General features: G+C 66.5%; 51 protein-coding genes and 1 pseudogene (2 of these 52 only partly in view). 41 read left to right on the top strand and 11 right to left on the bottom strand.

Going from position 1 to position 56,436, the window contains the following annotated elements; translation table 11 throughout:
* Together A9973_RS03995 and A9973_RS03990 are read right to left on the bottom strand one after the other, a co-directional pair.
* Nucleotides 1–69: the start of a hypothetical protein gene (locus A9973_RS03995; protein ID WP_183012476.1), read on the bottom strand. 156 nt of this gene lie to the left of the window's left edge; 69 of the gene's 225 nt are visible here — the first part of the coding sequence; it begins with the start codon at nt 67–69; the stop codon falls past the left edge of the window.
* A 10-nt stretch (nt 70–79) separates the two neighbouring features.
* A complete protein-coding gene (locus A9973_RS03990) occupies nt 80–463 on the bottom strand; it encodes a hypothetical protein (RefSeq protein WP_183012475.1) in 384 nt (127 codons plus the stop codon).
* A 206-nt stretch (nt 464–669) separates the two neighbouring features.
* On the opposite strand from A9973_RS03990, the gene A9973_RS03985 reads away from it, so the two are divergent.
* Both A9973_RS03985 and A9973_RS03980 read left to right on the top strand, forming a co-directional pair.
* Nucleotides 670–1,125 carry a DUF2946 family protein gene (locus A9973_RS03985; protein ID WP_183012474.1) on the top strand — a complete coding sequence of 152 codons (456 nt, stop codon included), beginning with the start codon at nt 670–672 and terminating at the stop codon, nt 1,123–1,125.
* 75 nt (nt 1,126–1,200) lie between these two features.
* Nucleotides 1,201–2,628, top strand: a complete 1,428-nt coding sequence (locus tag A9973_RS03980; protein ID WP_183012473.1) for a PepSY domain-containing protein — start codon at nt 1,201–1,203, stop codon at nt 2,626–2,628.
* Here A9973_RS03980 and A9973_RS03975 read toward each other — a convergent pair.
* A complete protein-coding gene (locus A9973_RS03975; protein WP_183012472.1) occupies nt 2,595–3,263 on the bottom strand; it encodes a GntR family transcriptional regulator in 669 nt (222 codons plus the stop codon). The two genes, A9973_RS03980 and A9973_RS03975, sit on opposite strands and share 34 nt — an antisense overlap.
* Before the next feature lie 216 nt (nt 3,264–3,479).
* On the opposite strand from A9973_RS03975, the gene A9973_RS03970 reads away from it, so the two are divergent.
* Genes A9973_RS03970 through A9973_RS03960 form a run of 3 tightly spaced genes read left to right on the top strand, consistent with a single transcriptional unit; the run spans nt 3,480 to nt 7,628 of the window.
* Nucleotides 3,480–4,241 (top strand): LamB/YcsF family protein, encoded by a 762-nt coding sequence (locus tag A9973_RS03970; protein WP_183012471.1) that lies wholly within the window; start codon nt 3,480–3,482, stop codon nt 4,239–4,241.
* Nucleotides 4,242–4,249: 8 nt separating this feature from the next.
* Nucleotides 4,250–5,869: a 5-oxoprolinase/urea amidolyase family protein gene (locus A9973_RS03965; RefSeq protein ID WP_183012470.1), complete on the top strand. Its 1,620-nt coding sequence runs from the start codon at nt 4,250–4,252 to the stop codon at nt 5,867–5,869.
* Nucleotides 5,870–5,885: 16 nt separating this feature from the next.
* On the top strand, nt 5,886–7,628 hold the full coding sequence (locus A9973_RS03960; RefSeq protein WP_183012469.1) for a biotin carboxylase N-terminal domain-containing protein: 1,743 nt from the start codon (nt 5,886–5,888) through the stop codon (nt 7,626–7,628).
* Between the two features lie 118 nt (nt 7,629–7,746).
* On the opposite strand, the gene A9973_RS03955 is transcribed toward A9973_RS03960, so the two are convergent.
* The 3 genes and pseudogenes from A9973_RS03955 to A9973_RS31050 all read right to left on the bottom strand — a co-directional run bounded on the left by A9973_RS03955 (nt 7,747) and on the right by A9973_RS31050 (nt 9,225).
* Nucleotides 7,747–8,427, bottom strand: coding sequence for a hydrolase (locus A9973_RS03955; protein ID WP_183012468.1), 681 nt, complete (start codon nt 8,425–8,427; stop codon nt 7,747–7,749).
* Nucleotides 8,428–8,625: 198 nt separating this feature from the next.
* Nucleotides 8,626–8,991 (bottom strand): annotated as a pseudogene (locus tag A9973_RS03950) (SDR family NAD(P)-dependent oxidoreductase); the annotation flags it as partial.
* A gap of 102 nt (nt 8,992–9,093) precedes the next feature.
* Entirely contained in the window at nt 9,094–9,225 is a 132-nt protein-coding gene (locus A9973_RS31050; protein WP_255469013.1) for a hypothetical protein, read from the bottom strand.
* A gap of 132 nt (nt 9,226–9,357) precedes the next feature.
* Here A9973_RS31050 and A9973_RS03945 point away from each other — a divergent pair, with 132 nt between their 5' ends.
* The 6 genes from A9973_RS03945 (at nt 9,358) to A9973_RS03920 (ending at nt 18,631) form a co-directional block, all read left to right on the top strand.
* Nucleotides 9,358–12,102 (top strand): LuxR C-terminal-related transcriptional regulator, encoded by a 2,745-nt coding sequence (locus tag A9973_RS03945; RefSeq protein WP_183012467.1) that lies wholly within the window; start codon nt 9,358–9,360, stop codon nt 12,100–12,102.
* A gap of 95 nt (nt 12,103–12,197) precedes the next feature.
* On the top strand, nt 12,198–13,064 hold the full coding sequence (locus tag A9973_RS03940) for an enoyl-CoA hydratase/isomerase family protein (protein WP_183012466.1): 867 nt from the start codon (nt 12,198–12,200) through the stop codon (nt 13,062–13,064).
* A complete protein-coding gene (locus tag A9973_RS03935) occupies nt 13,061–15,421 on the top strand; it encodes an acyl-CoA dehydrogenase family protein (RefSeq protein ID WP_183012465.1) in 2,361 nt (786 codons plus the stop codon). Before A9973_RS03940 ends, A9973_RS03935 begins: the two co-directional genes overlap by 4 nt.
* The gene (locus tag A9973_RS03930) at nt 15,418–16,614 is read left to right on the top strand and encodes a CaiB/BaiF CoA-transferase family protein (protein ID WP_183012464.1); all 1,197 of its coding nucleotides are present in this window, start codon (nt 15,418–15,420) and stop codon (nt 16,612–16,614) included. Before A9973_RS03935 ends, A9973_RS03930 begins: the two co-directional genes overlap by 4 nt.
* Complete coding sequence (locus A9973_RS03925; protein ID WP_183012463.1) at nt 16,614–17,567, top strand: nitronate monooxygenase family protein; 954 nt, start codon at nt 16,614–16,616, stop codon at nt 17,565–17,567. The genes A9973_RS03930 and A9973_RS03925 overlap by 1 nt, the downstream gene beginning before the upstream one ends.
* An 80-nt stretch (nt 17,568–17,647) precedes the next feature.
* The gene (locus A9973_RS03920; RefSeq protein WP_183012462.1) at nt 17,648–18,631 is read left to right on the top strand and encodes a tripartite tricarboxylate transporter substrate binding protein; all 984 of its coding nucleotides are present in this window, start codon (nt 17,648–17,650) and stop codon (nt 18,629–18,631) included.
* Between the two features lie 68 nt (nt 18,632–18,699).
* Here A9973_RS03920 and A9973_RS03915 read toward each other — a convergent pair whose 3' ends face one another.
* On the bottom strand, nt 18,700–19,431 hold the full coding sequence (locus A9973_RS03915) for a GntR family transcriptional regulator (protein WP_183012461.1): 732 nt from the start codon (nt 19,429–19,431) through the stop codon (nt 18,700–18,702).
* 213 nt (nt 19,432–19,644) lie between these two features.
* Here A9973_RS03915 and A9973_RS03910 point away from each other — a divergent pair, with 213 nt between their 5' ends.
* From A9973_RS03910 to A9973_RS03860, 11 genes are all read left to right on the top strand, one after another.
* The gene (locus A9973_RS03910) at nt 19,645–20,511 is read left to right on the top strand and encodes a fumarylacetoacetate hydrolase family protein (protein WP_183012460.1); all 867 of its coding nucleotides are present in this window, start codon (nt 19,645–19,647) and stop codon (nt 20,509–20,511) included.
* A complete protein-coding gene (locus A9973_RS03905; protein WP_183012459.1) occupies nt 20,504–21,502 on the top strand; it encodes an ornithine cyclodeaminase family protein in 999 nt (332 codons plus the stop codon). The genes A9973_RS03910 and A9973_RS03905 overlap by 8 nt, the downstream gene beginning before the upstream one ends.
* Before the next feature lie 55 nt (nt 21,503–21,557).
* Nucleotides 21,558–22,658 carry a cupin domain-containing protein gene (locus A9973_RS03900; protein WP_183012458.1) on the top strand — a complete coding sequence of 367 codons (1,101 nt, stop codon included), beginning with the start codon at nt 21,558–21,560 and terminating at the stop codon, nt 22,656–22,658.
* Between the two features lie 37 nt (nt 22,659–22,695).
* Entirely contained in the window at nt 22,696–23,187 is a 492-nt protein-coding gene (locus tag A9973_RS03895; protein WP_183012457.1) for an aromatic-ring-hydroxylating dioxygenase subunit beta, read from the top strand.
* 21 nt (nt 23,188–23,208) lie between these two features.
* Nucleotides 23,209–24,477 carry an aromatic ring-hydroxylating dioxygenase subunit alpha gene (locus A9973_RS03890; protein ID WP_183012456.1) on the top strand — a complete coding sequence of 423 codons (1,269 nt, stop codon included), beginning with the start codon at nt 23,209–23,211 and terminating at the stop codon, nt 24,475–24,477.
* A 2-nt stretch (nt 24,478–24,479) separates the two neighbouring features.
* Nucleotides 24,480–24,800, top strand: coding sequence for a non-heme iron oxygenase ferredoxin subunit (locus tag A9973_RS03885; RefSeq protein ID WP_183012455.1), 321 nt, complete (start codon nt 24,480–24,482; stop codon nt 24,798–24,800).
* Complete coding sequence (locus A9973_RS03880; RefSeq protein WP_183012454.1) at nt 24,797–26,026, top strand: NAD(P)/FAD-dependent oxidoreductase; 1,230 nt, start codon at nt 24,797–24,799, stop codon at nt 26,024–26,026. Before A9973_RS03885 ends, A9973_RS03880 begins: the two co-directional genes overlap by 4 nt.
* 8 nt (nt 26,027–26,034) lie before the next feature.
* Complete coding sequence (locus A9973_RS03875) at nt 26,035–26,454, top strand: nuclear transport factor 2 family protein (protein ID WP_183012453.1); 420 nt, start codon at nt 26,035–26,037, stop codon at nt 26,452–26,454.
* A gap of 32 nt (nt 26,455–26,486) precedes the next feature.
* Entirely contained in the window at nt 26,487–27,287 is an 801-nt protein-coding gene (gene hpaH, locus A9973_RS03870) for a 2-oxo-hept-4-ene-1,7-dioate hydratase (protein WP_183012452.1), read from the top strand.
* A gap of 105 nt (nt 27,288–27,392) precedes the next feature.
* Nucleotides 27,393–28,373 (top strand): tripartite tricarboxylate transporter substrate binding protein, encoded by a 981-nt coding sequence (locus A9973_RS03865; protein WP_183012451.1) that lies wholly within the window; start codon nt 27,393–27,395, stop codon nt 28,371–28,373.
* A gap of 267 nt (nt 28,374–28,640) precedes the next feature.
* Entirely contained in the window at nt 28,641–29,210 is a 570-nt protein-coding gene (locus tag A9973_RS03860) for a class I SAM-dependent methyltransferase (protein WP_255469012.1), read from the top strand.
* Between the two features lie 108 nt (nt 29,211–29,318).
* Here A9973_RS03860 and A9973_RS03855 read toward each other — a convergent pair whose 3' ends face one another.
* Entirely contained in the window at nt 29,319–30,281 is a 963-nt protein-coding gene (locus A9973_RS03855) for a LysR family transcriptional regulator (protein ID WP_183012449.1), read from the bottom strand.
* A 162-nt stretch (nt 30,282–30,443) separates the two neighbouring features.
* On the opposite strand from A9973_RS03855, the gene A9973_RS03850 reads away from it, so the two are divergent.
* The 6 genes from A9973_RS03850 (at nt 30,444) to A9973_RS03825 (ending at nt 36,238) form a co-directional block, all read left to right on the top strand.
* Nucleotides 30,444–30,974 (top strand): cupin, encoded by a 531-nt coding sequence (locus A9973_RS03850; RefSeq protein ID WP_183012448.1) that lies wholly within the window; start codon nt 30,444–30,446, stop codon nt 30,972–30,974.
* A 72-nt stretch (nt 30,975–31,046) separates the two neighbouring features.
* A complete protein-coding gene (locus A9973_RS03845; RefSeq protein WP_183012447.1) occupies nt 31,047–32,078 on the top strand; it encodes a tripartite tricarboxylate transporter substrate-binding protein in 1,032 nt (343 codons plus the stop codon).
* 49 nt (nt 32,079–32,127) lie between these two features.
* Entirely contained in the window at nt 32,128–33,042 is a 915-nt protein-coding gene (locus A9973_RS03840) for a dioxygenase (protein ID WP_183012446.1), read from the top strand.
* A gap of 98 nt (nt 33,043–33,140) precedes the next feature.
* On the top strand, nt 33,141–34,130 hold the full coding sequence (locus A9973_RS03835) for a zinc-binding alcohol dehydrogenase family protein (RefSeq protein ID WP_183012445.1): 990 nt from the start codon (nt 33,141–33,143) through the stop codon (nt 34,128–34,130).
* Nucleotides 34,131–34,223: 93 nt separating this feature from the next.
* Nucleotides 34,224–35,201 (top strand): tripartite tricarboxylate transporter substrate-binding protein, encoded by a 978-nt coding sequence (locus A9973_RS03830; RefSeq protein ID WP_183012444.1) that lies wholly within the window; start codon nt 34,224–34,226, stop codon nt 35,199–35,201.
* Nucleotides 35,202–35,218: 17 nt separating this feature from the next.
* Entirely contained in the window at nt 35,219–36,238 is a 1,020-nt protein-coding gene (locus A9973_RS03825; RefSeq protein WP_183012443.1) for a porin, read from the top strand.
* Nucleotides 36,239–36,252: 14 nt separating this feature from the next.
* Here the strand turns inward: A9973_RS03825 and A9973_RS03820 are convergent, their stop codons facing one another.
* Both A9973_RS03820 and A9973_RS03815 read right to left on the bottom strand, forming a co-directional pair.
* Nucleotides 36,253–37,944: an amidohydrolase gene (locus A9973_RS03820; RefSeq protein WP_183012442.1), complete on the bottom strand. Its 1,692-nt coding sequence runs from the start codon at nt 37,942–37,944 to the stop codon at nt 36,253–36,255.
* Nucleotides 37,945–37,970: 26 nt separating this feature from the next.
* Nucleotides 37,971–39,323 carry an alginate export family protein gene (locus A9973_RS03815; protein WP_220805352.1) on the bottom strand — a complete coding sequence of 451 codons (1,353 nt, stop codon included), beginning with the start codon at nt 39,321–39,323 and terminating at the stop codon, nt 37,971–37,973.
* A 175-nt stretch (nt 39,324–39,498) separates the two neighbouring features.
* Here A9973_RS03815 and A9973_RS03810 point away from each other — a divergent pair, with 175 nt between their 5' ends.
* The 13 genes from A9973_RS03810 (at nt 39,499) to A9973_RS03750 (ending at nt 54,957) form a co-directional block, all read left to right on the top strand.
* The gene (locus A9973_RS03810) at nt 39,499–40,404 is read left to right on the top strand and encodes a LysR family transcriptional regulator (protein WP_183012441.1); all 906 of its coding nucleotides are present in this window, start codon (nt 39,499–39,501) and stop codon (nt 40,402–40,404) included.
* A 114-nt stretch (nt 40,405–40,518) separates the two neighbouring features.
* Nucleotides 40,519–41,493: a helix-turn-helix domain-containing protein gene (locus tag A9973_RS03805; RefSeq protein WP_183012440.1), complete on the top strand. Its 975-nt coding sequence runs from the start codon at nt 40,519–40,521 to the stop codon at nt 41,491–41,493.
* 101 nt (nt 41,494–41,594) lie between these two features.
* Complete coding sequence (locus tag A9973_RS03800) at nt 41,595–41,864, top strand: H-NS family nucleoid-associated regulatory protein (protein ID WP_183012439.1); 270 nt, start codon at nt 41,595–41,597, stop codon at nt 41,862–41,864.
* Nucleotides 41,865–42,015: 151 nt separating this feature from the next.
* Nucleotides 42,016–43,164, top strand: coding sequence for a formylglycine-generating enzyme family protein (locus A9973_RS03795; RefSeq protein ID WP_183012438.1), 1,149 nt, complete (start codon nt 42,016–42,018; stop codon nt 43,162–43,164).
* Nucleotides 43,165–43,223: 59 nt separating this feature from the next.
* On the top strand, nt 43,224–44,204 hold the full coding sequence (locus tag A9973_RS03790) for a MoxR family ATPase (protein ID WP_183012437.1): 981 nt from the start codon (nt 43,224–43,226) through the stop codon (nt 44,202–44,204).
* Nucleotides 44,205–44,216: 12 nt separating this feature from the next.
* On the top strand, nt 44,217–45,182 hold the full coding sequence (locus tag A9973_RS03785; protein ID WP_183012436.1) for a DUF58 domain-containing protein: 966 nt from the start codon (nt 44,217–44,219) through the stop codon (nt 45,180–45,182).
* Nucleotides 45,179–45,679 carry a DUF4381 domain-containing protein gene (locus A9973_RS03780; protein ID WP_183012435.1) on the top strand — a complete coding sequence of 167 codons (501 nt, stop codon included), beginning with the start codon at nt 45,179–45,181 and terminating at the stop codon, nt 45,677–45,679. Before A9973_RS03785 ends, A9973_RS03780 begins: the two co-directional genes overlap by 4 nt.
* Nucleotides 45,666–46,694 carry a VWA domain-containing protein gene (locus A9973_RS03775; RefSeq protein ID WP_183012434.1) on the top strand — a complete coding sequence of 343 codons (1,029 nt, stop codon included), beginning with the start codon at nt 45,666–45,668 and terminating at the stop codon, nt 46,692–46,694. The genes A9973_RS03780 and A9973_RS03775 overlap by 14 nt, the downstream gene beginning before the upstream one ends.
* On the top strand, nt 46,679–48,193 hold the full coding sequence (locus A9973_RS03770; RefSeq protein WP_183012433.1) for a VWA domain-containing protein: 1,515 nt from the start codon (nt 46,679–46,681) through the stop codon (nt 48,191–48,193). The genes A9973_RS03775 and A9973_RS03770 overlap by 16 nt, the downstream gene beginning before the upstream one ends.
* Nucleotides 48,190–49,623, top strand: a complete 1,434-nt coding sequence (locus tag A9973_RS03765; RefSeq protein WP_183012432.1) for a BatD family protein — start codon at nt 48,190–48,192, stop codon at nt 49,621–49,623. The genes A9973_RS03770 and A9973_RS03765 overlap by 4 nt, the downstream gene beginning before the upstream one ends.
* Complete coding sequence (locus A9973_RS03760; protein ID WP_183012431.1) at nt 49,620–50,651, top strand: HAD family phosphatase; 1,032 nt, start codon at nt 49,620–49,622, stop codon at nt 50,649–50,651. Before A9973_RS03765 ends, A9973_RS03760 begins: the two co-directional genes overlap by 4 nt.
* 49 nt (nt 50,652–50,700) lie before the next feature.
* The gene (locus A9973_RS03755) at nt 50,701–52,335 is read left to right on the top strand and encodes an arylsulfatase (protein ID WP_183012430.1); all 1,635 of its coding nucleotides are present in this window, start codon (nt 50,701–50,703) and stop codon (nt 52,333–52,335) included.
* An 81-nt stretch (nt 52,336–52,416) separates the two neighbouring features.
* Nucleotides 52,417–54,957, top strand: coding sequence for a fused MFS/spermidine synthase (locus A9973_RS03750; RefSeq protein ID WP_255469011.1), 2,541 nt, complete (start codon nt 52,417–52,419; stop codon nt 54,955–54,957).
* Nucleotides 54,958–55,434: 477 nt separating this feature from the next.
* On the opposite strand, the gene A9973_RS03745 is transcribed toward A9973_RS03750, so the two are convergent.
* Nucleotides 55,435–56,436, bottom strand: partial view of a DUF1254 domain-containing protein gene (locus A9973_RS03745; RefSeq protein WP_183012429.1) — the 3' portion only. 39 nt of this gene lie beyond the right edge of the window; only the last 1,002 of its 1,041 coding nucleotides appear in the window; the start codon falls outside the window, past its right edge — the gene reads right to left on this strand; the stop codon is at nt 55,435–55,437.

Genomic DNA, 56,436 nt, shown 5'->3' with positions numbered 1-56,436 from the left:
CGACATGTTCGTGCAGGCCGCAAGCGTCCCGATCGCGACGCCGATGACAATCGTTCGAATAAGCTTCATGACGGCTCCTTCAAGGCTTGCGCTTCGCGCCGGGGACGACGATCTCGAACCACAGGGTCTCGATCACGGGGCGGTCCAGCTTGGTGGGGTTCGCGGCATACCAGCTGTCCAGGCTATCGCGTACCGAATCCAGCGTTTGGGCTTGCAGGCCCGTCGTGAATCGGGGAACGAGCGTCTGGGTGTCGTTGAGCTTGCGCCGTTCCTGGTAGGCGCGCTCGACTTGCAGCAGGTTGGCGATCCCCAGCAGGTAGGCTTTCTTATGGCTGGCGTCTGATTCCGACCATTGCTTGCCCGTGACGATGGGGGCGGGATCGGTGGTCTGGGCCACGCCAGGCGTGGTGAACAGCAGGGACAGCGCAAGGGCTGTCGGGCCTAACAGGTGTTTCACTTTCATCGCAACGCTCCTCGCGGGCTTAAAAGATAAAAAACGACCTTTCGACGCCGTGTCGGGCGGGCCGGCAGCCCGGACCCGAAACGGGTTTGCTCAATTTATGCTCGAAAGAAGTCATTCGCAAGCAGAATGCGACGCCCGCCGCGCCGAAAGCGGCGAGTAGAATTCCTGCGTGGCGCCGGAATCCGCCGGCGCGCTGGATGGGGCGCATGCGCACCGGGCTTTCCTGTCGACCCTCACGTACCGCTTTGGCCGCCGATATCGGGCGGCTGTTGCTGCTGCTGTTGCTGGTGGCGCGGGCCTGGGTGCCCGTCGGTTATATGCCGGATGCCGACGCATTGCGGCAGGGCCGGCTGGCGCTGGGGTTCTGCGCGGCAGGCGGCGGCGCGCTGCCAGTGCTGCGCGCGCCGGCTGCGGCGCAGCACGAAGCCCATCACGTCCATCACGACCATGGCGCGCCCGCCGACCACGGCGGGGCCGGGCAGGAATGCCCCTTTGGCCTGAACGCGCATCAGGTGCTGGATGTGCCGCCGATGCTGGCGGTGGCACCGGTGCTGCTGCGCTGGCTGGCGCAAGCGCCCGTGCAAGCGGGCAGTCCGCGCCCGGCGATGCCGGCCGCCGGCCCGCCGCTGGGATCGCGCGCGCCGCCCTCGATACCCGAATGACCGCTATCGGCGTGCGCGCATCGCGCGCATGAATGCCGCCCGAGCCGGGCGGCGTCATTCGTCTTCGAGGACCCCATGTCCACGCAAACCCTGGATTCCCCCGCCGCGTCCGCGCGCGAGCGGGCGGCGGGCCGCAGCGCCTTGATGGCGCTGGTCACCCGCCTGCACTTCTATATCGGGCTGTTCGTCGGCCCCTTCATCCTGGTGGCGGCCGTAACCGGCACGCTGTTCGTGCTGACGCCCCAGATCGAAAACCTGCTGTATGCCGACCAGTTGCGCACCGGCTCGGCCGGCCCGGCCCAATCCCTGGCCAGCCAGGTCCAGGCGGCGCAGGTCCGTATCGGCGCCGGGCCGCGCCTGTTCGCCGTCCGGCCGGCGCCGGGTCCGGGCGACACCACGCGCGTCATGTTCACGCAGCCCGGCCTGGGCGATTCCGAGAGCCGCGCCTTGTTCGTCGACCCCGCCACGCTGGAGATCAAGGGCGACATGATCGTCTACGGCACCAGCGGCACGCTGCCGTTCCGCACGGCGCTGGACTATCTGCACCGCAATCTGATGCTGGGCGCACCAGGCCGCAATTACAGCGAGCTGGCCGCCTCGTGGATGTGGCTGGCCACGTTGGGCGGATTGGCGATGTGGCTGGCGGGGCGCCGCCGGCGTCCTGACCCGGCGCGCAGCCCGCGCTTGCGCACGCGCCGGTTGCACGTCCTGCTGGGGCTGTGGCTGGCCGTCGGCCTGCTGTTCCTGTCCGCGACGGGCCTGACCTGGTCGAACTGGGCCGGCGGCCGCGTGGATCAGCTGCGCGCGCAACTGGGCTGGATCACGCCATCGGTATCGCTGAAGCTGCCCGTCGCCGGGGCGCCGGCGGCGCAGGGCGAGGACGAGCACGCGCATCATCATGGCGGGATGGCAGGGATGGACGGCATGGCCATGACGTCCACGCCGGCCCCGGCAGGCGATATCGACCGCATCCTGGACACCGCCAGGGCGGGCGGCATCGACAGCGACCAGTTGGAGATCCGGCCGCCGCGCACGGCGGACCAGGCCTGGACGGTGCGCGAAGTGGACCGGTCCTGGCCCACGCAGGTGGATACCATCGCCATCGATCCGGCCACCTACGCCATCACCAGCCGTGCCGACTTCGCCACGTTCCCGCTGATCGCCAAGCTGATCCGCTGGGGCGTGGACATGCACATGGGCATCCTCTTCGGCTGGCCCAACCAGTTGCTGATGGCGGCTATCGGTTCGGCGCTGACCGCGATGATCGTCTTGGGATACCGCATGTGGTGGCTGCGCCGCCCGGCGGCGGGCGCATCCGGCCAGACGCTGACGCAAGCGTGGCGCGAACTGTCGTGGCCCGCGCGCCTGATGGTTGCCGCGCTGGCGTTGGCACTGGGGTGGGGCCTGCCGGTGATGGGCGCCAGCCTGCTGGCGTTCCTGGCGGTGGACGTCTTGCGGTCGTGGCGGGCTCAGCCGCCCAAGGCGCTGACGCGCCGCGCATAGCTTGCCAGCACGATGCGCTCGGACTGCGCCAGGTAGTCCTTGAGCGCATCGGCGGCCTTCTGGAATTCATCGGCGTCGACCCATTCCAGGATTCGCGCGTTCATTTCCGCGTAGGGCGCGTGCAGGAATTCGGGGTCCTGCAGCAGGCCGAACACCAGCCGCAATTCGGCCAGCAGCAGTGAAAACATGGCGTTCAGCCGTTCGCTGTCGGCCAATTCAACAATGGCCATGTGGAAGGCCATGTTGGCCGTTCCCACGCCGGACCAGTCCTGGGTCTGGCGGCGGGCGACGGCGTCGTCTACGGCCTGGCGCATGCGCTGGTGCGCGGGATGATGCGGATACGCCTGGGCCAGCGCCTGGCATTCGATCATGCGGCGCACGCGGTAGAGGTCGATGATGGACGCCATGCTGGGCACCGCCACCGCGACGCCGCGGTTGGGCGAATGGGTCAGCAAGCCTTCCTTGGTCAGGTTGCGGAACGCTTCGCGCAGCGTATTGCGCGAGACATCTAGGCTTTGCGTCAGCGTCGCTTCGGACAGGCGCTGCCCGGGCGCGAAGTCGCCGTTGATCAACCGGCGGCGGATCTGTTCGGTGACTTTATCGGTCAGGGTCTGGTGCGCGTTGGGATCGGTCATTGGCGGGAAATCAGCAAAGACGGGGAGGGCTTTCTCTTGCGAGTGTATCCGAGGGATTACCGGATTGCCCCTCAAATAACGCTAATTTGTATCGACCAAGTGGAAACACTGATAGGCAATCCTATATTGTTTGATCTACTATTTATAAGAATTGTAGAACACTACTGTAACAGCCGCCCTACATTCCGGGCCCGACGGTAAATAGAGAAGCAAGCGATGGCGACGATAGATCTGAACAGCGACCTGGGCGAAAGCCTGGGCGCGTGGACCATGGGCGACGACGCCGCAATGCTGCAACTGGTCTCCAGCGCAAACGTGGCCTGCGGATTCCATGCCGGCGACCCCGCCGGCATCCTGGCCACGTTGAAGGGCGCGGCCGCCAATGGCGTCGCGGTGGGCGCGCATGTGTCCTACCCGGACCTGACCGGCTTCGGACGGCGCAACATGGATGTGGCCAGCGCCGACCTGGTTGCCGACGTCATCTACCAGATCGGCGCGCTGAAGGCGCTGGCCGCCGCGGCCGGCACGCAAGTCAGCTACGTCAAGCCGCACGGCGCGCTGTACAACACGATTGCGCACGATCCGCGCCAAGGCAACGACGTCATCACCGCCATGCTGGCGGTCGACCCGTCGCTGGCGCTGGTCGGCCTGGCCGGTTCGCCGCTGCTGGCGCTGGCGCGCGAGCGCGGTCTGCGCGTGGTGGCCGAAGCGTTCGCAGACCGGGCCTATACCCCGCAAGGCGCGCTGGTGTCGCGCCGCGAAAAGGGCGCGGTGCTGCATGACCCTGAAACGGTGGCACGGCGCATGCTGCGCCTGGTGGAAGAAGGGGTGGTCGAAGCCATCGACGGATCGCTCGCCCGCGTGCAGGCGGACTCGCTCTGCGTGCATGGCGACAGCCCGGGCGCCGTGGACATGGCGCGCGAAGTACGCCGCCGCCTTGAGCAGTCCGGCGTTACCATTCGCTCGTTTGCCGCCTAGGAGGCCCCGTGCGTTTCTTGCCCGTGAATACCGATGCCCTGCTTGTTGAACTGGACGATCTGGAGCAGACGCTGGCGCTGTTCGATACGCTGCAGGCCCGGCCGATCGCCGGCGTCACCGAGCTTGTGCCGGCCGCGCGCACCGTGCTGGTGGTGTTCCGGCCCGACAGCGTCACGCGTGAGGCGTTGATCGCCGATATCGGCGGCCGCGATACGTCGGGCCGTGTCGCGCGCGACGGCAAATTGATCGAGATTCCCGTCCACTACAACGGTGAAGACCTGGACGAAGTCGCCGCGCTGCTGGGCATGTCGCGCGAAGACGTCGTGCGCCGCCACACCGGCGGCACCTATAGCGTCGCCTTCACCGGGTTCGCGCCCGGTTTTGCGTACTTGAGCGGCGGCGACCCCAGCCTGGACGTGCCCCGGCGCAAGACGCCGCGTACCCGCATTCCCGCGGGCGCGGTGGCGCTGGCCGGCACGTTCAGCGGCGTCTATCCGCAAGCCAGCCCCGGCGGCTGGCAGATCCTGGGCGTTACGCCAGCGGCCATGTGGGACCTGTCCCGCGACACGCCGGCGTTGCTGCAACCGGGCTATCGCGTCCGTTTCGTCGATGCCGGCCCGGCGCCTGCCGCGCAGGCGCAGCCTTCGAGCGCAACCGGTTCCGGTCCGGCCGCGCCCCGGCGTGCCATTGGCGTCGGCCCCGCGCTTGAAGTGGTGGCGCCCGGCTTGCAGGCGGAGTTTCAAGACTTGGGCCGCCCGGGGCAGGCCCGCCAGGGCGTGGCGGCGTCGGGTGCGATGGACCGGGGCGCGCTGCGCGCCGCCAACCGGCTGGTCGGCAACACGCCCGGCCAGGCCTGCGTCGAAATCGTCTACGGTGGCTTCCAGGTTCGCGCGCACGGCGCCTGCGTGGTGGCCGTGACCGGGGCCCGTGGGGACCTTGCGCTGCGGGACGCCACCGGCGCCAGCTGGACCGTGCCGGGCCACGAGGCCATCGCCTTGAATGATGGCGACACGCTCACGCTGGGCCAGCCGGTGGCGGGTATCCGCTATTACCTGGCCGTGCGCGGCGGATTCGATGTGGAACCCGTGCTGGGCAGCCGTTCCACCGATACGCTGGCGCGCGTCGGCCCCGACGCCTTGGCCGCGGGCGACCGCATCGGCATCCTGCCGGCTTTGCCGTGCGCCATCGTCGGGGCGCCGGAACTGCCCGCTGCAGACTTGCCCGTGCAGGATATCGAGGTCGTGCTCGACGTCGTGCTGGGGCCGCGCACCGATTGGTGCGACGCCGACGCGGTGGCGCTGCTGTCCCGCCAGGCGTGGACGGTCACGCCGCAGTCCAACCGCGTCGGCATCCGCTTGAACGGCGAACGGCCGCTGCAACGCGCCAACCACGCCGAACTGCCCAGCGAGGGCACACGCAAAGGCTCGATCCAGGTGCCGGCCAGCGGCCAGCCCGTGCTGTTCCTGGCCGACCACCCGTTGACGGGCGGCTACCCGGTGATCGGCTCCGTCGCGCCGTGGCACCTGGACCGCGCGGCCCAGATTCCCATCGGCGCGCGCGTGCGCTTCAATCCCATTTCCGATTTTGTTCCGGTCGACGCCCCCGCCGTACCGGTCGCAACGCCATAACCTGACTATGCCAGCCATGAAGAAAGTCCTGATCGCCAACCGTGGCGAAATCGCGGTTCGCATCATCCGCGCCTGCGCCGACTACGGCGTGAAGTCCGTCGCCGTCTACGCCGACGCCGATTTCGACGCGCTGCACGCGCGCATGGCCGACGAAGCGTTCGGCCTGGAGGGCGACCGCCCGGCCGACACCTACCTCAACATCGAAAAACTGCTGGCCGTGGCGCGTCGCAGTGGCGCCGACGCCGTGCACCCCGGTTATGGATTCCTGTCCGAAAGCGCCGGGTTCGCGCGTGCCGTGATCGGCGCCGGCCTGACCTGGATCGGCCCGTCGCCGGAAACCATCGAACGCCTGGGCGACAAGGTCCAGGCCCGCAAGATCGCGCTGGAAGTCGGCGCGCCGCTGGTGGCCGGCACGCCGGGCCCGGTCGACGACGCCGAAGCGGTGCTGGCTTTCGCGCGCGAACACGGCTTGCCCATCGCCATCAAGGCGGCGTTCGGCGGCGGCGGGCGCGGCCTGAAAGTCGTCTGGCGCATGGAAGACGTGGCGGACCTGTACGAGTCCGCCGTGCGCGAAGCCGTCACGGCCTTCGGCCGCGGCGAGTGCTACGTGGAACAGTTCCTGGACCATCCGCGCCACGTCGAAGCGCAGGTGCTGGCCGACAAGCACGGCAAGGTCGTGGTGCTGGGCACGCGCGATTGCTCCTTGCAACGCCGCAACCAGAAGCTCGTGGAAGAGGCGCCCGCGCCGTTCCTGAGCGACGATCAACGACAACGCATCCACGCGTCGGCGCGCGACATCTGCGCCCATGCCGGCTACGTCGGCGCGGGCACGGTCGAGTTCCTGCTCAGCGGCTCGGGCGCGATCTCGTTCCTGGAGGTCAATACCCGCCTGCAGGTGGAGCATCCCGTCACTGAAGAAACCTGCGGCCTGGACCTGGTGGTCGAGCAATTGCGCATCGCCGACGGCCTGCCGCTGGCGATCGACGCGGCTCCCGCGCCGCGCGGTCACGCCATCGAATTCCGCATCAACGCCGAAGACGTGGGCCGCGGCTTCCTGCCGTCGCCCGGCCGCATCGCGGCCTTCGCCGCGCCGTCCGGCCCAGGCGTGCGCGTGGACAGCGGCGTGGAATCGGGTTCCACCATTCCGGGCACGTTTGATTCGCTGTTGGCCAAGCTGATCGTCACCGGCGCCACGCGGGAACAGGCGATCGCGCGGGCCCGCCGCGCGCTGGCGGAATTCCGCATCGAAGGCGTAGCGTCGGTGCTGCCGTTCCACCGCGCGGTGTTGGACCACGCCGATTTCATCGGCGACGGTGAAGGCTTCAAGGTGCATACCCGCTGGATCGAGACCGACTTCGCCAATGACCTGGAAGCCGCCGTGCGCCCGGCGCCCTTGGGCGGCGTTGGCCTGCACCGCACCGCCGTGGAAATCGACGGCCGGCGCGTGTCGCTGGGCCTGCCTGCGGAACTGCTGCGCGGGCTGCACTCAGCGGGCGCGGCGGCGGGTGGCGAGACGTCCAGCGCCGCTGGCGCGTCGGCGCAAGCCAGCGCGCAAAGCGTGACGGCGCCCATTGCCGGCACCCTTCAGTCGTGGAACGCCGAAGACGGCGCCACCGTCAGGCAAGGCGACCTGATCGCCACGATGGAAGCCATGAAGATGGAAATGCAAGTGCTGGCGCATTGCGACGGCGTGCTCAAGCACCAGGCGGCCGCAGGCAAGGCGGTGACGGCGGGCGCCGAGATCGGCCGTATCGACTAGTCGGGCGGATGGGCGTCAACCGCCCGGCGCCGCCCGCACACGCCGCGCCACGCAAGCCATCGTTTACCCTCGAAACCGGGGCCGGCCCAACGGCCCGGCCCCGGCGTGGGCGTCGGGATCAGGTCCGCTGGGAATCCAGCAGTTCCTGGTTTTTCTCGACTTCCTGGGCCTTGGCATAGCTTTCGGCCAGCAGTTGGTAAGACGGGAAGATCGCGCCGTAGAGCTCGGCCCATTGCGCGGCGTCCTCGCGGTGCCACGTTCGTTGCAGTTCAGAAGCCACGGCGGCGGTGTCCATTGGCACGACGCCAGCCTGCACGACGCGGGCCAGGGTGATCTCCTGCGCCATCTTGGAATACGTGCCCGACGCGTCGATCACGGCGAACACCTGGAAGCCTTCATTGACCGCGGCGATGCTGGGGAACGCCATGCATACGCTGGTGATGGTGCCAGCGATGATCAGCTGCTTGCGGCCGGTGGCCTTCACCGCCGCGACGAATTCCGGGTTGTCCCACGCATTGATTTCGCCGCGGCGGGCGATGTATTTGGCGTGGGGCGCGAACTTGTGGATTTCCGGGATCAGCGGGCCGTTGGGGCCTTGCGGCACCGAGGCCGTGGTGATGACGGGCATCTTGGTCAGCGTGGCCATCTTCGCCAAGGCGCCGGCATGGGAGCGCACCGTCGTGAACGGCATGTCGCCAATCGTCTGGAACAGCCCGCTTTGGTGGTCGATCAGCAGCATGGCGGCCTGATCGGGGTCGATGACGGGGCGGGCGCCGTTGAAGTTTGCTGGATTGCTCATGGAGGGACTCCCGGGAAGAATCGATAGGGGGCAACTACCCAGCGGTGGCCGACATTCGTTGTCTGCCACCCGGATACTTGCTGCCATTAACGATAGGTGAAGAACAGCCGGTCCGGTAGTTCCCGAATTTTGCCAGCAGCGTTCTGAAAATAGGACGATAGGGCGGGAACTAACGTCAGACGGTATCGGTGCCCCTCACTACGCCGCCAGCCGCACCGCGCCGTCCAGCCGTACCGTGGCGCCGTTCATCAGGCAGTTCTCGATGACCGCCTGCGCCAAGTGTGCGTACTCGTCGGCTTTTCCCAGGCGCGCGGGGAAGGGTACCGCCTGGCCCAGCGCCGCCTGGATATGCGCCGGAAACGTATCCATCATAGGAGTGCAAAACAGCCCGGGCGCGATCGTGACGATACGGATGCCTTGGGCGGCGAGTTCGCGCGCGATGGGCAACGTCATCCCGGCGATGCCCGCCTTCGACGCCGAGTCGGCGGCCTGTCCGATCTGCCCTTCGAACGCCGCGATGGACGCGGTGCACAGGATGACGCCCCGTTCGCCGTCCGCGTTGGGGGTGTATCGGACAACGCGCCGCCGGTGATCAAAAATACCTGGTCATGGATTTTCATGTCGGACCTTGGGGATGAGGGGAGGGACGGGGGACGCGCAGGGGGCTCAGTGGCGCGCGTACAGCGTCACGACGCAGGCGCCGCGCAACTGGCTGACCAGTTCGAAGTAGGACGGCGACTGCGCCGGTTTGCGGACGGGCGTCATGCCGATGCCGGCGACTAGGACGTGTGTGGACATGGCGTCTCCGATTGGTCTGATATGTGCTGATTTCCGCAGACTAGTGATAAACCCACCCACCTTCTCCCCCTGAATCGGGGAGGGACGTGGCATCCTGCTGGCCTAGAATCGCGGCAATGGAGGCAAGGACCGATGCGTCCCGATGAAACATTCCCGGCTGGAGCCAAAGGCGCGGCCAGCGGCCAGAATCTGCTGCCGCGCGGCCGCCTGCTGGACAAGCTGATCGAAGCCCGAGGGAAAACTCTGGTGGTGATCCAGGGGCCGGCCGGGGCCGGGAAGACCGCATTGGGCGAGCAATGGCGCAGCGCGATGCTTGCCATGGGATATGACTTCGCCTGGTCGGCGCTGTCCCTCGAAGGCGCCGAGCCGGGCCACCTGCTGGAAGGCGTGTTCGCCAGCCTGGACCGCATCGACCCGGCGCTTGGCCGTGAAGCGGCGTTCATCTTGAACCGCGATGGCGCGCTGGTATCCGCGGATGCCGTGGCTATCGCCTTTATCCTTGCGGCCCAACGCCATGCCAAGGAACTCTACCTGCTGGTGGACGACTACCAAAGCGTGTCCGAGCCGGTGGGCCAACAGTTCTTCCAGACGTTGGCAGACTTTGCGCCGCCGAATCTCCATCTGGCCTTGTTGTCGCGCAGTGCGCCTGCCTTGTCGCTGGCCCGGCTGCGGGACAAGGATCACGTGGCGGAGTTCGGTTTCGACGCGCTGCGGTTTTCGTTTTCAGAGGTTGAACAGTATCTCAAGCACCGTCATCCCCAGATTGAAAAGCGCACGGCGCGGCTGCTGTATGACCTGACGGACGGCTGGATCGCCGGGTTGCAATTGGCGGCGATCCCGTTGGACGCGTCGGCGTCCAGCGCCGCCGCCCAGGCCAGCCTGCAGAACGCCGCCGATTTCGCCGCCTTTTTCAATCAGCATGTCTTCGCGATGATGGACGCGGCGTTGCTGGCTGACATTACGCGCCTGTCCGCGGCCAAGCAATTCTGTGCGTCGCTGTGCGCGGTGTTGTTCGGCCCCGCGCACGGGCAGGCGCTGCTGGCGCGGCTGCGCCGCGAGAACCTCTTTCTGATGTCTTCCGACGGCGACGGGCGCGAAAGCTGGCATCGCTTTCATCCGCTGCTGCGCGAATTGCTGACGGAACGGTTCCGGAACCTGCCGCAAGCGGTGCGGGTCGATACGCATCACGCCTTGGCGGACTGGTTCGGTGAACATGGCCACCTGCAAGAGGCCGTGTCCCATGCGCTCAGCGCAGGACGCGAGGACCGCGCGGCCTTCTGGCTGGAGCGCGATGCACCCGCCCTGTTCCTGCGGGGAAAGATGCGCGCCCTGGTCAGCGCGGTCGCCCAGCTGCCGCTTGCCGCCCGCCGGGGCAGCCCGGCCCTGCGCGTCTGGGAGGCGTGGACCCACCTGTGCTACCGGCGGTTTGCCGAATGCCGGGCAAGCATCGCCGAACTGGAGGCCGCGCTGGCCCCGGACGACGCCGCGTCGCGGGCGCATTTGACCTTGCTGAAGGGTTCCTTGGCGGTGCAGGAAGACGATACCAACGGCGCCGCGGCGATGCTGGAGGAAGTCGAAGCCTTGTCGGGCGGCTCCAACGCCATCCTCATCGGCGGGCGCCGCAATATCCTCAGCTGGCTATACGCCCACCAGGGCAAGTTCGAGCGGGCGCGCGAGCTCCAGCAAGGCCCGCGCCCCGTGCTGGACGACGGCGCGGTGCTGCTGGATTCGGCTTTCGGCACGCTGACCGGGCAGTGCATTGCGGGCTTCACCTATTTGCAGCAGGGGAACATGCGCAGCGCCGAGCAAGTGCTGCGCGCGGCGCTCGAAGAAGCGGAAGGCGCCCTCGGCATGGTCAGCGACCCGGCATGCATCGCGGCCGGGTACCTGGGCGACGTGCTGTACGAGGTCAACGACATCGAGACCGCGCGTTCCATGCTTGAGCTGCGCATCGACCTGATCGAACGCGTGTCCCTGCCCGACTCCCTGCTGCGCATCGGGGTCGTCCTGGCGCGCATCTATGCCAGGGAAGGCAGTTATCGAGAGGCACTTTCCCATCTAGACCGGCTGGACGAGCAGGCCGCCGAGCGCGGGCTGGAACGCGCGCTGGTGCATAGCCTGGCCGAGCGCTGCCGGGTGTTGTGCCTGGCGGGCGATATGGGCGGCGCTGAAGAATGCCTGGCCCAGTTGACCTTCATGACGAAGCGCCATGGCGCCAACCCGGTCGGTTCCAAACGGCCCTTCGGCATGTTGCTGGCCATGGCCCGCACGCGATGGCTGGTGGCCGCGGGCCACCTGGACGACGCGCTGCGCCAGGCGCAGGACGCTTACCGGCTGGCCGGCACGCTGGGGTTCGGGCGGATCCGGATACAGATGGGCGCCCAAGCCGCATTGCTGCGGGCGCAAGGCGACCGGCCGGACGAGGCGTTGCCCCTGTTGGCCCAGGCCATGCACGACACCCAGGAACTCGGTTGCATGCGCGTCTTGATGGACTACGGCCCCGCCTTGCAAACCTTGGGCGACCGCGTGGCGCAGGCGGATCTGTTGAGTCCGGTCGCCGCGTTCTACTGGCAGCGCTTGAAGGCCGCGGCCATCGAGACCGACGTTCAGGCGCCGGTGCGCGAAGCCCCGACGCAGATCGAGACGCTCAGTGCGCGGGAGTTCGATGTCCTTCAGGCATTGGCCTGCGCGATGCCGAACAAGCGCATCGCGCGCGTGCTGGGCATTTCGCCCGAAACGGTCAAGTGGCACTTGAAGAACGTCTACGGCAAGCTGGGCGTGCTGGGGCGCGACGAAGCCGTGCTGCGCGCGCGGCACCTCGGGTTGATCGACACCGCATTGCGCGACATCCGGTTTTCTGCCAGCCCCCCCCGATAAGGGGGGGTGCAGCACCGGCCGCCAGGCAGACCATAGCGTCAACACACAGCCGGACGGACCCGCCATCAGGCGGCAACCGTCCCGGAGGAGACGATATGGAAAACCGTGATTCGGACTTCCGGGAATCGCACTTGGCGATTCACGATGGCATTGCTGTCTTCACCCATGCCAACCCGACTCACCGCAATGCCTTGACGCAAGCGCTGCGCCAGGACTATTCGGAAATGATCGACCGGGTTCGCACGGACGACACGATCAAAGCGCTGGTCTTGACGGGGTCGGGCGGCAGCTTCTGCGCGGGGGCCGACATCCGCGCCATGCGTGACCGGATCACTGGCGTGACGCCCGAGCGGGACGCGGGCGATGCGGCCCGCGGGCGCATCCTGCGGCTGCATGACTGGCTTGAGCGCCTGCGCGGGCTGGAGATTCCCGTCATCGCCGCCGTGGATGGCCCCGCATTCGGCGCGGGCTTTTCCATCGCGCTGGCGGCGGACTTCATCGTCGCATCGCGGACGGCCACCTTCTCGATGGTGTTCAATCGGCTGGGCGTCTTGCCCGACATGGGCGCCATCCACATCCTGCCGCGCCTGATCGGCCTGGCCAAGGCGCGCGACCTCTTGATGACGGCCCGGCCCGTCGGGGTGGAAGAAGCGGTGGAGCTGGGGCTGGTCTACCAGGTCTGCGATCCAAGCTCCCTGATAAACGCCGCCATGGAATTGGCCGGCCGGTTCGCCTTGGCGCCGCAGCCGGCCATCGGTCTTACCAAACGCCTGCTCAGTCGCAGCTTCGACATGGACTACGGCACGTTCGTGGACATGGAAGGCTGCGCGCAAAGCGCCTGCGCGACCTCCGCCGATCACCGGGACGCGGTGTTGCGGTTCCTGGATCGCCAACCCGCCCGGTACGACTGGGACCGCATGGCCTCCGAGCACGCGGCACGCGCAAGCAAGGAGCCGGCATGACCAACGGCGGCAGCGACATGGCAATCGACGCCCGGCAGGCGGCGGACTTCCGGCAGGATATCCGTCGCGCATTGCATTCCAGCCTGCCGGCGGACTTGCGCGAGGCCGACGCGGCCAACTGCCTGGTCACGCGCGAGCAGGCCCGGCGCTGGCAGCAGATCATGCATTCGCAAGGTTGGGCGGCCCCGGCGTGGCCCGCCAAGCATGGCGGGCCGGGTTGGGCGCTGTGGCAATTGGCGATTTTTCGCGAGGAATACGCGTTGGCGGGATGCCCCCGGTTTGAAAACCTGGGAATCGACATGATCGGGCCGACCCTCATGAACCACGGCACCCCCTCGCAGCAGGTCAGGTTCCTGCCCCGCATCTTGTCGTTCGAAGATTATTGGGCACAGGCGTACTCCGAACCCGACGCAGGGTCCGATCTTGCCTCGGTCAAGACAACCGCGCGGCGCGACGGGGACGTCTTTGTCGTCACCGGCACCAAGATCTGGCAAAGCTTCGGGCATTGGGCGAACTGGGCGCTTGCCCTGGTCCGCACCGATGCCGGGGCTGGCCGCAAGCAGGACGGCCTGTCCGTGCTGCTGATCGACATGACCTTGCCCGGCGTGACGGTGCGGCCGATCCGCTTCATCAATGGCGCCGAGTTCCATGTGCAATTGTTCTTCGACGAGGTCCGCGTACCGTCGGATTGCCTGGTCGGCGCGCAGGACGGCGGCTGGGCGGTTGCGAAAGACCTGCTGGTCACGGAACGCCTGTTCCTGGCGCGGGTAGGCGAATGCAAGGCTGAACTTGAAAAGCTCAAGCGCTTGACGCGGCAGTATCAAGGTCCGCCGGCCTTGGCGCGCGCCAACCAGCGCACCTGGGCGGAACTGGCCAAGCTGGAATGCCGCTTTCTTGCCCACGAGTCGCAGTGGTGGCAGGCGCTGACGGCGGTCGCCGCGGGCAGCGATTCCGACATTGCGCCGTCGTTGCTCAAGCTGCAAGGCACGGAATTAATCCAGGACCTGTACGCGGCGCAGATGGCGTTGATCGGCAGGCATGGGCTGCCGGTCGATCCCGCCGCGCTGGATGGGCGCGCGACCCTGCCGCCCCTGGTCCCTGGCAGCGTCAACAACATCCATCTGCACTTCCTTCGCTATCGGGGCGTGACCTTGGGCGGCGGCGCGTCCGAGATCCAAAAAGAGATCATTGCGCGCGTCTTGTTCAGCGGCAAATCGGAATTGGGTGCGGTCGCCGACGCCGGCGCCGACGAACAGCAATCGATGATCGACGAATCGCTGCGCAAATATCTGGCCCGCGAGTACGGCGCCGACGCCCGCCGGGAGTCCATCCTGGGCGGCGGCGCCCGCTGCGCCCAGGCGTGGGCGGAAATCGCCGGGTTCGGCGTGCTGGGCTTGATGGCCGACGAGGAGCAGGGCGGGGCGTCCGGTCGCTTGGCCGACGTGGCGCACGTGACCCAGACCTTGGCGGCTCACCTTTTCCTGCCCATTTACGGCGCGGCGGCCATTGCGGCGCCGATGGCCTGGGGGATAGCGGGCGCGGCGTCGGCGGATACCGTCAGCCGGATGCTCGTCGACACGCTGGCGGGCCAAGCCATGCTGTCGTGCGCGCTGGAAGCGGATTCGCCGCTGGCTGCCCGGCCCGTTCAAGGCGGTTGGACGCTGACGGGAAAGCTGTCGACGGTGCTGGGGGGCGATAGCGCTACCCGGATGCTGGTTGCCGCGGCGTTATCCGACGCGCCTGATGCCGAGCTTGGCGTCTTCCTGTTGCCCGCCGGGGCGCCAGGCCTGACGCGGCGTTCCTATCGCCTGTACGACGCCCGGGGCGCTGCCGACCTGGACGTTGATGCCGTCGGCGCCGACGCCGCCGATTTGATCGTGCGGGGCCCGGCCGCGCGTGCGTTCTGCGCCGCGTTCGGGCAGGCAGAGCAATTGTTGTGGTGCGTCGAGAATGTCGGCGTCATGCGCGAGGCATTGCGCCAGACCGTGGAATACCTGGGCACCCGCCGCCAGTTCGGGCGCCCATTATCGGAATTTCAAGCGCTGCGGCATCGCGTCGTGGACCTGTATCGCGCCTGGCGCAACGCGCAAGCCTTGACCTGGAACGCCATCGGACAATGGCGGCAGGCGGATCCCGAGGCGCAAGTGGGCGCCGTGGCCGCCGCTTGCTGGATCAGCGGCGAAAGCGCGCACGCGGTGGCGCTGGACGTCCTGCAACTGCATGGCGCGATCGGCTTGCAGGACGAAACGGCGATCAGCCATCTTGCCAAGCGCCTCCTGGTGAACGAGACCTTGCTGGGCGGGCCGGGCGTAGCGCTGGACGGCTACGTGGATCATCTGGCCCAGGAGGCGTCATGAAGGGGCCGCTGACCGGATTGCGGGTGCTGGATATCGCCACCATCATCGCCGCGCCTTCCGCGGCGGCGCTGCTGGGGGATTATGGCGCCGACGTCGTCAAAGTAGAGCTTCCGGGCCAGGGCGACGGGGCCCGGGCGTTCCCGCCGCTGAAAGATGGCAAGGCCCTGTGGTGGAAGGTGACGAACCGGAACAAGCGTTTCGTGACGCTGGATTTCCGTCAGCCGGAAGGACAGGCCATGCTGTTGCGCATGCTGCCCCACTTCGACGTGCTGATCGAGAACTTCCGGCCCGGCACGCTGGACCGTTGGGGCCTGGACCGCGACACGCTCTGGGCGGCCCAACCGTCGCTGACGATCCTGCGCGTCTCGGGTTTCGGTCAAACGGGGCCCTATAAAGACCGCGCCGGGTTTGCGCGGATCTTCGAGGCCATGGGCGGGCTGACCTACATCAGCGGAGAGCCCGACGGCGAACCCATGCATACCGGCTATCCGATCGGCGACTCCATTGGCGGCCTGTTCGGGGCAGTGGGTGTCCTGGCGGCGCTGTGGGCGCGCTCCGCGAACCCGGATGCGCCCGGCGAGGAGATCGACCTGTCGCTGACGGAGGCCATGTTGAAGCTCATGGAGTTCCTGCCCGCCAAGTACAAGATGCTGGGCGAGGTGCATGAACGTTCGGGCAACACCAGCCAGTACTCGGCGCCGGCGGCGGTATACGCCACGAAAGACCGGCGCTGGGTGTCCTTGTCCGGTAGCACCAATGCCCTCTACGCCAACAACTGCCGCGCCATCGGGCGCCCGGACCTGATCGACGACCCCAGATTCTGCAGCAATCCGCTGCGGGCGCGCCACGCCGATGCGCTGAACGCCATTTTCGCGGCATGGTGCGGCGAACATGAACTGGAGCACGTGCTGTCGGCATTCCATGCGGCGCACGGCACCATCGCGCCCATCTATTCGGCCGATCAGATTTGCAATGACCCGCATTTCGAGGCGCGCGGCATCCTGAAGGAGGTGCCGGACGAAGATTTCGGCAGCATCTGCATGGCCGACGCCGTTCCCCGGTTCCGGACGAATCCTGGCGGCGTGCGGGTCGCGGCGTCGGGGATAGGGCGGCATAACGCGGAGGTCTACGGAGATCTGTTGGCGCTGGACGAAGACGAATTGACCGGATTGGCCGCAAAGGGAGTGATTTGATGGAATGGATGAAGACGCTGGAGTTGCCGGTGGTGGCGTCGCCGATGTTCATCGCCAGCGGTCCCGAACTGGTGATTGCGCAATGCCGGGCCGGTATCGTCGGGTCGTTTCCGGCCTTGAACGCGCGTCCGGCGTCGTTGCTGGACGAATGGCTGGTTCAGATCGACGCGGCCTTGAGCGATGGCGGACAGGGACAAGCATCCGTGCGCCCGGGGCCCGTCGCAGTCAATCTGATCCTGCACAAGTCGAACACCCGCCTGGACGAGGACTTGGCCGTCTGCGTCCGGCGCCGCGTGCCAATCGTCATTACCTCCGTGGGCGACCCGTCCGACTTCGTCAAGGAAGTGCACGGCTACGGCGGCGTGGTGCTGCATGACGTGATCAATGTCCGCCACGCCGAAAAGGCGATCCAGGCTGGGGTGGACGGGCTGATCCTGGTGTGCGCCGGCGCAGGCGGTCACGCGGGCACCTCGTCGCCCTTTGCGCTGGTCGGCGAAGTCCGGCGCCTGTTCGACGGCCTGCTGCTGGTCGCGGGGGCGGTATCCCGTGGCGAAGACATCCTTGCCGTCCAGGCGATGGGGGCGGACCTTGCGTACATGGGCACCCGCTTTATCGCGACGCCGCAGGCGAATGTGGCCGAGGGGTACCGGCAGGCGATCGTGGACTCCACCGCCGCGGGCATTGTCTACACGGACCATTTTTCGGGAATCCGAGCGAACTACCTGCGGTCCAGCGTGCGGGATGCGGGCTATGACCCCGACCATCTTCCAAACGAAGGGCGCGCCTCAGCGGATTTCAACGCCGCGTCGGAGTCGGGCAAGAAGGTCTGGCGCGATATCTGGTCGGCGGGTCAGGGCGTGGGCAACATCCACGGAGTCGCCCCGGTCCAGGCCGTCGTGGCGCAGCTGAAACAAGAGTACGAGGCGGCCCTCGCCAGATTGGCGCGCCGTTAGGCGCCCGGGGTTCGGCGGCAGGACCGGCCCAGGCGCCCACGACTTGCGGCACGGGAAAACGACATGAGGAGACAGAAACCATGAAGGGTCTACGCAACGTATTCGTCGGATTGTTGTCCGCCTTGTCCATGCAGGCGTTCCAGGGCGCCCAGGCGGCCGATGCCTGGCCCGCCCGGCCTGTCAAGATGATCGTGCCGTTCGCCGCCGGCGGGCCGACCGACGTGCTGGCGCGTTCGCTTGCGATGGAGTTGGGCGCGCGCCTGGGCCAATCCGTCATCGTCGAGAACCGGGCGGGGGGCGGCAGCAACATCGGCTACGACGCGATGGCGCGTGCGCCCGCGGATGGCTACACCATCCTGCTCGGCACGGCGACAGTCGTCACCAATCCCAGTCTGTACAAGAAGCTGTCGTTCGATCCGCTGAAGGACTTCACTCCCATCGCACTGATCGGAACCACGCCGATATTCGTGTGGGTGCGCAACGACTACCCGGCCAAAACATTGCCCGACCTGGTGAGGTTGGCGAAAGAGACGCCTGACACGATCAATTACGGTTCTTCCGGGCCCGGGACCGTGGCGCACCTGGCCAGCCTGCTGTTCCAGAAGCGCTCCGGCACGGTCATGACCCACGTTGGCTATAAGGGGTCGGCCCAGGCCCTCAACGATATGCTGGGCGGCGTGTTCCCGGTGCAGTTCGACGTGCCGCAACCGATGGTGGCGCAATACCGCGCGGGCAGTCTGCGCGCCCTGGCAACCTTGTCCAGCAAGCGCTCAAGCACCTTTCCCGAGATTCCGAGCATTACGGAGTTCGGCTACGAAGGGATCGACGCGTCGGCGTTGTTCGGGTTGTATACGGCCGCAGGCGTCTCGCCGGATGTCGTCGACAAGCTTCAGCAAACCCTGCAAGCGGTGCTGGCCAGTCCGAAGTTCAAGGAAATCATGGCGCAGCAGTTCGTTGAAATGCCGGCGCAGCCGGTCGCGGGGCCGGCCTTCCACGCCTGGCTCAAGAACGAGATCGACGTGTGGCATGGCGTCATCGCCGAATCCGGCATTTCCCTGAACTGACCTTGGACCGATCAGGTGGCTGCTGCGCGGCTGTACGGATCACGCCGCTGCGGCGCTGGCCCCCCGGGCTACGCGCTGTGGTCGGCCAATAGCGGCTGCGCCGACAGGGCGCCCCGCAGCGAGTCCAGCAGGACGCGTTTGTTTTCCCGGCTGCGGTAGGCGTGTTCGCGCATCAGGTTTTCAGCGCGAACTGCCTCGCGCCGCGTGATGGCGCGCAACAGGTCTTCGTGGTCCGCCTGCGCCCGTAAGACAAAGGGCGTTTCCAGCAAGGACGGGGTGGACGGCAGCGTCAGCGCCGCCGGGCCGGCAAGCGGGGTCTTGTTGTTGTGCTCCAGCGCCGACAGCAGCGCCCGATTGCCGGCGGCTTCGCACAGGATCTCGTGGAATCGGCGGTTGATCTGGCCCCAGGCCCGTGCATCCACGGTGGTGTTCGGGTCGCGGCGGGCCGGCGCCAGCAGGCTGCGGCCTTCTTCCACGGCCTGCGACAGTTGTTCCAGCACGTCTTTCGACGCGCCGCGCTCGGCCAGCAGGCGCGCGGCCATGCCTTCGAGCACGCCGCGCACATCCACGGCGTCGCCGATTTCATCGACGGTGAACGACCGCACCCGGAAGCCCCGGGACGGCAAGCGTTCCAGCAAACCTTCCTTTTCCAGTTCGGTCAGGGCGATCCGCAGCGGCGTGCGCGAGACGCCCAGCCGGGCGGAAAACTGCAACTCCACGATCCGTTCGCCGGGTTGCAGGGCGCCGGAAAGCACCATGTCTCGGAGTTCCGAAATTACTTTGTCGATCTGAGCGGCCATAGCGAAGCGTCGGCTGAATTGGGGGCGGTAGGGCCTCCAGTGTACCTACAAAATTGCATGCAATACGGCATAAAAAACCTCTCTGAGTCTTGCGATTCATCAAAATTGCATGCAATAATTCAGAAAAACAGGGTTCTAAGTGGCGTTTATACGCCAATTGCATGCAAAGAAATAAGCCAATGCATGCTGAATCGCATAGGAACAGGAGACAACATGAAGCTGATCAGCTTCGATCAAGCGGGCCGCCGCGCCTGGGGCGTGGTGAGCGGCGCCGAGGTCGTGGTCCTGACGCAGGTCTGGCCCGACGTGGCCGCCGCGCTGGAAGCGGGCGTTGAACAGATCGCCCTGGCCGCGCGGGCCGACGGCATGCCCTGTAGGCCCTTGGCCGGCGTGCGGCTGCTGCCGCCGGTGCCCGCGCCCGGGAAAATCCTCTGCGTTGGCCTGAACTATGGCCGGCACGTGGCCGAGGCGGGGCGCGAACTGCCCGCGCATCCGTCGGTGTTCCCCCGCTTCGCGGACAGTTTCGTCGGGCACGGAGAGCCGGTATGGAAGCCGCGCCTGTCCGACAAGTTCGATTACGAAGGCGAACTGGCCGTGGTCATCGGCCGGGCGGGGCGCCACATCGCGGCACGCGACGCCTTGTCGCACGTGGCGGGCTACACGTGCATGGCCGAGAACTCGGTGCGCGACTTCCAGAAGCACAACGCCCAGGTCACGCCCGGCAAGAACTTCGAGCGCAGCGGGTCGATCGGGCCGTGGCTCGTCACCGCGGACGAGATCGGCGACCCGGCGCGCCTTCAGGTCATTTCCCGCCTGAACGGCGCCGTCATGCAGCAGGGTGACGTGTCCGACCTGATCTTCCCGATCCCCGAACTCATTGCGTACATCAGCGCCTTCACGCCGCTGTCGCCGGGCGACGTCATCGCCACGGGCACGCCCGAAGGCGTGGGGTCCAGCCGCAAGCCGCCGCGCTTCCTGGCGGCGGGCGACACGCTGGAAGTGGAAATCCCCGGCGTCGGGACGCTGGTCAATACGGTGGCGGACGAACCCGCCCAGGAACAAGGAGACGCGCATGGCTGATGCGCTGCGGTATTTGACGGAGCGGGACGTGGTGTCCGTGCTGGACATCCATGGGGCGATCGACGCGCTGCAGGCCATGCTGGTCGCGCAAGGCAATGAGCAGGCGCGCAACCTGCCCAAGGCGCTGGCGACCTGGGGCGACGGCAGCTCGATGCATGCATTGGGGTCGGTGCAGACGGGCGCGGGCGGATACGCCGGCTTCAAGACCTGGGTCCACACAAAGACCGGGGGCGGGTCGTTGTTCAGCCTGTTCGATGCCAGCACCGGCTTGCTGCGCGCCATCATCGAAGCGCGCGCGCTGGGCATGTTGCGCACCGCGGCGATCAGCGGCGTGGCCACCCGGGCCCTGGCGCCGGAAGGCGCCAGCCATGCCGCGCTGGTCGGCACCGGGCCGCAGGCCGTCACGCAACTGGCGGCCTTGGCCGCGGTGCGCCCGCTGCGGCGGGTGCGCGTCTACAGCCCGACGCCCGAGAAGCGCCAGGCCTTTGTCGCCAGCGTGGCCGGCAAGTACGCGTTCGACATCGAGGCATCGCCCAGCCTGGAACACGCGCTGGGGGGGGCGGAAATCGTCACGCTGATCACGCGCGCCGTCGACCCGTTCGTGGACGCCGCCTTGTTGGCCGACTGCCGCCACTTGAACGCTTTGGGCGCGATCCTGCCGGCCAAGGCCGAGTTCGCGCAAGACGTCTTCGAGCGGGCCGGCATGGTGGTGGTGGATGACCTGGAGAACGCCCGCCGGGGCTCCCGCGAACTGCGCGAACGCTACGGCGCCGACGGGACGCCGTGGCCAGGGGTATCGGTGCTGGGCAGCCTGCTGGCTTCGGGGCAGACCCGGCTGGCGGACGCGCGCCTGACGATCTTCAAGGGCATGGGCATGGGCTTGTCCGACCTGGCGATGGCGCGCGTGGTCTACGAGCGCGCCCGCGACCAGGGCTTGGGCGTGGCGCTGCCGCCGCAGACGCGGGAAAACCTGCTGCTTGCGCAGTCCTGAACCGAATTCAATCAACGAGACAGCCGGCCGCAGCGCCGGCGGCAAGGAGACAAGCATGTTCGTCGATGTCAGCGGGGCCAGCCCCCGCGAGCAGAACCAATGGCCGTCGATCGTGATCCCGAAAGAGGACATCGATCTGGAAATCGCCCGGCTGACCGATGCGCCCCGGCCCGGCAACGGCCGCCGCGCATCGCTGATCGTGCATCCGGAGGCGACCGCGCCGGGCCTGGGCCTGGCGCCCGGCACGGACGTGACGATCAACGTGGTGAACCCGGGCGAGCGCACGTTCAATGTGCGCAAGAACTCCAATATGCTGGAAATCTGCATCGCCGGGGAAGGCGTGGCGACAGTCGCCGGGCGCGATCTCCGGGTGGGGCATTGGGACGTCTGGAATACGCCGGCCATGCAGGTGCATTCCTACCGCAACGAAGGCAAGACGCCCTGGGTGCGGCTGTCGTACTCCAATGCGCCGTTGCTGGAGAAGCTGGAGATCCACTACGTCGAGGAGTTCGAAGGCGCCGTCCCGCCGGCCGACGCCAACACCCGTCCGGTGCCGGCCCGCATGCCGGACGGCCCCCGGTCGCGCGACCTGGCCTTGCGTGAACAGATCACGCCAGACGGCGCGTGGCTGATGGGCTACGAATGGCTGATCGACATCGATGTGCTGGAATCCAAGGCGCTGCATTGGCCTTGGGCGGACGTGTCCCGCTACTTGCCGACGGTCGAGGACATGGCGCGCGGCTACAACGGCCGCCGGCTCTTCGTGCTCTACAACCCGGCGACCGAACGCCGCATCGGGACCACGCACAGCTTCTTCGCGACCATTTCTTCGTCGCCGCCGGACAACCACCATGTGCCGCACCGCCACAGCTCGTCAGCCATCAACTACTACTTGCGCGGCAACGGCTACAGCAAGGTCAGCGGCACGCGGCTGGACTGGAAGGCGGGCGACCTGATCCTGTCCGCGCCGGGCTGGGCCATGCATTCGCATCACTCGGGCACCGAAACGACCTCGGCGCTGACCGTGCAGGACCATCCGCTGCAAATCGCCATGGAGTCGCTGATCTGGCAGGAGCGCATGCAGGAGCCCATCCTCGCGCTGGGCAGCCAGAGCGGCTTTGAAAGCAACCGCGCGCAATTGGCCGCCGCATCCTGACCCGGCGCCTTCCCACGAATCGACTTCCGGATCCCCCATGACCTTGACTGATTATTCCGACGTGTCGTCGCTGCGGGCCCGCCTGCGGGACTTCTACGACGACTACGCCTATTGCCTGGACGAAAACCAGCTTGAAGCGTGGCCCGATTTCTTCACCGAAGACTGCCACTACCGCGTGCTTTCCCGCGAGAACCACGATGCCGGCCTGCCGCTGGGCCTGATCTATTGCATGAACAAGAACATGCTGCGCGACCGCGTCACGGCGCTGCGCGAAACCACCATGTTCGAACCGCGTTCGCTGCGCCATTTCATCAGCGGGGTGCGCGTGATGGAAGTGCAGGGCGACCACATCGTGGCGCAAGCCAACTTCGCCGTCATGGAATCGCTGTCCGACCGGGAACCTACTTTGAATATGGTGGGCCGCTACCTGGACGTGCTGCGCGTGGCGCCCGACGGCCTGGCGCTGGCCCGGCGCGACTGCGTCTACGACAACTACCGCGTGCGCACGTCGTTGATCGTGCCCCTTTGAACCCGCTGCAAGGAAACCGCCATGACCTGTTCCGACTCCGCCGTCCTGGACGCGCCCGCCGAGACCGCCATCCACATCCCGCGCCGCTGGCCTGAAGAGGGCTATACGCGCATCCCCAACTGGGTCTACACCGATCCGGCCATCTTCCAGAAGGAAATGGACATCTTCTTCGCCGGACAGACCTGGAATTACGTCGGGCTGGAATGCGAAGTGCCGGAGACCGGCTGCTACAAGCGCAACTGGATCGGCAACCGCCCGGTCGTCATGGTCCGCACCGAAACGGGCGAGGTCGCGGTGCTGGAGAATCGCTGCGCCCACCGCGGCGCGCAGATCTGCTGGCAGAACACCGGCCGCGTGGCCGACTTCACGTGCCCTTACCACCAATGGAATTACGACCTGAACGGCAATCTGCAAGGCGTGCCGTTTCGCCGGGGAGCCATGGGCAAGGGCGGGATGCCGAAAGACTTCGACCCCAGGCAGAACGGCATCCGCAAGTTGCGCAGCGTGAACCGGGGCGGGTCGATCTGGGCGACGTTCTCGGACGAGGCGCCCAGTTTCGAGGACTACTGCGGGCCGGAAGTGCTGGCCGAGATCGACCACATGCTTCCGGGCAAGCCGCTCAAGCTGCTGGGATACAGCCGCCAGTTGATCCCCAGCAATTGGAAGATGTACCTGGAGAACCTGAAGGACCCGTACCACGCCACCTTGCTGCACACGTTCTACATCACATTCGGCCTGTGGCGGGCGGACTCCAAATCGGAGTGCATCCCCACAGGCGGCGGCGCGCACAGCGTCATGGTGTCGCAGAACGAAGGCAAGAAGAAGACGGCGGCCACCACCGAAATGAGCCGCTTCCGCGATGACCTGGAGTTGCTCGACCTGGAAACCGTGACGCCCCGCACCGAGTTCAACCGGGGCCGCGTGGGCGGCGCCTGGGTGTTTCCGGCTGCGCAGTTCGGCATCCAGGCCAACTCCTTGAAGACGCGCCACGTCATCCCGCGCAGCCCCACCGAGCATGAACTGGTGTTCACCTATTACGGGTATGAGGACGACGACGAGGAAATGACGCGGTTGCGCCTGAAGCACGCCAATCTGCTGGGCCCGGCCGGGTTCGTGTCCATGGACGACAGCGAAATGCTCAACCAGGTGCAGATCGGCGTCACCGGTTATCCCGAAGCGCGCGGCATCGTCGAAATGGGCGGCCGAGACACCGAACCGGCCGACTACATGGTGACGGAAGTGCTGATCCGGTCGTTCTACGACTACTACCGCAAGGCGATGGGGCTGTAGCCATGGAAACCTGGAAACCCGTCGCCCAGGTCGGCGAGATCTCGCCCGACACCGGGACCTTGCGCGTCCTCCACGAGGGCGAGGCGGTCTGCCTTTACGACCTGCAGGGCGAGATCTGCGCCACCCAGGACCGCTGTCCGCACGGCAACGCCAGCCTGGCGGATGGCTACATGGAGGACGGCACCATCGAATGCCCGCTGCATCAGGGCGTGTTCGACATCCGCACCGGCAAGCCGCAATGCCCGCCCGTCACGACGGACCTGCGGCGCTACGAGGTGCGGATCGAGGCCAATACGGTCTACCTGAAGGCGGAGGCCGCATGAACGCGGGCGCTATCGTCATTGTGGGCGCGGGTCAGGCGGGCGGCTGGGCCGCCGCTACGCTGCGCGACCGCGGTTACACCGGCCGGGTCGTGCTGCTGGGGGAAGAGCCCCACGCGCCCTATGAACGCCCGCCCTTGAGCAAGGCGGTGCTGGGCGGGCACGCCCCGCCCGAGAGCACGGAACTGTTCTCCGCGCCGCGCCTGGCGCAGTTGCAGATCGAGTTCGCGCCGGGCGTATCGGCGACGCGGTTGCGCCCGGAGGAACGGCGCGTGGACACGTCCGACGGCGGCGTGCTGGATTATGAAAGGCTGATCCTGTGCATGGGCGGCACGCCGCTGGTGCCGGCGCTGCCGGGCGTCGGCAATCCCGGCGTGCACGTCCTTCGCACACGGGACGACGCCATGCGCCTGCGCGCCAGCCTGGGGCCAGGCAAGCGCGTGCTCATCGTCGGCGGCGGCTGGATCGGGCTGGAGGTCGCGGCCACCGCGCGCCAGGCGGGCTGCGCGGTCACTGTGGTGGAGCAGGCGCCGCGGTTGTGCGCGCGCAGCGTGCAGCCGGGCGTGTCGGCGCATCTGGCCGCGCTGCACGCGGCGCACGGGGTGGACATCCGCTTGCAGGCCGCGCTGCGGGCCGTGCAGGCGCTGCCGGACGGGCGCACGGCCGCAGTGCTGTCGGACGGCGTCCGCATCGACGTCGACGCCGTAGTGCTGGGCGTCGGCTTGCAGGCCAACGACGCGCTGGCGCGCGAGGCCGGCATCGCTTGTGAACGCGGCGTGCTGGTCGACGCGTACTGCCGCACGTCGGCGCCGGACGTCTATGCGGCGGGCGACGTGGCCGTCACCGCCCATGCCGCCGCTGGCGGTCGCATCCGCCTGGAGTCCTGGCAGAACGCCCAGGACCAGGGCACTGCTGCCGCGCGTTCAGCGCTGGGCGACGCCACGCCGTATGTGCCGACGGGCGCCGTATGGTCCGAGCAATACGACGCCATGGTGCAGATTATCGGATTTCCGGCGATGGCGATGTGCGAGGTGCTGCGTCCGCAGGCGGACGGCCGGGCGCTGCTGTCGATGGCGCTGGACGCCGGTGGACGGCTCGTGGCGGCGGTGGCGGTGGATGCGCCCCGGGAGCTCCGGCAACTGCGCAAGTGGATCGCGGAAGGCGCGGTCCTGGACCCGGCGTTGCTGCGGCGGCCAGATGCGCCGCTGGCCAACGCCCAGATCAGATGAGGACACCTTTGGAACATTCAACCCGAACCCAGCAGGTCAAGGCCGCGTGCGAAGCGGTCATCCTGGATTTCTTCCACGCGCTGGACACGCGGCGTCACGAAGCGGCCTCGGCGCTGATGGCGGCCGACGGCGTCTGGCTGCGGCAGGGCAAACGGCTGTGCGGCCCACAGGAAGTCCTGGCCGCCCTGAACGTCCGCCCGCCCGAGCGCGTGACATGCCACATCATCACCAACCTGCGCCTGACCGGCGTGGAAGGCCCGCGTGCAAGCGTCGCCTATTTCCTGACCGCCTACGAAAGCGTGCCGCAAGAGCAGGGCGGCGCGCCCCGTCTGGTTTCCATCAGGGAATGCCAGGATGAACTGGTGGAGGCAGGCTCCGGCTGGCGTCTGGCAGACAAACGCAGCCGGCGCCATTTGCCGCCCGAATAAAGATACGCCTTCAGGCACATCAAGGAGACAAGATGGATACCCCCACCATAAAGGCCCTGGCGCGGCGTCTGGACGAGGCCGAGCAGACACGGACCCAGGTGCGCCAACTGTCGCTGGACCATCCGGACATCACGATCGTCGACGCCTATGCGATCCAGCGCGAATGGGTCGCCCAGAAGATCGCGGCCGGCCGCCGTTTAGTCGGCCATAAGATCGGACTGACGTCGCGGGCGATGCAACTGTCCTCGCAGATCGACGAGCCCGACTACGGCGCATTGCTGGACGACATGCTGTTCGCCGACGGCGCCGAGATCGCACGCGACCGCTTCATCGTGCCGCGCGTCGAGGTGGAACTGGCGTTCATCCTGGACCGGCGCCTGCACGGGCCGGGCGTAACGTTGTTCGACGTGCTGGATGCCGTGCGCTATGTCATTCCGGCGCTGGAAATCATCGACGCGCGGTCGCACCAGATCGACCCGGAATCCAAACGGCCCCGCAAGGTGTTCGACACCATCGCCGACAACGCGGCGAACGCCGGCGTCGTGATGGGCGGCAGGCCGGTGCGAGCCGGCGACCTGGACTTGCGCTGGGTGGGCGCGATGATGTCGCGCAACGCAGTGATCGAGGAAACCGGGTTGGCCGCGGGCGTGCTGAACCATCCCGCGAACGGCGTAGTGTGGCTGGCCAACAAGCTGGCGGAGCACGACGTCACGCTCGAGGCCGGCCAGATCATCCTGAGCGGGTCCTTCACGCGGCCCGTCTTCGCTCAGGCAGGCGACACCTTCCATGTGGATTACGGTCCGCTGGGCACCGTCAGCTGCCGCTTCGTATAACGCAACCCGCCAGGAGGCGCCCGCCAGATTTCCGATTCGATCCGCGTGCCCGACATACCTAAAACGCAGCGGGCGCGCGCCACAGCATCCCTCAGGAGACAAGACATGAACCCCTCGAAAACACTTATCTGCTTGGCCGCCGCCTGTACCGCGCTTGCCGCGGGCGCGGCGGCCGCGCAGCAGGCCGACTGGCCCGCGCACGCCATCACGCTGGTCGTGCCCTTCGCGGCGGGCGGCGGCGGCGACACGCTGGCCCGCCTGGTGGCCGAACCGCTGTCGCGCGAACTGGGCCAGTCCATCATCGTGGAAAACCGGCCTGGCGCGGGCGGCAACATCGGCGCGTCGATTGCCGCGCGGGCCAAGCCGGACGGCTACACGCTGTCCTACGGCACCAACGGCACGCAGGCCATTAACCACTGGCTGTACAAGTCGCCGGGCTATGCGCCCAGCGACTTCGAGCCGATCTCGCGCTTTACCGTCATCGCCGCGGCGCTGGTCGTGAACGGCACGGACGACCGATTCAAGACGCTTTCGCAGCTGCTCGACTACGCCAAGTCGCATCCCGGTGAACTGACCTGCGGCTCGGCAGGCAACGGAACGTCGTCGCATCTTGCGTGTGAACTCTTGAACCAGATGGCGGGCATCCGCGTCATGCACATTCCGTACAAGGGCGGCGGCGCGGCCATGACGGACCTGCTCGGCGGGCGGATCTCGTTCCTGATCGATGTGATGCCCAATGTATCGGGGCAGATCGCCGCCGGCAAGCTGCGCGCGCTGGGCGTCACCACGCCCGAACGCGTAGGGTCCAACCCGGACATCCCCACGATCAGCGAGGCTGGCGTGAAGGGCTACGAGTTCTTCGCATGGGATGGCTTGTACGCGCCCAAGGGCACGCCCACGGCCGTGCTGGACAAGTTGAACGCCGCCGTGAACCAGGCGTTGCAGCGCCCCGAGGTCCGCAAGTCGCTGGAGTCGCGCGGCGCGGTCCCGTCGCCGACGACGCGTCAATCCCTGGCGGAATTCGGCGCCGAGGAATACACGCGGCTGGGAAAAGTGGTGAAGACGGCGGGCGCCGCGATCGACTGATCCGCGCCAGGGACTTGCAACGCAAGCTGTCAGCGACGGCCGCCCGCTGCAGCGGCCGTCCGGCCTGGCCGCCGCCATTTGATAAGGGTGCTTACGTACGGTTGCCGGCCAGGGCGGGGCGGCCCAGGTAATGTCTCCGTAGTTTCCCCCGTGCGGCGCAGCCATGCGCCCTGCATGGGGTTTCAGATTCCCGAGACAAAGGCACCCATGCATTCCTCGTCGTCATGCAAGACCGCAACCCGCCACATCCATCCGTCTCATTGGCGGATGTCGTGGCTGCAAGAACGCAAGCAGTTCGTCAAAGCCCTGTTGTCCAACCCGGCGGCGATCGGCGCCGTAACCCCTTCGGGCGCGGCGCTGGCCTCGGCCATCACCGCGGCAGTGCCGGCCATGGCGGGAAAAGTCCTTGAACTGGGGTGCGGCACAGGCGTATTCACCCGGGAACTGCTGCGCAAGGGCGTCCATCCGTCCCGTCTGGTCCTGGTCGAGCAGGATTCGGGCATGAGCTCAAGCCTGCGGACGCAGTTTCCGGAAGCGGCCGTGCTGCAGGTGTCGGCGCAAGACCTGTCCCGGCAGCTGCATCCGGAACTTGACGGCATCGACGCCGCCATCTGTGGCTTGCCGCTGCGCAACATGAGCGGAGAGCACCACCATCAATTGCTGACGGCGGTTTTCGAAGCCATGCGGCCCGGGGCGGCCATGCACTTTTTTACCTATGGCGTACGTTGCCCCATCTCCCGGAACGTGCTTGACGCCTGCGGACTGTCGGCTCGCAGGGAGCGTTTCGTGCCGCTGAACCTGCCGCCCGCGTCGGTGTACAGCCTGAACCGCCTGTAGGCTGAAAGCGGCGCTGCCGCAGAACGCTTACCAGAGCAGCGCGTTGCCGGGTAGCGCACGCCGGCGTACGCAGCGTCCTACCTTTAGAACGGCAGGCGATGATAAAAATCAAGACTCGCCAACTGCCATCCGTTCCTGCTCTCGGTAGTCCAGCACGGCGTGCGGCCAGCGTTTGTGCGCGACCAGATCCCGGGCGACTTCGCGAAGGATGACGACCAGGGCTTTGGTCGCGCGGGATGCGGGCCGATCGGAGGTGTGAGCCAGTATGCGCCGCATGTGGAGCCCCTCTATCGGGGAAGCTGCCAGACGGCCTGCCTCGATGTCTTCCTGCACGGTGGCGGCGAAATGCACGGTCACGCCTACGCCTGCCTGAACCAGGCGCTTGGCGACTTCGATGGTTTCCACTTCAACCACGGGATTGAGCTGTATGCCCGCCTGGGCGGCCTGCGCCTCGAGCTCCAGGCGTACGCCGGATTTTGCCAGGCCTGTCATGACCAACGGCAGGTCTGCAAGCTGCTTCAACCCGATTTTCGGACCGGTACGCTTGCGCGGGCTTTCCGGCTGCCGGATAAGGCACAGGCCTTCGGTCAGGAAAGGGTAGGTCGCCAGATTCGCCAGGGGAACCGGGCCGTTGAGTATGGCCAGATCGACCTGGCCTTTAAGCAGCATGTCGTGCAGCACGGGAGAGAAGGCTTGGACGAAACGCAGCCGGACGTCTGGAAGGGCATTTTGCACCGCGTGGGTCAGTGGGGCCGCCAATGTCATCGCCAGCCCGGGGGAAAGCCCCAGCACGATTGGCCCTCTGGGGGTGCGTTGCAGGGCGGACATGTCCTGCTTGAGCTGTTCGGCGTAACGCAGCAGGAAGTTCGCCCGTTCCAGCAGGAAGGTCGCTTCCTCGGTGGGAGTCGCGCCTCGGGAGTGGCGCACGAACAGTTGAACGCCCAGCTCTTCTTCCAGCAGCTGAATCTGCCGGGTCAGCGCTGGCTGAGCGACGTGCAGCACGCTGGCGGCGCGTCCGAAGTGCCCTTGATTGGCCAGCGCCACAAAGTAGCGCAGTTGTCGCAGATCCATCGCCGTACCGGCTCCTTGGGTGAAAAAACAGTCATAACAAAATTATATGGAAGCAGTCAGAAAATGGTAATGGACGCTGTGTCCGGCCGCGAATTACCTTTCATCAGCCGCGCAATTGCGTGCAGAAAATAATGCTGACAGCCCATCTAATAAAGGAATGATATGAACATCTCCCCTCAGGAAATGGAAGCGAATCGTATTGCGCGTTGGGGCAAGGTCGAGCCGTACCGCGAAACCTTCATCGAAAGCCGCCTGCCGGGTATGAAGAAGAACATCTACAAGATCATGAACCGCGGTGTGCTCGAAAACAAAGGCGTCCAACCCGCCATCCCTGGCAATCACCGTTTCGGCGTGACCTTCATCGAAATCCCCGTGGGGCAGGGCGCCAGTCTGCACGCGCACAAGACCGAGGAAGTCTTTTGCCCCCTGAATGGAAATATGGAGGTGATCTGGGGAGACAAGGGCGAACACTCGGTGATGCTGAACCAATGGGACGTGATTTCCTGCCCCATCGGCGTCATGCGCGGATTCCGCAACCCCAATCCGCATGCCCTTGTCGTGTATTCGGTAGTGGGCGGCACCGACGAGGAATGCGGGCGCATTGCCTGGCATCCCGACGTGGTGCGCGCGGCCGAGGACACGGGCCTGGTCTATGGCACGGACGGATTCTTGAAAGAAACGGCTGAACGATGAGCCCGACCGATGGCGTCCGCAGGGCAGCCCGCAGCGCCGTCGCCCCGAATTTTCGTCATTAGGAACGCAGGAATGATCGATGCCCGCAGCATGTCCCGTCGATTCTCAAGAAGGAGCGTGATCCGCGCAATGGCCTGTATGGGCGTGCTGTGCGCATACCCGGCCACCGGCCAGGCGAAACAGCTCGTTCCCTTTTTCGGGAGAAGCGCGCGGCGGCCGCCGATCCGCCTCGTCGTGCCGTTCGCGGCAGGCGGCACCACGGACATTGTTGCGCGCCTCTTGGCCGCACGCCTGGCGGATGCGCTTGGCCAACCGGTCATCGTCGACAACCGGGCCGGCGCGGGCGGCAACATTGGCGTGTCGTCGGTCGCCAAGGCCGAACCGGACGGCAGCACGCTGCTGATCGTTTCCTCTTCCTTTATCACCAATGCCGCGGTCGCCGGCGCGCGGGCGTCCTATGACGCCGTCCGGGACTTTTCGCCCATCAGCCTGGTCGTGACGTCTCCCGACGTCATCGTGGTCCGTGCCGACAGCGGGATCGACAGCTTATCCGCGCTGCTCGGCTTGGCCAGGCAGACGCCCGGGGCACGCACCTACGCCACGCCCGGCAACGGCAACAGCGTGCATCTGGCGGCGGAACTCCTATGGCAGCGCGCCCTGGTGGACTTGATGCACGTCCCGTACTCGGGCGCCGCTCCTGCCGTCATGGCCGTAGCGGGCGGGCACGTGGACTGCGCATTCGCCGCATTGCCTGCCGCCCGGGCCGCCGTGGCCGCAGGCAAGCTGCGGGCGGTGGCGGTGGGCAGCACGCAACGCTGGCCGGAACTTCCGGGCGTGCCGACGATAGCGGAAGCCGGCTTTCCGGATTTCCGCTCAGAGACCATACAGGCGCTGTTCGCGCCGGCGGGAACGCCCGCCGCGCTTGTCCAGCGCGTGAGCAAGGCGGTCGGCGAGGTGCTGGCCAATGACGCCGTCCAACGCCAATTTCAGGACCAGGGTTTTCGCTGCGTGGCAAGTTCTCCGGATCAGTTGGCCGCGCGGATCGCGCAGGAATTGCCGGTCTGGACGGTGCTGGCGGCCAACGCCGGAATCGCCGCCGATTGATGCGTGGAATGCGCAGGTCATTAACGTCAGATTACAGGGTTGAATGAATATGAGTCATGCCATTTCCTCAGAACCGAGCCGGGAGGCCGGCACGCAGTGCGCCATCCCCGCCACGCCGCAAGCGCTGCTGGACGCCGTGCTGGCGGTCAACCGGCCGCAAGACCCGCGCACCCGCGAGATCCTGGATTCCTTGATCCGCCATCTTCATGCGTTCGCGGCCGACGTGACGCTGACGTACGAAGAATTGCACAAAGGCCTGGATTTCCTGGTGCGGGTGGGCCAGGCGACCAACCCCTTGCGGCACGAGGGCATCCTGCTGGCCGATATCCTGGGCGTGGCGACGCTGGTGCTGCTGATGGACGCCAAGGGCGTGCTGGAAGCGGGCGGGACCGAGCCGGCGCTGATCGGCCCCTTCTGGCGGGCCAACCAGCCGGTCCTGGAGAACGGGGCGAAGATCGCCTCCGACGACACGACGGGCGCACCGCTGCTGGTGACCGGCCGCATCTGTTCGTTGGACGGCAAGCCGCTGGCAGGGGCCCGCCTCGAGACATGGCAGGCCGCGCCCAGCGGCTTGTACGAGAACCAGGATCCGCATCAGGAGGACATGAACCTGCGCGCGGTGTTCGTGACGGACGAAGACGGCCGCTACTGGTTCGAGAGCGTCAAGCCCGCCGGCTACGGCGTGCCGATCGACGGCCCTTGCGGCGACCTGCTGGCTATGCAGCAACGCAACCACATGCGGCCGGCGCACTTGCACTTCATCGCGTCGGCGCCGGGCCACAAGGTCCTGACCACCCAGATATTCGATGCCAACGATCCGTTTGCCTATAGCGACGCCGCGTTCGGCGCGGTGGGGTCGCTGTTGAGGAAATTCGAAGCCTCAAGCGACGGCACGTTCCACCTGGACGTGCAGCTGACGCTCGAGCCTGGCGAGACGCGCATGCCGTCGCCGCCGCTTTCCTAGCCCCGGAAACCTTCCTTCAAGAGCAGTACCGGCCGGCGCGGATTTTCCGCGCTGCGGGGAAGCCTTACTCAAAAATCCTTGAATCTCCAATCACAGACATGACTAGAAAAAGCCAAGCCCTCCGTGTCACCGACCGCGCCCCGGACATCGCCGCGTTGCGGCCCGTCATCATCGATATGCCTTGTCCGGAGGCTCCGAGCGGCCACGCGGTCGTTGAAGTCCGGGCGGCGGGAATCAACCCCAGCGACGTCAAGGCGGCCATGGGCATGATGCCGTATGCGATATGGCCCCGCACGCCTGGCCGCGACTATGCCGGCACGGTGGTGGCCGGGCCGGCGGCGTGGATCGGACAGGACGTCTGGGGCACCGGCGGCGACCTGGGCATCACCCGTGACGGCACCCATGCCAGCTATCTGCTGCTGCCCGTGGCGGCGCTGGTCAGGCGGCCCGCGCACATTCCGGCGGCCAGCGCGGCGACCGCCGGCGTGCCGTTCGTGACGGCGTACGAAGGGCTGCGCCGCGCGGGCCTGACCGGGTCCGGGCAGACGGTGCTGGTGTTCGGCTCGAACGGCAAAGTGGGGCAGGCCGCTATCCAGCTGGCCCGGCGCGCGGGCGCGCAGGTCATCGGCGTGGAGCGGGGCGGCGCACCCTACGTGGGCCACGCAGGCGACGCGGTGCGGATCATCGACGGAAGCCAGGGCGGCATCGCCGCGCAAGTCATGGACCTGACGGGACAGGCCGGCGCCGATATTGCCTACAACACCGTGGGCTCCCCATATTTCGCGGCCGCGCTCGAGTCGCTGAAAGTGGGCGGCCGGCAGGTCGTCATTTCCACGCCCGACCGGAATGTGCCGTTCGACATCCAGGCGTTCTATCGGCGCGACCTGCAACTGATCGGCGTCGACAGCCTGAAGCTGGATGCGACGCAATGCGCCGCGGTCTTCCGCGAGTTGCTTGCCGGATTCGAAGATCAAAGCCTGCAGTCCTTTCCCGTCGGCACGGACGCCCTGATGCCGCTTGAGCGCGCACGTGAGGCCTACATCAAGGTGCTGGAAGGCGCACAAGACAGGCCCGTCATCACGCCTTGACCCGATAACAGCAGTTCGATGCCGATCGCCGCTCAGCCCTGGGCGATCGGCATTTTTTCGCGCGGCAAATAACGATAAGGAAGGAGACAAACCATGACGCTGCATCGTAGAAGATTCATGCAACTCGCCTGTGCTCTGGCCGGGGCGCCCGCCCTGGCACTGGCCCAACAGGCGTATCCCAGCCGCGCCATCCGGATGGTGGTTCCCTTCACGGCGGGTTCCACCACCGACGTGATCGGCCGGACGGTGGCCGAACAATTGGAAAAGCGGCTGGGCCAGCCGGTGGTGGTCGAGAACCGTCCGGGCGCAGGCGGCGTGCTGGGCGCGACCCTGGTCGCTGGGGCGGCAGGCGACGGCTATACCGTCCTGGTCCATTCGGCCGCGCATCTGGCGAACCAGTCGTTGTACCCCGGCTTGAAGTACGACACGTTGAAGGACTTCATCCCCGTGACCATGCTGGCGTCCATGCCGAACGTCATCGTGGCGGCCAGTGCGCGCGAATTCAAATCTTTGCGGGACCTGGTCGACCGCGCCTGCGCGGAGCCGGACCAATACACCTACGGCTCGTCAGGCAGCGGAAGCGGCGCCCATATCGCCGGCGAGAAATTCAATGCGGCAACCGGCATCAAGGCGATCCATGTGCCGTACCGGGGCACCCCCGAAGCCGTGAACGACGTGATCGCAGGCCGGGTCGACTGGTTTTTCCTCCCTTTGCCCTTGGCGCTGCCGATGGTCAACGCAGGCAAGCTCACCGCGCTGGCGGTCAGCGCGGATGCGCGTGCCGCCGCGCTGCCGAACGTGCCGACCACGGCAGAAGCGGGATTCGGCGGCGCGGACCAGAAGTTCTGGGTGGGCATGTTCGTGCCGGCTTCCATCTCCGGTCCGGTGCTCGACACGCTGCATTCGGGCGCGGTCCAGGCGCTGAGTTCGGATACGACCCGACAACGGTTCGACGGCCTGGGCGTCGAACCCGCGCCGATGCCGCAGCAGCAGTTCGCCGAACTGATCCGCGTCGAAATGGAAACCACGACCCGCCTGATCCGGGACGCAGGCATCCGCGCGGGCAACTAAAGCAAGGGGGAGGGGACATGACATTAATGATGAGAATGGGATTATTGGGCGCCTGCGCCATTGCGGGGCCGGCAGGTGCGCAATCGGCCTCGGTGACGGTGTTCGGTCATATCGACACGAACGTGACCAGCGCATCGGCGGGAGGCTCGTCCAAGATCGGCCTGGATCAGGGCGGCTACATGCTTCCCAGCCGTATCGGCATTCGCGGGACGGAGGGGCTGGGCAACGGCAATTCGGTCGGATTCTGGCTGGAAGCGCCCATCCTGCCGAACTCCGGCGGGCCGCAAGGGCTGACTTGGAGCCGCAGGTCGACCATCAGCCTGATCAATGACCGGTACGGCGAGCTGCGGCTGGGCCGCGACTACACGGCGGCGTTCTGGAACGTGTCGTCCTTTTCGCCATTCGGCACCGTCGGGGTGGGCGGCAGCAGCAACATCATCAAAGGCTGGCCGCTGGGCCTGGACAATGCCAAGACGCTGTCGCGCGCCAGCGATATGGTCGCGTACTTTCTGCCCAAGAACCTGGGCGGGGTGTACGGCCATATCAACTATGCCCGCGACGAAGACAAGTCGGGCGCGGGCTACGCAGGGGGCCGGCTGGGGTTCCAGTCCGGGCCTGTCAACATCGCGGCGGCGTATGGCAGCACGTCGCTCGGCCGGGATGATTATGAAACGGCGACCTTGGGCGGAACCTATGATTTCGGCGTCGTGAAGCTCTTCGCCAACTATCTGCGGCAATCGGTCAAGGCGGAACGTCAGCACGTCGCGCTGGCAGGGGCCATGATCCCGGCGGGGCGAGGCCAAGTGAAGCTGTCTTACTCGCGTTCCACCCAGACCGGCGCGTCGGACGGCGACAATGCCCAGCAATTCGCGCTGGGCTATGTGCATCCGCTCAGTAAGCGCACGGTGCTGTACACCGCAATGTCGTTCATCAAAAACGATGGCAACGCGGCGTTCGTGACGGGCGACGTGGCGCCGGAAGGCGTGCCGGGCGAGAACTCCAGAGGGTTCCAGGTCGGCATCAGCCATTCCTTCTGAGCGCCAGCGCAGCGCTACCGGACGGGCGCGCCAGCCGCGGCAGGCAGCGCGCCCGTATCATGCACGGGCTTGCCGCCCAGCAGGGTCAGCACCGAACGGACCGTGTGGATGCGGTCGGCCGGCATGGTCAGATAGGCCTGATCCAGCACCGCCAGATCCGCCAGCTTGCCGACGCCCAACTGGCCCCGGTCCGTTTCGTCGAAGGCCAGCCACGCCGCCTGGCGCGTATACATCGCCAAGGCTTCCTCGCGCGAAAGGAGCATGTCGGGGCGGCGCTCGGCCGAGCCGCCGATCGCCACGCCTCGGACGTGGTATTCGATGGCCTGCCAGACGCCGGCCACCCCGATCCGCGTGGAATCCGTGCCGCCCGCCACCGGAACGCCCAGGTCCAGGGCAATCCGCACAGGGGGTGAGATATCGCTGACGGTCGCGGCATTGGCTTCCCGGATCGCCGCCCCTTCGAAATAAGGCCCCATCTGCACCGTGTAAGCCAATCCCAGGCGCGCCATGCGTTCCAGCGTGCGCCGGCTGCCGGTATTCAAGTGCGCGATGGACCAGCGCAACGGGCGCAGATCGTGGTCCCGCCCCACGGTCTCGAACGCGTCCAGGATGGCGCTGGCGGCGTCATCCGTATAGGCGTGGATCTCCAAGGGTATGCGGCGTTCGGCGGCGAACCGGGCGACCTGGACGAGTTCCTGCCGCGCGCCGGCGGGAGGATCGAACCCCGGGCCCATGCGCACTGCGTCGTTCATCGCGGTGACGAGGTTTTCGCCCAGGCCCAGGAACGCGATTTCGCCATCGTCATGCCGTGGCGGACGGAAGGCCATTACGCCGCGAAACCAGTCGGCCTCGCCGCCCGGGCGCATGGCTGAAACCCGGTAGCCGGCGCGCACGGTGAGCTGGCCGCGGTCGCGCAACGCGAACAAGGGCTCGTAGGCGTCGGGCGCGCCGGCGGAGGGATCGATGAATCCGGTCAGTCCGCGGGCGTTCATCGCGCGCAGGAACGCAAGCAGGCCCGCTTCGCGATCGGCGGTATGGCTCAACCGGGCGAACAGCGCATTGAATGGGCCGACGCCGCCCAGCAGCTTTCCGGTGGCGCGGCCCTGCGCATCGCGCTCGACGGTGATGCCCGCCAGGGACGGCGGGCGCGGGAGGTCCAGCCCCAGGGCCTCGATGCCGCGCGTGTTCAGCAAGGCATAGTCATAGAGATATTGCACGTAAGCGGGATGGCGCGGCGCCGCGCGATCCAGGTCGTCCAAGGTAGGCGGACGGCGCTCCTGGAACTGCTGCGGATGCCACGATCCGACTACGGCCACCCAGTCGCCCACGGGCCGGGCGGCGGCGTCCCGTTCCAGCCGGCCCAGGGCATCTTCCAGGCTTGGCGCGTCGTACCAATAGGTTTCGAATGCGTAGGTTTGACCGCCGCGAATCGCGTGGATATGGGTATCGATCAGCCCGGGGATGACGGTTCTTCCCTGCAGGTCCAGTTGGCGCGTGCCGGCCCCGACGTGCCGTTCGACCACGCTGTCGTCGCCGATCGCAACAATGCGTTCGCCGCGGATGGCTACTGCGGTGGCGTTCGGCGCCGACGGATCCATGCTCAGGATCGCGCCATTGCGCAACACCAGGTCTGCCTCCTGCGCGTAGGCGGCGTACGGAAGCAGGGCCGCCAACGCCAGGATGACCGATCCATATCTTGTATTCATTGCTTGTCTCGTATTGTGGTTGAACATCAGTAGCGCCAAAGCGCCTCCAAACCGAAGAAATGCAGGGTGTCGGCGCGGCCGGTATCGCGGATGAAGCTGCCGGGACGGAAGACCGAATAGGCCGCCTCGAAACTCAAGTGCCGCGATACCGTCCAGCCCAGCACGGCGTCTGCCTGCGCTCCGATGTAGCGCGCGCGGCTGCCCCCGGCCGGGCGCAACACGTTGCCCGCCACGCCGTACACGCCGTCTTGCAGGCTCTGACGCCAGTAAAAAACCGCTGCCGCGCCAAGCGACCACCCTGATCCCAAGTCCAGCGTCAGCGCCGGGTGAAGATTGATCAGGTTGGACGGGCCGATTTGCCCGGCTTCGCCGAAGTACTTGCCTTGGGGAAAAAGGACGTTGAACGTCTGGAGCGATGCGTCGTCCGGGTTCCGGTCGCCGCTGATGACGTTGGCCTTCAGGCTCAGGCGCGGGCGCAACGGCACGCTGGCGAAGGTGTAGCCGGCATGGCTGGCCAGCGACCATGCCCGTACCGGTGCGCCGGCGAAGTCGCCGTATTGGTAGACGCCTTCCAGATCCCAGTCCCAGCCTGCGCGCTCGCCGAAATAGCGCAGGCCCGCGGTATTGCGGCTTTCCGGGCCGGCGCCTTGGTTGTAGCGGGCGGCGCTGCTGGACAAGTTCAGCAGATAGGCGTCCAGGCCGGTGCCGGCCTGGACGCCGGGCTCGGACCAGGTCGCGTAGAGGCCGCCGAGTTTCCGGTCCCGGTCGGCGCGGTCGTGGAAATCGTCAGGGTCGTTGCGAACCGGGCGCACAAGAAAGGCGTCCACGCGCAGGGCGGACGCCTGCCAGCTGGCCATGCCGCCGTCAAAGGCGCGCAACACGTTCGGCCCGTACCGTGCCGAGATCAGGCGTTCGCTGCCGTAGGCCATGACCTGGCGCCCGGCGCGAAGCGTCAAATCGCCGCCGGAGCCAGAAAGCGAGATATCCGCAAACGCCTGCAGCACATCGTTGCCCGTATCGTCGGGCGGACCGACGGAGGCTGCGTCGCGGTTGGTCTGCGTCAGGGCCAGTTGGGTGAACGCGCGGAAGTGACGGCCGGCCTTGAGATCCGCATAAGGCAAGAAGCGGTACAGCGCGTAGCCTTCGTCCGGCACGGCGGCGGCGCCGAATTCATTGTTTTGGTAATGCTCGTATCGCGCGCGCACCTCGGCGCCCAAGGTCAAGCCTACGCCGCTTCCCAGGCGCAGCCATTTCCCGCGCTCGCCCCAGGCGCCCGTGCGATGGGCGGGATCGTCCAGATAGCGGTAGTCCTCGGTGTAGCGCCAAGGGTCGATGGAGGGCAGGGGGGGCGTCTGATCCGCGCGCGAAATCGCCGGCACGGCCAGCGACGCGGCGGCTAACGAGAGGAAGGCGCAGCGAGCGATGCGTAGATAGGAAAACAGGGTGATGCCATCTGGGATATGCGGGATGGCGGTGACGATAAAATACGGACAATAACTCCGGTAGTGCCGATTTTTGGCATCATAGTTCTACATTCAGAACACTGCGCCCGATATGCACGATCTCAACGATTTTTACTTTTTTGCCCAAGTCGTCGACCACGGCGGGTTCGCGCCGGCGGGGCGCGCGCTGGACATCCCCAAATCCAAGCTCAGCCGCCGGGTGTCGATGCTTGAAGACCGGCTGGGCGTGCGGCTGATCCAGCGGTCGACGCGGCATTTTTCAGTGACCGAAATCGGGCAGACCTTCCACACGCATTGCAAGGCGATGCTGGTCGAGGCCGAATCCGCCCACAACGCCATCGAGCAGACTCGGAGCGAGCCGCGCGGCATCGTCAGGCTGGCGTGCCCGGTGACCTTGCTGGATACCCGGGTCGGCGAGATGATCGCGGATTTCATGGTGGAGCACCGCGGGGTCGAGGTGCACCTGGAGGAAACCAACCGCCGTGTCGATCTGCTGGCCGAGAACATCGATGTGGCGATACGCGTGCGGCCGCCGCCGTTGGAAGACTCCGAACTCGTCATGCGGGTGCTGGCCGAACGGCGGCAATGCCTGGTGGCCAGCCCGTCGCTGCTGGCGCGTTTCGGTTCGCCCCGGACGCCGGCGGATTTGCCGACGTTGCCCAGCATGGAGCTTGGCCGGCCGCAGAGCCAGCATGCCTGGAACCTGCTGGGGCCCGCAGGGGAAATGGCGGAAGTCCATCATCAGCCCCGCCTGGTGACGCGCGGCATGCTGACATTGCGTACCGCCGCCTTGGCGGGTGTGGGCGTCGTGCAATTGCCCAAGATGGTGGTGCGGGACTTCGTTGAAAGCGGCGCGTTGATCCACGTGTTGCCCGACTGGGCGCCCCGCGCGGAAATCATCCATGCCGTATTTCCGTCCCGCCGCGGACTATTGCCTTCGGTGCGCGCGCTGATCGACTTTCTTGTGCTGCGGTTCCGGCAAATCGATGAAGAGTAATAACCCTGCGGGTACATCGATGGAAAGCGGCTTTTAGCCTTGTCGCGATTTATCGCCTGATGCTAATCTCATTCGGCCGTTATCCGAAAAGCGAAATCATGCAGGGGTTTTGCCATGTCATTTCAGTCGGTATACATGACGCAGGTGTATTCGGGTTTCGAACCGTCGCAGGCGTTCGACGTCGTGTACGGCGGCCGCTTCGAACACCGACTGCTCTCGTCCCGGGAAACCATGCTGCAGCATCAGCGGCTGATCCTCGGCGACCTTCGCCTGGAAACCGGGTGCTACGACTTTCCCGTGATTGCGCAGGGGTGCATGCCTGAAGACGGCATTTGCATCGGGTTCATGGCTGAAGGCGGGGACCAGACCAAAGTCAACACCACGTTGATCGGCGCCGATGACATACAGGTCTATCCGGCAGGCCTGGAGCTGCTTTATCACGCATCCGGACCGTCACGCTGGGTGAATTTCACCGTTCCCGAAGCCGTGCTCCAGGTGGGGGCAACGCGCAGGTTAGGGATTACGCTCACGCTGCCGCGGCAAGCCGCGCAATCGCTGCACCTGGATGCGGGCCGCCGCCGCGCCTTGACGTGTCTGGTCGATGACGCGCTGAATGTGGCTAAACGCGCGCAATCGTCAGGGGGGATGGACCCGGATCTGGCTGCCGTGATCCACGAGTCGCTCCTGAACGGCTATCTGGACGCGCTGGGCAATGCGACGCCCGCGCAAGCGGCCGCGCGCTCGGTCGTCGAACAGCGCCATCACCACTTGATTTCCGCCTGTGAGCGCCTGGTGCTCTCGGGCGAAGACGCCGATGTCGCGTTGGCCGAGATCGCACGGCGCAGCGGCTACAGCCTGCGTTCGCTGGAATTGATCTTCCGGCGCAGCGTGGGCATGACGCCGGGACGATGGTTCATGACTGCCCGGCTCAATGGTGCGCTGCGGGACTTGCTTGCCCACGGCCAGACGCGTAGCGTGTCGGAGATCGCCACGAAATGGGGCTTTCGGCATATGTCCCGCTTCGCCCAGTACTTCCGGCAAGCATTCGGCGAGTCGCCGCGCGACACGCTGCGGCGGGCTCGTAGCTAACGTTAACAAAAAGCATCCGGAAGATTTCGCTTTTCGGATATCGCCAATAATCGCTTAACGTTATTTTTACTGCACGCACCGAACGGCTGAGAGGTGGGTCCATGGAGGAGAATTATCGGCAAGTCAAAGCGCGCATACGCACGCTTGAGGCACAGGCAGAACGTCTGCGTCGCCAGGAACTGCAGATCATTCTTGTCGACATGCGGCAGAAGATCAAGGAATATGGAATAAAACCAGACCATTTGTTTGGCCCCGATCTTTCTGACCTGGTCCGGTATCGCCATCCCGAGACAGGCCAGACGTGGAACGGCATTGGCCGTCCGCCAAACTGGATCCGGGGCAAGGACCGCCACGCTTACAGCGTGGAATGATTGTCCGGCCACGCCGGGCAGTGCGCTTTTTGAAGGTCTCCGTCGGCATTCGCCGAATGCATTTCCGATTCAGCGTGACAAGCAGTTCGTGATACCCATGCGCCAGCGTACCGGCGCGCCGTTTCGTTTCCATAGCAGTACGGAGGGGCACGTGAAGCAGCAACTGAAAGTTGGATTGACGATAGCCGGGGTCCTGCTTGGCGCCAGTGCGCTGGGCGCTTATGTCGCGGGCGTCAGCCTCACGCCAAAGCCCACGGCCGTGGTGGCCACGCTGGGCGACGGCAAGCAGGGGCCGGCCGGCATGGCCTGGATTCCGCCCGCGGAATTCCTGATGGGCAATAACCACAAGCTCTCGCAACCGAACGAACTGCCCCCGCATAGCGTTCGGGTAAGCGGATTCTGGATGGACACCCACGACGTCACGAACGCGGAGTTCCGTCGTTTCGTCGACGCCACGGGCTACGTGACGACCGCCGAGCAGAAGCCGAAGTGGGAAGACCTGAAGGTCCAGCTGCCTCCGGGCACGCCGCGTCCGGACGACAGCCTGCTTGTGCCGGGCGCCATGGTCTTTGTGGGATCCGAAACCGAAGTGTCGTTGCGCGACTACAGCCGGTGGTGGCGGTTCGTGCAAGGTGCAAGTTGGCGTCAACCGCAAGGTCCGGGCAGTAGCATCGACGGCAAGGACGACCACCCGGTGGTCCAGGTGTCGTACGAGGATGCGCAGGCGTATGCCAAGTGGGCGGGCAAGCGCCTGCCCACGGAAGCGGAATGGGAGTTCGCCGCGCGCGGCGGCCTGGAGCAGGCGACCTATGCCTGGGGCAACGAACTCAGCCCCGACGGCAAACCCATGGCGAACATCTGGGATACGCAGCAGCAGCAACCGTTCCCGGTGGTCAAGGACGAAAAGATCCAGGTCGGCACGACGCCGGTGGGTACGTTCCCCGCCAACGCCTACGGCCTCTATGACATGGCGGGGAATGTCTGGCAGTGGACAGCCGACTGGTATCGCGCCGATGCGTTCCGCATTCAGGCCCAGTACCGCCAGCCGCCGCAGGACCCCGCAGGGCCTGCCGACAGCTTCGACCCCGACGACGGCAACGTCCCGGCCTCCGCGCCGAAGCGCGTCACGCGCGGCGGCTCTTTCCTGTGCAGCGATACGTACTGCATCAGCTACCGGGCCAGCGCGCGGCGGGGCACCGACCCCTTGAACGGGATGTCTCACCTGGGCTTTCGCACGGTGATGACGCCCGACCAGTGGAAGCAGGCGCAAACCCGCCCCGGACAAGTCGCCAGCCGTTGAGCCCTCGCCGGGCTGCCCGGCGAGCTGTACCCGTTTTGCATTTGACGAAAGGGATAAGCATGGCGCAGCGCGATGGAATTCTGGCGTTGGAAGCGGCGATTTCTCAAGAGGTCTTGGGGCAGGAAGCGGTAATACGCCAAATGCTGATCGCGTTGGTGGCCGACGGCCATGTGCTGCTTGAGAGCCTGCCCGGGCTGGCCAAGACGCGCATGGTCAAGGCCCTGGCCGCGCACCTGGCGGCGGACATGAGCCGCATCCAGTTCACGCCGGACCTGCTGCCTTCGGACATCACCGGCGCCGATGTGCTGCAGCAGGATGCGGAAGGGCGCAATCACATCGCGTTCCAGTCCGGACCGCTGTTCGGCAACCTCATTCTGGCCGACGAGATCAACCGCGCACCGGCGAAGGTGCAATCCGCGCTGCTGGAAGCGATGGAGGAAAGGCAGATCACCGTCGGCGGCAACACGCGGAAGATGCCGGCACTGTTCATGGTGCTGGCCACGCAGAACCCGATCGAGCAAGAGGGCACGTATCCCTTGCCCGAGGCGCAGATGGACCGCTTCCTGATGAAGATCAAGCTGGACTATCCCGGCGCCGAGGACGAAATGGCGATGCTGGCGATGCTGAGGGGCACGCCACAGGATGCTGGCGCGGGCGCGCAACCCGACGCGGCGCGCATTTCGCAGGAGACCTTGTTCGCATGCCGCGCCGAAGCGGCGGCGGTGCACGTGGCGCCCGCGGTGGACCGCTATACGGTGGATCTTGTGAACGCCACGCGCCGCGCCGCCGACTACGACGCGGATCTGGGCCGATGGATTCAAGTCGGCGCCAGCCCGCGCGGCGCGATTGCCCTGGACCGTGCGGCCCGCGTGCACGCGTGGCTGGAAGACGCCGACTTCAGCGCGCCGGACGACGTGCGCGCGGTGGCCCACGCGGTGCTTCGCCATCGCTTGCATCTTTCCTACGACGCGGTGGCGGACGGAATTACGGCCGACCAGGCCATCGACCGGCTTCTGGACGTTGTCGCCGTGCCGGCATAGGGGTCGCCCGCCATGAACCGCACGCCGCACCCCGTCCACCCGCCGCTGTCCGAACTGGTCGCGCTGGAGGCGGCCGCAAGCGGATTGTCGTTCCTGGCGAATCAGCCGCTCAGCAGCGTGCTTGCCGGCCCGCATGGGTCGCGCCTGCGGGGCAGGGGGCTCGATTTCGCTGAACTTCGACGCTACGTGGCAGGCGATGACCTGCGTCGCCTGGATCTGCGCGCGTCCTTGCGCTACGGCAAACCGTTTGTGCGGTCGTATACCGAAGAACGGGACCGCCCGGCGATGATCGTCGTCGATCAACGCATGAGCATGTACTTCGGATCGGTGCGCGCGTTCAAGTGCGCCGTGGCGGCGCGACTTGCGGCGATAGCGGCCTGGATCGCCTACCGAGGAGGGGACCGCGTCGGGGGGCTGGTGTTCGACGACGCCGGGTGCAGGGCATTCAAGCCGTTGCGCAGCCGCGACCGGGTCCGCGCCTTGCTGGCCGAAGTCGCCCGGGCGAACGCGAACTTGTCTGCGGCCCAGCCGGATGCGCCCGCCGCGCAAGGGCTGAACCGCGCATTGCGCGGCGCGCTGCTGAACGCGCCGCACGATTGCCTGGTCTGCGTCATCAGCGATTTCGCCGGCGCGGACGAGGAGACACTGCGCACGCTGCGCCTGCTGGCCGCACACAATGATGTGTTGGCCATGCTGGTGTTCGATCCGATGGCGCAGCAACTGCCCCGCAGCGGACGGTTGGCGGTCACGCAGGGCGAACTGCAGTTGGAAGTCGCCGTGGGCCGGCAACGCGAGCGCGAGCCGCTGGCGCATTTCTTCAGCGACCGCCTTCGCCAGGTGGCTGAACTGCTGCGCCGCAGCCGCGTGCCGCTGCTGTCCATCGACACGGCGGAAGATGAACTACCGCAGCTGCGTCGCGAGCTCGGCAAGCAGGCGACGGCGCCGGCCGGGGCACAGCGACAGGGAGCCCGAGGATGAGCGACGCGCTGCCAGGCCTGGACCAGTTGCGCGAACTGCCGTTGCCAGCGGCCGTGTCCTACTGGCCCCAGACTTGGGGGTGGGCCGTCCTGGCCGTCGTGCTGGTGGTTGGCGGCGCATGGGCCGGAGCGGCCGCGTTGCGCCGCCGCCGCCGCAATCTGTACCGCCGTCAGGGGCTGACGGCGCTGCGGCGACTGGCGCAAGACGTCGCAATCGATCCGTTGGCGGCGCGCGGCTTGCCGGCGCTGCTCAAGCGTGCGGCGCTGGCCGCCCAACCGCCGGGCGGGCGCGCCGACGTGGCGTCGCTGAGCGGCGAGGCGTGGCTGGCCTACCTGGAGCGCGCGGTGCCGCAAGGCTTTCCAAAGGACTCCCCGGCACTGATGCGCTTGCTGGCGTACGCCCCGGACGAGGCGGTCCGTGGGCTGGACAGCGCAACGGTTTCGCAATTGATCCGCGCAAGCCGCGAGTGGATGGTGAAGCATCATGTGGCGGCTTGAATATCCCTGGTTGCTCGCCGTCGCGCCGCTGGCGCTGGCCGCCTATCGCTGGCTGCCCGCCTATGTGCAGCAGCGCAACGCGCTGCGCGTGCCGTTCTTCGATTCCGTCGCCGCGATTACGGGGCAGTCCCCGTCGCGGCCGGGCGTGCGGGCCAGCCCGGGCCAGCTCTGGCTGAACGTCGCGGTCTGGCTGCTGATGGTGTTGGCGCTGGCGCGTCCGCAATGGGTCGAGCCGCCGCTGACGCACACCGAAGCGGTTCGCGATGTCCTGCTGGCCGTGGACATCTCGCAGTCGATGGACACTGCCGATTTCCGGAATGCCCAGGGGCAACCTGAATCAAGATGGAAAGCCGTCAAGGCCGTGGTCGCGGACTTCATCGCCAAGCGCGCGGACGACAGGCTCGGGTTGATCGTGTTCGGCACCAGCGCGTATCCGCAGGCCCCCTTGACGGGCGACCACGTCGCGTTGAGCCTGCTGCTGGACCGGACCGCCGTCGGCATGGCTGGCCCCAACACCGCCATTGGCGACGCCATCGGCCTGGGTATACGGATGCTGGATGCCGCCAAGGAACGCGACAAGGTGTTGATCCTGCTGACCGACGGCAATGACACCGGAAGCGCGGTGCCGCCTGCGCGCGCCGCCGCGTTGGCGGCCCAGCACCACATCATCGTGCATACCATCGGCATCGGCGATCCCGCCGCGACCGGCGAAGACCGGGTCGACTTCGGCGTGCTGGAAGGCATCGCCCGCGCCACCGGCGGCCAGTTTTTCAAGGCCGAAGATCTGGCCAGCCTGCAATCGGTGTATGCCACGCTGGACCGCATCACGCCGCAAGAGGTCAAGACGTTGCGGCATCAACCGAAGCGGGATTATTTCTGGTTGCCGCTCGGCCTGGCCCTTTGCTTGCTGGCGGCCTGGCACGGCGTGGCCGCCATCGCCGCATGGCGATCCCGTCGCGCGCCGGGCGCGCGCGGACGGCGGACGGAAGAGGGGGAAGCATGGACCTCGACCTGAGCGCCTTTCATTTCCTGCGCCCCTGGTGGTTGCTGGGCCTGCTTGCCGCGGCGCTGGCCTGGTGGGTCCGGCGCGGCGAAGGAGATGCCACGGGGCGCGCCAGCCAGATTTCTCCCGTGCTGTTGCCCTACCTGATCGTGCGTTCTCCGGGCAGCCGCGGGCCGCGGCCGATCGACGCGCTGGGGTTGATCCTGGCCATCGGGGCCATCGCCGCCGCAGGCCCGGCATGGCATCGCGACCAGCCTGAGTTCCTGGACAATGTGGCGCCGCTTATCGTGGCCGTCGCGCTGGGGCCGTCCATGGACGGCGCGGATGTCCCGCCCACGCGGCTGGAAGCGGCAAAGCATCTGGTGCGCGATCTGGCCGCCCGCCGCGCCGGCGCCAAGACGGGCCTGATCGCCTACTCGGGCACGAGCCACCTGGTATTGCCGCCGACCGACGATACGTACCTGCTGGACCTGTTTACCCAGGCATTGGCGTCCGATCTGATCGGGCCGCAAGGGCGCGACGCGGCAGGCGCGATCGCGTTGGCAGCGAAAGTGCTGGCGGCCGAGCGCGCCGGCGGCACATTGCTATTGCTGACCGACAGCGCCGATGCCGGCAGCCTGGACGCGGTACGCCAGCGCGCGCAAGCGGCGGCCGACCTGCAAGTATTGGTGATGGCGGTGGGTCAATCGGGCTTGGACAAGGACGCGTTGCAAGGCCTGGCGCGGGCGGCGGGCGCGCCGCTGGGCAGTCTTTCCGCCAGCCCCGACGACCTGGATTGGATCACGCTGCATGCGCAGCAGCATTTCCAGGCCGTGCAGGATGCGCAATCCGGCGCCATTCACTGGAAGGACGCCGGCTATTGGCTCTGCTGGCCGCTGGCGTTGTTGGCCTTGTTGGCGGTGCGGCGCGGTTGGAATGTGGCGTGGACGGCCGCGATCCTGATCGCCGTGTCGGTGGGCGCGCCGGCTGAATCACGCGCGAATCCGCTGGCCGACGCTTTCCTGACGGCGGACCAGCAGGGGCGCCTGGCGTTCGACAAAGGCCGCTTCGAAGAAGCCGCCACGCTTTTCCAGGATCCTTACTGGAAGGGGCGGGCCGCCTACCAGGCAGGCAAGTACGCTGACGCCTTGGCCGCGTTTTCAAAGGTGGCAACCCCGGAGGGGGCTTTCTACGTGGCCAATACCCAGACGCGCCTGCGGCAATACGACGCCGCATTGGCCGCCTACGACCACGCCCTGGCCTTGTCGCCGGGTTGGGAGGCCGCCGCGGTGAACCGGGGCATCGTCGAGCGCCTGTTGGCGGCGATGAGCCAGGAACAGCAGGGCGACCAGGCCGATCCACCGGATCAGACGATCGCGGACAAGACGGCAAAGACGGGCAAGATGGTCGACGTGCCCGTCGCCCAGGCCACGTCCGACGACGTCTGGTTGCGCAATCTGACGCTGTCGCCGACACGCTTCCTGCGCGGCAGGTTCGCCGTCGAAGATGCGGCGGCGGGAGGGCGCCCATGAGCTGCATGCACCGGATGCTCTGGTTCTTGACGCGCGGCCGAGCCGGCTGGTTTGGCCTATCTGGTCTCTTCGGCCTGCTTGGCCTCGTTGTCTCGCTTGGCCAACCTGCGGCCGCGCAAGATGCGCCGGCCCTGCGGGTCACGGCCACCTTGCAGGCGCCGTCCGAAGTGCGCGTGGGCGCGACGGTGCAGTTGCAGCTTGAGGTGTTGACGCCGACCTGGTTCACGCAACCGCCGGTACTGCCTGCGCTGGATATCCCGGGCGCCCTGGTGACGCCACCGCAAGGCGAGGGCGAACTGGTGCGCGACACCGTCGGCGGCGTGTCCTATAGCGGCGTGCGCTACACGTATGTGCTCAGCCCGACGGCTGCGGGCGCCATGCAAGTGCCGGCCTTGGCGGTGACGGCCAAGGTGGGCCCGGGGGGCCAGGAAGCATCTGGGGCGAGCAAACCCGTTTCGTTTTCCGTGCTGCCGCAGACGGCGGCCGCCGGGCAAGCGATGGCGGCCGGAAAGATGGAAGTGACCCAGGACTTCTCGATGGCACCGGACCCGTTGATCGTGGGCGGGCGGATCACGCGGTCCGTCACGCAGCGGGCCGACGGCGTGCAGGCGATGCTGCTGCCCGCCGTGGCGCTGCCGGACCTGCCGGGGTTCAAACGCTACCCGCGCGAACCCGAGGTGACCACCTTGGACGACGGCCGCGGCGGTTTCGTCGGGGGCCAGCGGATCGACCGTGCGGATTACGTCGCAGAGGAGGCGGGCACGTTCCGCCTGCCGCCGCTGACCGTGAGATGGCGCGACGGCGCGACCGGCCAACCCGCTAAATCGGAGTTGCCAGGACGCGAATTCACCGTGGCAACGGCGCCCGCCGTCACGCCGCCGTTCTCGCTGACGGAAGACCTGGCCCGGTTGCGCCACGGACTACGCTGGGTCATCCCGGCCGCATGGCTGGCATGGGGCGCAGGCCTGCTGGCGGCCCTTGCCGCCCTGTGGCTGACCTGGCCTTGGTGGCGGCGCCTTGCCGCGGCATTGCGCGCCCGCGCAGCGCGCGCGGCAGCGGCGCGCCGCGCCAGCGAAGCTTGGCATTGGCGCGCATGGCAGCGTGAGACCCGTCGGCAGACCGCGTCGCTCGGGACGTTCTATCGCTGGCTGCGCGTGGCGACAGGCGCGCAGGACTTGCGCGCGGCCGTTGCGCCGTTAGGCCAAACCCCGCGGCAGACGGCAGCGGCCGTGCTTCGGGACGCCTATGGCGGCGCGTCGCAACCGGCTTCGGCATGGCGCGGCGTGCTCGCCAAGTCATCGGTTCAATGGAGGCTCGCATGGCGGGGACGTCATGTGACGGCGCCCGCGCATGCCTTGCCGGGCGACTTGAATCCGGTTCAAGCAGGAAGAACAGCAACGGCGCAAGATGCGCAAGGAAGCCAACGATGAAAAGAACGACTGAAAGACGGCGTGGCTGGGCGGGGTGGCTGGCTTCGGCGTCCATCGCGCTGCTGTTGACGGCTTGCGCCTCGCCGCAGAAGGCGTCGCCCACGCAAGCAGACTTGCCTTCTTGGAACGACGGCCCATCGCGCACCGCCATCGTGGATTTCGTGCATGCGGTGACTCAACCGGGCAGTCCGGACTTTGTCGCGGCCGAGGAACGCATCGCGGTGTTCGACAACGATGGCACGCTGTGGTCCGAGCAACCCCTGTATTTTCAGGTGCTGTTCGCGCTGGACCGGGTCAAGGAAATGGCGCCGGCGCATCCGGAATGGGCCAAGCGCCAGCCGTTCAAAGCCGCCATCGAAGGCGACAAAGCCGCCTTGGCGAAAGCCGGGCAGGAGGGGCTGCTGAAGATCGTGGGCGCGACGCACACCAGCATGACCGTGGAGGATTTCACGCAAAGCGTGACCCAATGGACCACGACCGCGCGGCATCCGCGGTTCAACCAGCCCTACACCTCGATGACCTATGTGCCGATGCGCGAATTGCTGGACTATCTGCGCGCGAACGGCTTCAAGACCTACATCGTGTCGGGTGGCGAAACCGAGTTCATGCGGCCGTGGGCACAGGCGGCCTATGGGGTGCCGCCGGAGCAGGTCATCGGCAGCGGGTTCGCCACGACGTTTGAAATGCGGGAAGGCAAGCCGGTGCTCTGGCGCCAGGGCAAGCTCGAGTTCAATGACGACGGTCCGGGCAAGCCGGTGGCCATCCAACGCTACATCGGCCGCCGCCCGCTACTGGCCTTCGGCAACTCCGACGGCGACCTTCAGATGTTGCAGTGGACGACCGCTGGCGCGGGCAAACGCTTCGCCGGGATCGTGCACCACACCGACGCGCAGCGCGAATGGGCCTATGACCGGGATTCCAGCGTCGGGCGATTGGACCGCGCGCTGGACGAAGCCCAGCGCAGCGGCTGGACGGTTGTTGACATGAAGACGGAGTGGAAACGGATATACGGGTTCGAAAAGCCTTAAGCAAGCGTGATTTGGGAGTACATGGCCCTTTTGGGCGAGGAGAGCAGTCATGAAAGCAAGACGATGGTTGGGCGCGGCGCTGGTGGCCGCGAGCGGACTTGCGGTGATGGGCGGCGCGTATGCGCAAGCCCAGAATGCCCAGTCCAGCCCGCAGGGGCAAACGTCCGGCAAAAAGCCGAACATCCTTGTCATCTTCGGGGATGACGTGGGGCAGGGCAACATCAGTGCGTATACGAAAGGGGTCGTGGGCTACAGGACGCCCAATATCGACCGCATCGCCAACGAGGGTGCGATTTTCACCGACTACTACGCCGAAAACAGTTGCACGGCGGGCCGGTCGACCTTCATCACCGGCCAGTCGGCCCGCCGCACGGGCTTGTCGAAGGTCGGCATCCCGGGAGCGCCCGTGGGGCTGCAAGACCGCGACATCACGATCGCGCAAGCCTTGAAGGGCCAAGGCTACAACACGGCGCAGTTCGGCAAGAACCACCTGGGCGACCGCGACGAATACCTGCCTACCAAACACGGTTTCGACGAGTTCTTCGGCAATCTTTATCACTTGAACGCCGAAGAGGAACCCGAGCGGCCGTACTTCCCGAAGAATCCCACTGACCCGGTGATCAAAGCCTATATGCCGCGTGGGGTGATCAAGGCGTCGGCCGACGGCAAGATCGAAGATACCGGCGCGTTGACCACCAAGCGCATGGAAACCATCGACGATGAGACCGTGGGCGCGGCGCTGGACTACCTGGACAAGCACGGAAAGGCGGAAAAGCCCTTCTTCCTGTGGATGAACACCACCCGCATGCACTTGTTCACGCACATCCGCGACGAACATAAGGGCAAGAGCGGCATGCCCGGCAACGACTATGCCGACGGCATGTGGGAGCATGACCAGGATGTTGGCAAGCTGCTGAAGAAACTGGACGACTTGGGCATCACCAAGGACACCATCGTGATCTACACGACGGACAACGGGCCCAACCAGTTCAGTTGGCCGGATGCCGCCACGACGCCATTCCGCAGCGAGAAGGACACCAACTGGGAAGGCGCCTTCCGCGTTCCGGCGATGATCCGCTGGCCAGGCCACATCGAGCCGGGTACGGTCAAGAACGACATCGTCTCGGGCATGGACTGGTTCCCGACGCTGCTGGCGGCCGCTGGCGACGACGGGGTGAAGGAGCGGTTGCTCAAGGGCTGGCGGCCCAACGGCGCCAACCGGGACTTCAAAGTGCATCTGGACGGCTATAACCAGTTGGCCTACCTGACCGGCAAGAGCGACAAGAGCGCGCGCGACGACTTCTATTACTTCAACGATGACGGCCTGCTGGTCGCCATGCGGTTCGAGAACTGGAAGGTCGTGTTCTGCGAACAGAAGTCGCCCGGCGGGTTCGCGGTGTGGAAGGAACCTTTCGTGTGCCTGCGCGTGCCCAAGGTGTTCAACCTGCGCATGGACCCGTATGAGCGCGCCGACATCGTCTCCGACCAGTACAACGACTGGCTGACGAAGAACGCGTACCTGGCGTTCATCGGATCCGCCAAGGCCGGCGAGTTCCTGCAGACCTTCATCGACTGGCCGCCCAGCCAGAATCCGCCCAGCTTCAGTACCGACCAGGTGCAGAAGGAAGTGGATAAGAAGATCGAGGAATACTTCGAACAGCAGGCGAAGAAGCAGGGCAAGTAAGCAGTAAGGGGCGGGCGCGGCTTTGCGGCCGCGCCCGCCCCTGGTAGTTTGGTGGACCGATATTAGGAAGAGGACAACACGATGAATGCATCCGCGCGCCCGATGAAGGCTATCCCTGCGGCAGGCGCGGCCTTGCTTGTCCGGACGGCCTTGTGGCCCGCGGCCGCGCTGTTGGCCTTGTCCGGCGTGGCATCATTGATTTTCCAGATCCTGTGGATCAAACAACTGTCGCTGATCGTCGGCGTCGAAGTGCACGCGATCGCGGCTGCGGTCGGGGCATTCTTCTTGGGGCTGGCGGCGGGCAGCTGGGTGCTGGGGCGTCGGGCCGACCTGTCCGCGCGGCCGTTCCTGCTGTATGCGGGCATTGAAGTGGCCATCGCCGTCCTGGGCGTGGGCGTGACCGCCGTGCTGGCGCTTGGCGCACCGGCCTTTGCGCGCGGCGAGGCGTTCAGCCCCTTGCTGGCCTGGCTTGCCATCGTATTGGTCGTCGGCATCGCGCCCTTTTTTATGGGCGGGACCTTGCCGGTGCTGTTGCGCGCGACCGGTGCGGGACGGGTCGGCCGGGCAGGCGCCACGCTCTACGCCGCCAACACGGGAGGCGCAATCATCGGCGCCTTGCTTCCCGCCTTTCTCCTTATCCCCGCGTTTGGGGTGCGCGGCACTGCCTGGGTGGCCGCCGGCCTGAATCTGGCCGCCGCGCTGGGCGCGTGGGCGTTGGCCCGGCAGAGCTGGCCCACAGCCCGGGAAATGCCGCCGCCAGACGTGACAGCGCCTGCGCCGGCCTTGTCTCGTGAAGCCCGGGCGGCGCTGGGGCTGTACGCGGCCGCGGGCGCGGTCGCAATGGGTTATGAAGTGCTTTGGTCACAGATGGTGGTGCCCTTCATGAGCACCCGGGCGTTCGCGTTCTCGATCGTGCTGGCGGTCTATCTTGCCGGCTTGGCGCTGGGCGCGGCGCTGTATGCCCGCTGCGAACGCTGGCTGGGCGACCCGTGGCGCGTCTTCGGGTTCCTGGTGGCGGGCGCCGGCCTGATCGCGCTGGTCGAAGCCGCGCTGTTGGGACGCTGGCTGATCAGCGCCCAAAGCCTGGCCGAAGCGTCCATTCTGCGCTGGACCGAAAGCAATATGGCCGGCATGAGCGGACGGTTCGCCGTGGCGGCCGGCGCCGTGGTGCTGTTGCCCACGCTGCTGCTGGGCGCGGCCTTTCCGGCGGTGTTGCGCATCGCCGTGCCGCCGGAATGCCGAGGGCAGGGCGCGGGCGCGGTGCTGGCCTCGAACACGCTTGGCGGCATCGCGGGAACCGCGTTGACGGGGTTCCTGCTGCTGCCGCAGCTCGGCACGGTGCGCAGTCTGGCGCTGCTGACGGTTATCGCCTGCTGCATTGGCGTCGCGGCGATCTGGCGCGCGCCATCGTCATCGTCGTTGGCAAAAGGATTGGGCGTGGCATTCACGGGCGCGGCCATCATCCTGGGCGTTGCGATGCCGGTCGACCACCTGGCCCGTCTCTTGCCGGGCGCGCAAGGGGGCAGCCTGGTCTTTTACGAGGAAAACCATGGCGGCACGGTCGCGGTGGTGGAGCAAGGGAAGGGCGACCGGCGCTTTCATCGCCTCTATATCCAGGGCGTTTCCAACTCCGGCGACGCGATGCCGTCGCTGCGCTACATGCGCCTGCAAGCGCTCCTGCCCTTGATCGTGCACGCCGGCGAACCCCGCTCCGCCTTGGTGATCGGCTACGGCACCGGCATCACGGCCGGCGCCTTGTCGCGTTATCCGGGCCTGGAGCGCAGGGTGGTCGCCGAACTGCTGCCCGGCGTGCTTCACGCCGCGCCGCTGTTCAAGGGCAGCTACGGGGCGTCGAAAGACCCCGGTCTGGAGGTGCGGCTGAAAGACGGGCGGCGGGAACTGTTGGGCAGCGCTGAACGCTACGACCTGATCACGCTCGAGCCGCCTCCGCCGTCGGCCGCAGGCGTGGTCAATCTTTACTCGCAAGACTTCTATTCCCTTGCCGCCGCGCGGCTGAACCCGCAGGGCATCGTCGCGCAGTGGCTGCCGCTGCCCACGCAGAATCTTGACGACACTCGCTCGCTTGTGGCCAGTTTCATCAACGTCTTTCCGCACGCCTCCCTTTGGACGACCGAGTTCCATGAAATGCTGATGGTGGGGTCGATGGCTCCGTTGCCGTTGGATCCCGCCCGCATCGCCGCCCGATTCGCCGACCCGAAAGTGAAGGCGGCGCTTGCCGAGGTCGGGGTTGCGTCGCCGGCCGCGCTGCTGGCCACCTGGGTGACCGACCGCGACGGCCTGGTGCGCTTTGCCGGGGAGACGCCTGCGGTCACCGACGACCGTCCGGCCATTGAATACGCGACCTGGGTACGCCCAAGGGAAGTCGCGCGCACATTGCCGGCCTTGCTTGCCGAACGTAGCGAGCCGCCGCTGGGCACCGTGGACGCCGCGCTGACGCAGGAGATCGATCGCGAGCGCAGTGCGCTGGACTCGTTCTACGAAAGTGCGCTGGCAGCCTATGAAGGCGACCGCGATGGATGGGCGCGCAACGGAGCTCGGTTGGCGGCAGCCAGCCGCGACAACTCGTATCTGCGATGGTTTACGGGCGGAAAGGCCGACTAGAGCCAGGTTCGGCGAGCGGCCGGAAGGCGCTGCTTCGCCGTACTAGGTGAATTACGCATTCTTGGCAACTTCGGTACCTGCTGCGTGGACGCATTTTGAACGTTGGACCGAGCAGCGAGTCCAAACGCCTCCATTTTCAGGTCGGAAGTGTTGCACGGACACATCGGGCGTCGTTGTTGCGCTTGTTGTATGTGGCGACGCAACACCGTTGAACCACTTGTGGCCGTCGCCCCTAAAATGGTCTCCCATCGAATTGTTGGATTCCACGGAATGCGCTCTGGTCCTATAACGGCCAGGAACAACGACGGCATGCGCGCAGATTGACGTTCTGAACGCTGGGGAAATGATCAATGCCGACCACAACGCGGTCGTCGTTCGCGGTCACGAACCATTCTCGTGTGTACATGCAGACAAGGCCAGATGACGTCCGACCAGCGACGCGCGATCGCGCGCCTCGGGCTGCCTGTTGGACGACGATCAACTCTCAAGTTTCGGCAGTTTGTATGCACCTTTAACCACGGACGCGCCCGGCATATAGATGCGCGTGCATGTCCAGAAAGGCGCGGTAGGAATGATCAGTTCGTTGGCGTGTTTGCCCTTGCCGTACTCGCTCTCAGGCACGAAATAGATGTCGAACGTTTTCCCGTCTGGGTTCAGTTTGATTTCGCTGTTACTTATCGTGGAGCCCTTGTCGGTCTTCAGGTACTGGTCGTCGCCATAGACCGTTACGGAATAGAAGCCGAGCTTTGGGTCGCTCATCTCGGGCACGGCGAAGGTCGCCTTGTAGGTCTTACCCATTTCAACCTTGTGCATCGCGGTCAGATAGACGGCGTCCTTGTCGGGCAGCAAGCCGGTGGCGATTGCCACGCCGCGGTTGCGGGCTTCCGTGGAGACGGGGTGATCCACCGTTCCCATGGTGCCCGTGACCCCCTGTTTCTGTGCTTCGGCCACGTATTCCTTGTGAAGCTTTTCGAACTCCGCCTTGTTCCAGTTCGTGACCTTGAACGACTTCGGCTTGTAGCCGTTCAGAAACTCGATTTTCAACTGATCCTGGAAGTCGTTCACCTTTTTCACATCTGCCGGGTCCGCGGCGTTGACCTGCATCCGCACATTCGCGTAGAAAAAGTCGGTGGTTTTCGAAGCGGGAATGACGTAGCGGCCAGGACCATAGAACACTTTATAGGTCACGTGGTTGTGCTCCATCACGTGCAGCGACATGTAGCGCCCGTCGTTCTCAGGCAGGGTGATTGCGACGTCTCCACTACCATCAAGAATCGCAAAGGAATAGACGGTGTCCCTGTTCATCAGCGGTGCTGGCTGTTCATCAAGCGGCATCGGTTTGCGGTGATGGTTCCAGGTATTGTCGGCGCCTTGCGAGAACTCCTTCTGCATCGCGTAGTCCGTCATCGCCTGCGAGAAATTCTGCTTGGTGACGCTGACGGTATCCTGGGCGACAGCCGAACCCGCCAGGAGCGAAAG

The sequence above is a fragment of the Achromobacter sp. UMC46 genome (assembly GCF_014170335.1).
In the GTDB taxonomy this organism is placed as follows: domain Bacteria; phylum Pseudomonadota; class Gammaproteobacteria; order Burkholderiales; family Burkholderiaceae_B; genus Achromobacter.
The sequence above is the reverse complement of the archived record's forward strand: the minus strand, read 5'-3'. Positions and strand labels throughout refer to the sequence as shown.

Excerpts from the sequence above, each read along its gene's own strand:
- A9973_RS03990 (WP_183012475.1), bottom strand. The coding sequence starts at position 463 with ATGAAAGTGAAACACCTGTTAGGCCCGACAGCCCTTGCGCTGTCCCTG.
- A9973_RS03985 (WP_183012474.1), top strand. The coding sequence starts at position 670 with ATGCGCACCGGGCTTTCCTGTCGACCCTCACGTACCGCTTTGGCCGCC.
- A9973_RS03980 (WP_183012473.1), top strand. The coding sequence starts at position 1,201 with ATGTCCACGCAAACCCTGGATTCCCCCGCCGCGTCCGCGCGCGAGCGG.
- A9973_RS03975 (WP_183012472.1), bottom strand. The coding sequence starts at position 3,263 with ATGACCGATCCCAACGCGCACCAGACCCTGACCGATAAAGTCACCGAA.
- A9973_RS03970 (WP_183012471.1), top strand. The coding sequence starts at position 3,480 with ATGGCGACGATAGATCTGAACAGCGACCTGGGCGAAAGCCTGGGCGCG.
- A9973_RS03960 (WP_183012469.1), top strand. The coding sequence starts at position 5,886 with ATGAAGAAAGTCCTGATCGCCAACCGTGGCGAAATCGCGGTTCGCATC.
- A9973_RS03955 (WP_183012468.1), bottom strand. The coding sequence starts at position 8,427 with ATGAGCAATCCAGCAAACTTCAACGGCGCCCGCCCCGTCATCGACCCC.
- A9973_RS31050 (WP_255469013.1), bottom strand. The coding sequence starts at position 9,225 with ATGTCCACACACGTCCTAGTCGCCGGCATCGGCATGACGCCCGTCCGC.
- A9973_RS03945 (WP_183012467.1), top strand. The coding sequence starts at position 9,358 with ATGCGTCCCGATGAAACATTCCCGGCTGGAGCCAAAGGCGCGGCCAGC.
- A9973_RS03940 (WP_183012466.1), top strand. The coding sequence starts at position 12,198 with ATGGAAAACCGTGATTCGGACTTCCGGGAATCGCACTTGGCGATTCAC.
- A9973_RS03935 (WP_183012465.1), top strand. The coding sequence starts at position 13,061 with ATGACCAACGGCGGCAGCGACATGGCAATCGACGCCCGGCAGGCGGCG.
- A9973_RS03930 (WP_183012464.1), top strand. The coding sequence starts at position 15,418 with ATGAAGGGGCCGCTGACCGGATTGCGGGTGCTGGATATCGCCACCATC.
- A9973_RS03925 (WP_183012463.1), top strand. The coding sequence starts at position 16,614 with ATGGAATGGATGAAGACGCTGGAGTTGCCGGTGGTGGCGTCGCCGATG.
- A9973_RS03920 (WP_183012462.1), top strand. The coding sequence starts at position 17,648 with ATGAAGGGTCTACGCAACGTATTCGTCGGATTGTTGTCCGCCTTGTCC.
- A9973_RS03915 (WP_183012461.1), bottom strand. The coding sequence starts at position 19,431 with ATGGCCGCTCAGATCGACAAAGTAATTTCGGAACTCCGAGACATGGTG.
- A9973_RS03910 (WP_183012460.1), top strand. The coding sequence starts at position 19,645 with ATGAAGCTGATCAGCTTCGATCAAGCGGGCCGCCGCGCCTGGGGCGTG.
- A9973_RS03905 (WP_183012459.1), top strand. The coding sequence starts at position 20,504 with ATGGCTGATGCGCTGCGGTATTTGACGGAGCGGGACGTGGTGTCCGTG.
- A9973_RS03900 (WP_183012458.1), top strand. The coding sequence starts at position 21,558 with ATGTTCGTCGATGTCAGCGGGGCCAGCCCCCGCGAGCAGAACCAATGG.
- A9973_RS03895 (WP_183012457.1), top strand. The coding sequence starts at position 22,696 with ATGACCTTGACTGATTATTCCGACGTGTCGTCGCTGCGGGCCCGCCTG.
- A9973_RS03890 (WP_183012456.1), top strand. The coding sequence starts at position 23,209 with ATGACCTGTTCCGACTCCGCCGTCCTGGACGCGCCCGCCGAGACCGCC.
- A9973_RS03885 (WP_183012455.1), top strand. The coding sequence starts at position 24,480 with ATGGAAACCTGGAAACCCGTCGCCCAGGTCGGCGAGATCTCGCCCGAC.
- A9973_RS03880 (WP_183012454.1), top strand. The coding sequence starts at position 24,797 with ATGAACGCGGGCGCTATCGTCATTGTGGGCGCGGGTCAGGCGGGCGGC.
- hpaH (WP_183012452.1), top strand. The coding sequence starts at position 26,487 with ATGGATACCCCCACCATAAAGGCCCTGGCGCGGCGTCTGGACGAGGCC.
- A9973_RS03865 (WP_183012451.1), top strand. The coding sequence starts at position 27,393 with ATGAACCCCTCGAAAACACTTATCTGCTTGGCCGCCGCCTGTACCGCG.
- A9973_RS03860 (WP_255469012.1), top strand. The coding sequence starts at position 28,641 with ATGTCGTGGCTGCAAGAACGCAAGCAGTTCGTCAAAGCCCTGTTGTCC.
- A9973_RS03855 (WP_183012449.1), bottom strand. The coding sequence starts at position 30,281 with ATGGATCTGCGACAACTGCGCTACTTTGTGGCGCTGGCCAATCAAGGG.
- A9973_RS03850 (WP_183012448.1), top strand. The coding sequence starts at position 30,444 with ATGAACATCTCCCCTCAGGAAATGGAAGCGAATCGTATTGCGCGTTGG.
- A9973_RS03845 (WP_183012447.1), top strand. The coding sequence starts at position 31,047 with ATGATCGATGCCCGCAGCATGTCCCGTCGATTCTCAAGAAGGAGCGTG.
- A9973_RS03840 (WP_183012446.1), top strand. The coding sequence starts at position 32,128 with ATGAGTCATGCCATTTCCTCAGAACCGAGCCGGGAGGCCGGCACGCAG.
- A9973_RS03835 (WP_183012445.1), top strand. The coding sequence starts at position 33,141 with ATGACTAGAAAAAGCCAAGCCCTCCGTGTCACCGACCGCGCCCCGGAC.
- A9973_RS03830 (WP_183012444.1), top strand. The coding sequence starts at position 34,224 with ATGACGCTGCATCGTAGAAGATTCATGCAACTCGCCTGTGCTCTGGCC.
- A9973_RS03825 (WP_183012443.1), top strand. The coding sequence starts at position 35,219 with ATGACATTAATGATGAGAATGGGATTATTGGGCGCCTGCGCCATTGCG.
- A9973_RS03820 (WP_183012442.1), bottom strand. The coding sequence starts at position 37,944 with ATGAATACAAGATATGGATCGGTCATCCTGGCGTTGGCGGCCCTGCTT.
- A9973_RS03810 (WP_183012441.1), top strand. The coding sequence starts at position 39,499 with ATGCACGATCTCAACGATTTTTACTTTTTTGCCCAAGTCGTCGACCAC.
- A9973_RS03805 (WP_183012440.1), top strand. The coding sequence starts at position 40,519 with ATGTCATTTCAGTCGGTATACATGACGCAGGTGTATTCGGGTTTCGAA.
- A9973_RS03800 (WP_183012439.1), top strand. The coding sequence starts at position 41,595 with ATGGAGGAGAATTATCGGCAAGTCAAAGCGCGCATACGCACGCTTGAG.
- A9973_RS03790 (WP_183012437.1), top strand. The coding sequence starts at position 43,224 with ATGGCGCAGCGCGATGGAATTCTGGCGTTGGAAGCGGCGATTTCTCAA.
- A9973_RS03785 (WP_183012436.1), top strand. The coding sequence starts at position 44,217 with ATGAACCGCACGCCGCACCCCGTCCACCCGCCGCTGTCCGAACTGGTC.
- A9973_RS03780 (WP_183012435.1), top strand. The coding sequence starts at position 45,179 with ATGAGCGACGCGCTGCCAGGCCTGGACCAGTTGCGCGAACTGCCGTTG.
- A9973_RS03775 (WP_183012434.1), top strand. The coding sequence starts at position 45,666 with ATGTGGCGGCTTGAATATCCCTGGTTGCTCGCCGTCGCGCCGCTGGCG.
- A9973_RS03770 (WP_183012433.1), top strand. The coding sequence starts at position 46,679 with ATGGACCTCGACCTGAGCGCCTTTCATTTCCTGCGCCCCTGGTGGTTG.
- A9973_RS03765 (WP_183012432.1), top strand. The coding sequence starts at position 48,190 with ATGAGCTGCATGCACCGGATGCTCTGGTTCTTGACGCGCGGCCGAGCC.
- A9973_RS03760 (WP_183012431.1), top strand. The coding sequence starts at position 49,620 with ATGAAAAGAACGACTGAAAGACGGCGTGGCTGGGCGGGGTGGCTGGCT.
- A9973_RS03755 (WP_183012430.1), top strand. The coding sequence starts at position 50,701 with ATGAAAGCAAGACGATGGTTGGGCGCGGCGCTGGTGGCCGCGAGCGGA.
- A9973_RS03750 (WP_255469011.1), top strand. The coding sequence starts at position 52,417 with ATGAATGCATCCGCGCGCCCGATGAAGGCTATCCCTGCGGCAGGCGCG.